Origin of the sequence: Laribacter hongkongensis DSM 14985, from assembly GCF_000423285.1 — a bacterium.
Taxonomy (GTDB): domain Bacteria; phylum Pseudomonadota; class Gammaproteobacteria; order Burkholderiales; family Aquaspirillaceae; genus Laribacter; species Laribacter hongkongensis.
Map to the genome: position 1 here is coordinate 226,246 of NZ_AUHR01000002.1, position 54,812 is coordinate 281,057.

Below are 54,812 nucleotides of genomic sequence, written 5' to 3' on the forward strand. Positions count from 1 at the left end.
GATCATCCGACAGGGTACCGGCAATCCGGGCGAAGGCATCCACCGCACCATCGTAGTTCTCCAGTACATAGTAGGAATGCCCCAGCATGGCCCAGCCGGCCCGGTCCCCCGGATTGGCCGCCAGACGTGCGGCCAGCTTCTGCACCATGTCGTCGCCAATGGCGCTCCGGGCCGTCTGCGGCGGTGCCAGCGCCAGGTCCGGCCGGCCGGTCCGCCAGTACAGGCTGCCGGTCAGCACCAGCGTGGTCAGCCCGCCCAGCAGCAGCCAGCGCTTGCCCGAGGCGGCCGTGTCGGCCGGCCTGTCCGGTGCCGGAGAGGCCGTTTCGTTCAGCAGTCGCTGGCCCAGCTCTGCCTGCAAGGACTGGTGCTGTTCCGCTGTCAGCTCGCCATCCGCCCGCCGGCGGTCCAGTGCCTGCCATTCTTCGGCCAGCACGTCTCGGGCCTCCAGCCGCTGTTGCCTGACCTCTCGCGGCCGCAATACCGGCCAGGCAAATCCCAGCCCCAGCACGCCGGCCAGCAGGGCGACACCGGCTATCCACATGGTCATGATTGCGAATCCTGTCTGGTTTTCGGGGGAGTCCGGTGCAGCAAGGCTGCCACCCGGTTGCGCTCGTCATCGCTCAGGGACGGCTCGGCAGTGGTGCCGGAATGGCGCGCAATGCGCCACCAGGTACCGCCACCCAGCAGCAGCAGCAGGCCCGGCCCCAGCCACAGCAGCCAGGTGTAGGGCTTGAACGGCGGGTCATAGAGGACAAAATCGCCGTAGCGTTCGGTCAGGAAATCAATGATTTCCGCATCGCTTTTGCCGTCGATGATCAGGGTACGCACCTCGCGGCGCAGGTTCTGCGCCAGCTTGGCCTGCGAATCGGCCAGCGTTTCGTTCTGGCAGACAAGGCAGCGCAGTTCTCTGGAGACTTCGCGCAGCCGGGTTTCCACCAGCGGGTCTTCCGCCAGGTCCCGGCCTTCCTGCGCCAGCGCCGCAGGACTGCACAAGGCACCGGCCAGCGCCAGTGCAGACAGGAAGGGTCGGATCATGATTGCAGTTTCCGGATCAGGGGCAACAGTACATCGCGGTTCACCTCGGGCGTAACCGGGCCGAGGTGGCGGTAGCGGATGATGCCGTCACGGTCGATGACAAAGGTTTCGGGCACGCCGTACACGCCGTAGTCGATGCTGATCCGGCCATCGGTATCCATCACCGACAGGCGGTACGGATTGCCCAGCCGTGCCAGCCAGTCGCGGGCAGCGTCAGGCTCATCCTGCTGGTTCAGGCCGACGACGGTGACACCGTGCCCGCGTGCCAGTTCGGTGACGGCCGCATGCTCCTGGGCACAGGCCGAGCACCACGACGCCCAGACATTCAGCAGCCACACCTGGCCCTTCAGGTCGGCCGGCGCAAAGCGCTGCGCCGGGTCGTCCAGCCTTGGCAGGCTGAAAGCCGGAGCGGGCTGGCCCACGCGTTGCGACGGCAGCGCCCGCGGATCACGTTGCAGGCCGGCGGCAAACAGGCCCACCAGCAGCACAAACACCAGGAACGGCAGCGCCCACAGCAGGCGGCGACGGGCAAGCGGCGTCATGGGCGATTCCTCCGGCGCAGGCGGTAACGGCGGTCAGCCATGGCGAGCAGGCCTCCCAGCCCCATCAGCAGTGCGCCGTACCAGATCCAGCCGACAAACGGCTTGTGATAAAGGCGCACACCCCAGCTGCCGTCTTCCAGCTGGTCCGCCAGCGCGACATAGACATGGTTGAAAAAACCGGCATGGATCGACGCTTCGGTCATCGGCATGCCCGGCATCGAGGCATAAATGCGTTTTTCCGGCGTCAGCACGGCCAGCGGCGCCCCGTTGTCGGTTACGGTCAGACGGGCGGTCACGCCCAGATAGTTGGGGCCGTTGCTGTCGCCGATGTCTTCCAGCGTAAAGCGGTAGGCACCCAGTGTGGCCGAACCGCCGGCGGCCAGCCGCACGTCGCGCTCGCGCTCATAACCCGAAGTCAGGGCAATGCCGATGACGGTCACCGCCACGCCGACGTGGGCCAGATGCATGCCCAGCGTGGCCAGACCCGGGCGCTGGCCGGCGCGCCAGCGGCGCAGCAGGTCCCACAGCGCACCCAGAATGATCCAGAGCGCGGCAAACAGGGCCAAGGCCACCAGCGGCGAGAAGGGCGCCAGCGTACCGCTCCAGACAATCGCCAGCACCGCGCTCGCCAGCAGGACATGCCACAGCCCCTTCACCAGCTCCATGCCGGCCTGGCGTTTCCAGCGCACCACGCTGCCCGGCCCGATCAGCAGCAGGAGCGGCAGCATCACCGGAATGAACACCGCATTGAAGTAGGGCGGGCCGACCGACAGCTTGCCAAGGTTCAGCGCATCCACCATCAGGGGATACAGAGTGCCCAGCAGCACCGAGGCCGTAGCCACGCACAGCAGCACGTTGTTGGCCAGCAGCAGCGATTCGCGCGACAGCGGGGCAAAGCCGGCCGTGCTGGTCAGGTCCGGCGCGCGGACGGCAAACAGCACCAGCGACACACCGACCACCACTGCCAGCAGCGCGAGGATGAACACCCCCCGGCCCGGATCGGAGGCAAAGGCGTGCACCGACGACAGCACGCCCGAACGGACAAGGAAAGTGCCCAGCAGCGACAGCGAAAAGGTCAGGATGGCCAGCAGCACTGTCCAGCTTTTGAACACGCCGCGCTTTTCGGTCGCCGCCAGCGAGTGCATCAGTGCCGTGCCAGCCAGCCAGGGCATGAACGACGCGTTTTCAACCGGATCCCAGAACCACCAGCCGCCCCAGCCCAGCTCGTAATAGGCCCACAGGCTGCCCACGGCGATGCCGGCCGTCAGGTTGACCCATGCCAGCGTGGTCCACGGTCTGGCAAAGCGGGCCCAGGCTGCGTCGATCCGGCCGGCCATCAGCCCGGCCAGCGCCATGGCAAACGCCACCGCAAAGCCGACATAACCCATGTAGAGCAGCGGCGGATGCACGATCAGGCCCGGGTCCTGCAACATCGGATTCAGCTCGCGCCCTTCAACGGCCGGAATGTCCAGCCGGGCAAACGGGTTGGAAGTCAGCAGCAGGAAAAAGCCGAACCCGGCCGCAATCAGGCCCATGATCGCCACCAGCCGGGCGCGCATGGCGTCGTCCAGCGAACGCGAACACAGCGCCGCCGCCAGCGTCCATACGCACAGCAGCAGCAGCCACAGCAGCAGCGAGCCCTCATGCCCGCCCCATACCGCCGCCAGCCGGTACACCAGCGGCAGCTGGCTGCTGGATTGCTGCACCACGTAGCGCACGGAAAAATCATTGTCGGCAAACAGCAGCATCAGGGCGGCAAAGGCCAGGCACGCCAGCAGGCTTTGCACCACGGCCAGCGGCCGGGCCGCCGTCACCAGCGCCCGCTCGCCCGTGGCTGCGCCCCGCAGCAGCAGGCCGCCCATGATGGCCGATACCGCCACGCAGGCGCACAGTGCCAGAAGACCCAGTTCAGGTAAGACTGCCCACATCACTGCACCACCGTTTCGCCTGCACGCTGGATGGCATCGGCGGCCTCCGGCGGCATGTAGTTTTCGTCGTGCTTGGCCAGCACCTGGGTAGCAGCCAGCACGCCATCGGTACCGATCCGGCCCTGGACCACCGTGCCGTGTCCTTCGCGGAACAGGTCGGGCAGGATGCCTTCGTAGCGCACCGGCACCGATCTGGCCGTGTCGGTGATCACGAAGCGCACCCGCAGGCCGTCCGGCTCGCGCTCGACACTGCCGGCTTCCACCAGTCCGCCCACCCGGATGACCTGCCCGGCATCGACCTGGCCCGCCGCGATTTCGGTCGGGGTATGGAAGAACACCAGATTGCTGCGAAAGGCGTTGAGGATCAGGCCGCTGGCCACGGCCACCACGGCCAGGCCGGCCAGCACGATCAGAAGGCGTTTCTTACGCTTGGGATGCATCGGCAGTCTCCCGTGAAGGTTGCGCCGGGTCTGCCGGCAGCGGTGCGGACCATGCCTGATCGCCGGCATCATCCATGGCCACGCGCAAGGCCAGCTGGCGCATGGTGCGGCGGCGGTGGCGGCGCAGGATCAGCAGCTCCAGCGCTACGGCGAAAAAGCACATGCCGAACGAGCCCCAGACGTACAGGGCATAGCCACCCATGGCAAAAAAGTCGCTGGCAGAGGTCCAGTTCATGCGGCAGATTTCCTCAGGATGCGTTTGACCCATTCGGTGTCGATGTCACGTTCCAGGATCAGTACGCGTACGCGCACAAAGGCGACGGCAATCGAATAGGCCCAGGCGGCGAACACCATCAGCAGCATCGCCAGCAGCATGTCGTGCGCCATCGACGGCGCCCGGGTCACGCTGACCGTGGCGCCCTGGTGCAGGGTGTTCCACCATTTGACCGAGAAATAGATCACCGGCACGTTGACCACGCTGACCAGTGCAAAGAGGCCGCAGGCCCGGTCGCCACGGCGCGGGTCGTCGATGGCGGCCTTGAGTGCCAGCATGGCGAGGTACAGGAACAGCAGGATCAGCTCCGACGTCAGCCGCGCATCCCACACCCACCAGGCGCCCCACATCGGCTTGCCCCACAGGGCGCCGGTCCAGAGCGACAGGAAGGTGAACATGGCGCCGGTCGGCACCAGTGCCTGCGCCATCATGAACGACAGGCGGGTGTTCATCACCAGCCCCACCGCGCTCCAGAACGCCACCACGACGTAGATCAGCATCGACATCCACGAGGCCGGCACATGCACGAAAATGATGCGGTAGCCTTCGCCCTGCTGGAAATCGGTCGGCGCCACGAAAAACCCGACATACAGGCCCGCCACCGCCAGCAGGGCCGACAGCAGCCACAGCCACGGCAGCATCTGTCCGGTCAGCATGTAGAAGCGGGGCGGGGCGGCAAAGCGCATCCAGTTGATCTTCATGACAAGTCACTCATTCGCAGGCCAGCCGCAGGCTGGCCGCAGTGGCAAACGGGGAGAAAAACACCGCCAGCAGGGCAAACGCGGCCAGCACGGACAGTTCGGCTTCGATGCGGCCGCTGTCGGCTTGGGCCACGGCCATGGCACCGAAGACCAGCACCGGCACGAACAGCGGCAGCACCAGCAGGGCCAGCAGCATCGATCCATTGCGCAGGCCCAGCGTCAGTGCCGCACCGACCGAGCCGATGAATGCCAGCGCCAGCGTGCCCAGTGCCAGCGTCAGCGGCAGCAGCAGCAAGGCCGTCGGCCCCAGTTCAAACTGGAGGCCCAGCAGCGGTGACACCAGCACCAGCGGCACGGCGCAGGTCAGCCAGCGCGCGGTGATCTTGGCGATCACGGCCCAGATGAACGGCAGCGGCGACAGCAGCAGTTGTTCCAGCGTGCCGTCGCGCCAGTCGGACTCGAACAGGTCGCCCAGCAGGATCAGCGTTGCCAGAAGGGCGCTGACCCACAGCACGCCAGGGCCGATGGCGCGCAGCAGGGCGGCTTCAGGGCTGGTGGCCAGCGGAAACAGCGTGGCTGTCACCACGAAAAAGAACAGGGCATACAGGGCGTCGCTGGGGCGGCGCAGGGCCAGCCGGATGTCGCGGCCCATTACGGTGAAAAACAGTGCCGTCGCACTCATCGCCGCTCTCCCAGGCGCAGTTCCCGCATGCCCTGGCCGGGCAGTTCGGCGTGGTGGGTCATGATGACGCAGCCGCCGGCGGCAGCATGGGCGCTGATGGCGTGCCAGACCTGCTGGCAGCCACGGGTGTCCAGTGCGTTGAAGGGTTCGTCCAGCAGCCACAGTGGTCGCTGCATGGCTTCGAGGGCGGCAAAGGCCAGCCGTTTGCGCTGGCCCTGCGACAGGGCGCGGGCAGGCAGTCCGGCCTGGCGGGCCAGCTCCCAGCCCTGGAGCAGGCTGGCCAGCAGGGTATCCGCGGGCTGGCATCCGGCCAGGCTGACCTGGAGCCGGAGGTTTTCCAGCACGGTCAGGTCATCCTTGAGTGCCGCCTGCGGTCCCAGCCAGCCCAGGGTCTGGCGGTGCCGGGCATCCAGCGGCCGGTCATCGCGCAGGATGGTGCCGGCATCCGGCCGGGCAAACCCGGCCAGAAGGCGCAGCAGGCTGGTTTTGCCGCAGCCGTTGTCACCGCGTACATGCAGGACTTCGCCGGCACCGACCCGGAACGACAGGTCGGAAAACAGCGTGCGCGAGCCTTTGCGACACGTGAGATGCTGAATGGCAAGCATTGGACATCCAAGGCTGTGGAAGTCAGGATTATCGCAAAAGCCGCCAGGGTGTGAATCATCCACTAGGATTAGTGCGGATTCTTCATGTTTTATGTCAAATAAAAAACCGCCGGCAGACGAACCTGCCGGCGGTTTGTGCCTGGTCAAGGCCGGTTACGGTTTGGCCAGCTCCGGGTGGATGTTGGCGCCGGTGGCGTTGTTGGCGCCAATGCCCTGATCCACCGGCGGCATGCGGTGGGCAATGCCCTTGTGGCAGTCGATGCAGGTCTGGCCGGCGGCCTGGGCCTCCTCGTGCTTGAGGGACGAACGGGTGCCCTGCACACTGGTATCCATGTACTGGAAGTTGTGGCAGTTGCGGCACTCGCGCGAATCCGACGCCTTCATGCGGGCCCATTCGTTCTGGGCCAGTCGCTGGCGGTTGGCGGCGAACTTTTCCGGCGTGTCGATGCTGCCGGTGATCTTGCCCCAGACTTCCTTGGAAGCCTGCACCTTGCGGATCATCTTGTGCACGAAATCCTTGGGCACGTGACAGTCCGGGCAGGTGGCGCGAACGCCCGAGCGGTTGTTGTAGTGGATGGTCTGCTTGTATTCCTCGTAGACGTTGTTCTTCATCTCGTGGCACGAAATGCAGAACGATTCCTGGTTGGTGGCTTCCATGGCGGTGTTGAAGGCGCCCCAGAAGACGATACCGGCCACGAACAGTCCCGCCACCGTCCACGGGCCGGTACGCTTGAACCACGCCCAGAGGCGGGCCAGGCGGGAGGGTTTTTGATCAGTCATGATGACTCCTGTCTGCTGCCGGACTATTTGCGCGTACTGGACTGGTAGGCGTTGTTGACCAGCGGCCTGGCGTCCACCTGCGGCACGTGGCACTGGGTGCAGAAGTAGCGCGACGGCGACAGGTTGGACAGCTCCTGGCCGGTCCGGGTCTTGAAGTGCGACGGCGGTACGCGGGTGGTGTTCATTTCCACGTAGCGGGCAGCCGAGTGGCAGTCCATGCACTTGTTGAAGTTGGTGCTGATCTCGTACTTCGACACGTCGTGCGGAATCAGTGGCGGCTGCTGCACGTAGTCACGCACGATGCGCTTGGAGTCCTTGATCGGCTTGTACATGTCGGTCGCGCTGTGACCCAGGGCAGCCTGGCCTTCCAGCGGGGCATTGTCGGCAGCCTGGGCCAGATAGCTGCCCGGTGCCGCAAGGGCGCTGACCAGGGCAAGCAGTGCCAGACGGGAAGCGGTTTTCACGATTCTTCACTCCTCTTGTCGAAACGGTGGCTGAAGCGGAACACGTCCTGCGCGCACACATCGATGCAGCGGCCGCAGTTGGTGCAGTCTCCGTTCAGGATGACGGGAGAGCTCTGCGCGTCGCCCTTGAGGGCAGGCTTGATCACCTGCGGCTCCGGGCAGACCGCAAAGCAGTCCATGCAGTCATCGCAGCGGGCGCGGGCAGGGGCACTGACCCGGAGCAGCGAGGCACGGCCGATCAGGCCGTACGCCGCGCCCATCGGGCACACGTGTCCGCACCAGCCGCGCTGGGCGATGACGAGGTCGTAGATGAAAACGGCGAGGACCAGCACAAGGCCGATGCCGGCGCCGAACAGGATTTCGCGGTGCAAGAGCGAAACCGGGTTGACGAGTTCCCACACCATCGAGCCGCTGAAGGCCGAAGCCAGCAGCACGGCGGCCAAGAGCCAGCGGCGCAGGCTCCTGGGGGGCATGCGCCCGCCCTTGAGCCCGAGCCGGCGGCGCGACCAGCCCGCGCAGTCGGTGACGAGGTTGACCGGACACACCCACGAGCAGAACACCCGGCCGCCGGCCACCAGATAGAAACCAGCCACGATGACGGCGCCCAGCAGGGCCGTCAGTTGCGGCAGGTGTCCGGCAGCCAGTGACTGGGCCAGCACGAAGGGATCGGTCAGCGGCACGGTGTCGAGCACGCGGCTGGCGGTCAGGTTGCCTTTCAGCACCCAGACGCCACCCAGCCAGCCGGCAAGCGCGCCGGAGCCGGCAAAGAGGCCGAGCACCGACAGCTGCGACAGGCGGCGCAGGATCAGCCAGCGATGCCGCTGCCAGAACGAACGCTTGGGCGTCATGGCTGTTCTCCTCCGGCCGGTGCTTCAGGCTGGCGGACCGGCATCTGCACCAGATCGTCCCCCAGGAGCGACTTGCCCTGATTGCCGGCCTTTTCCTCCCACCCCAGACGGTAGTGGCTGCCGATCTTGCCCTTGGCGAGATGGACCGGTACCACCTTGATGGCGGCCTCTTCCAGCACGCAGGCGCTTTCGCACTTGCCGCAGCCGGTGCAGTAGTCCGAATGCACTGTCGGCAGCAGCATGCCGTGGCGGTCCGAGCGCGGGTTGTGCTGTTTTTCCAGCGTGATGGCCTTGTCGATGACCGGACACACGCGGTAGCAGACATCGCAACGCAGCCCCAGGAAGTTGAGGCAGGTTTCGTGGTCGATCAGCACTGCCAGCCCCATGCGGGCCTGGTTGATGTCGGTGAGCGCGGGGTCGAGCGCACCGGTCGGGCAGGCCTTGACGCAAGGCACGTCAGGGCACATCTCGCACGGAATGTCGCGCGCACTGAACCACGGCGTGCCCACGCCCTTGCCCTCGCCCAGACGGGCGAGTTTCAGGGTGTCGTACGGGCAGTCACGCACACAGAGGCCGCAGCGCACGCAGGCCGACAGGAAATCCGCCTCCGGCAGTGCGCCGGGCGGGCGCAGGGCCTCGGCCGGCCGCGCCTGCGCCGGGGTTGCCTGCGTGGCCAGTCCGGCACCGATCATGCCGGCCGAACAGGCCACGCCCAGCGACCCGGACAGGAACACCCGGCGGGTGAGGCTCTGCGGGGCGTCAGACGGAGTGGGGGAGTTCTTCATACCCGGTTCTCTCGCCTCAGGCCCTGACGACCTTCACCGCGCACTTCTTGTAGTCGGTTTCCTTCGACAGCGGGCAGGTGGCGTCCAGCGTGAGCTTGTTGACCAGCCGGCCTTCGTCGAAGAACGGGATGAACACCAGACCCTGCGGCGGCTTGTTGCGGCCACGGGTTTCCAGCGTCAGGGTGATTTCGCCGCGACGGGAGATCACCTTGACCTGCTGGCCGCGCTTGAGGCCGCGCAGTTCGGCGTCAGCCGGGTGCATGAACACCTGCGCATCCGGCACGGCACGGTAGAGTTCCGGCACGCGGCGGGTCATCGAGCCGGTGTGCCAGTGCTCCAGCACGCGGCCGGTACACAGCCACATGTTGTATTCGCGGTCCGGCACTTCGGCGGCGGGCTCGAACGGCAGGGCGATGATGCGGGCGCGGCCGTCCTTCTGGCCGTAGAAGCGCACGCCTTCGCCTTTTTTCACGTACGGGTCGAAGCCCTCGCGGTAGCGCCACAGGGTTTCCTTGCCGTCCACCACCGGCCAGCGCAGGCCGCGGGCCTTGTGGTAGGTGTCGAACAGGGCCAGGTCGTGGCCGTGGCCGCGACCGAAGGCGGCGTACTCTTCAAACAGGCCTTTTTGCAGGTAGAAGCCGACATGCCTGGCTTCTTCGTTGTGGTAGGCCGTGCCGTGCTGGCGGGCCATGTCGTCAAGCTTGTACTTGTTGACCTGGCCGTTGGCGAACAGCACGTCGTAAAGGGTCTTGCCGCGGTATTCCGGCTTTTTGGCAATCAGCTCGGCCGGCCAGACTTCCTCGACCTTGAAGCGCTTGGAGAATTCCACTACCTGCCACAGGTCGCTCTTGGCCTCGCCCGGAGCATTGACCTGCTGGCGCCAGAACTGGGTGCGGCGCTCGGCGTTGCCGTAGGCGCCTTCCTTTTCCACCCACATGGCGGTCGGCAGGATCAGGTCGGCGGCCATGGCCGAAACGGTCGGGTACGGGTCGGAAACGATGATGAAGGTTTCCGGATTGCGCCAGCCCGGATACATCTCTTCATTGATGTTGGGACCGGCCTGCATGTTGTTGTTGCACTGCTGCCAGTAGACCTTGAGCTTGCTGTCCTTCAGTGCGCGCTGCATGGCGACGGCGTGCAGGCCCATTTTCGGCGGGATGGTGCCGTCGGGCAGTTTCCAGATGTTTTCGGCAATCTTGCGGTGCTCGGGATTCATCACCACGAGGTCGGCTGGCAGGCGGTGGGCGAAGGTGCCCACTTCGCGGGCCGTGCCGCAGGCTGACGGCTGGCCGGTCAGCGAGAACGGTCCGCAGCCCGGGGTGGAAATCTTGCCGGTCAGCAGATGGATGTTGTAGACGAGGTTGTTGGCCCAGGTGCCGCGGGTGTGCTGGTTGAAGCCCATGGTCCAGAAGCTGACCACTTTCTTTTTCGGGTCGGCGTACAGCTCGGCCAGCCGCTTGAGGCGCTCGGCCGGCACACAGGACGTTCTGGCGGTGTATTCGAGCGTGTAGGGCTTCACGAAAGCGGCAAACTGCTCGAAGGTGATCGGGTCCATCTTGCCCGAATCCGGGTTTTTGGCGGCCTTCTGCTTCGGGTGCGTGGGGCGCAGTCCGTAGCCGATGTCGGTTTCGCCCTTCATGAAGGCGCAGTGCTTCTGGATGAAGTCCTTGTTGACCGCACCGGTCTGAATGATGTGGTTGGCGATGTAGTTGAGGATGGCCAGGTCGGTCTGCGGGCCGAAGACCAGCTTGTTGTCGGCCAGCTCGAAGCTGCGGTGTTCGTAGGTCGACAGGACGTGCACCTGGCAGTCCGGGTGGGTCAGGCGGCGGTCGGTGATGCGGCTCCACAGGATCGGGTGCATCTCGGCCATGTTCGAGCCCCACAGCACGAAGGCATCGGCTTTCTCGATGTCGTCGTAGCAGCCCATCGGCTCGTCCATGTTGAAGGTGCGCATGAAGCCGACCACGGCTGATGCCATGCAGTGGCGGGCATTCGGGTCGAGGTTGTTCGAGCGCAGGCCGGCCTTCATGAACTTGGCGGCCGCATAGCCTTCCCAGATGGTCCACTGGCCCGAGCCGAACATGGCCACGGCCTCAGGACCGCCGGCCTTCATGGCGGTCTTGAATTTTTCTTCCATCACGTCGAAGGCCTGCTTCCAGGTGACGGGGGTGAATTCGCCGTTCTTGTCGAACTTGCCGTTCTTCATGCGCAAGAGCGGTTTGGTCAGGCGGTCCTCGCCGTACATGATCTTGGACAGGAAGTAGCCCTTGATGCAGTTGAGGCCGCGGTTGACCGGAGCGTCCGGATCACCTTGGGTGGCCACGACCCGGCCGCCCTTGGTACCGACCAGCACCGAACAGCCGGTGCCGCAGAAGCGGCAGGCAGCCTTGTCCCACTTGATGTCGGCGCCGGCGGTGGCCGGATCGGTCGTGGCGGCCTGTGCCATGGAGGGCACCAGTGGCAGGTTGACTGCGGCAGCCGTGGCTGCGGCAGCGGCCGCATTGGCCTTGATGAAGTCGCGTCGGGTCAGGGTCATGATTGCGTTTCCTTATTGAAAAGGCCCGGGATGTCGTCGCCGGCATCGTCGTAGGCGTACACCAGCGACACCGACAGCACGCTGTCGATGTCGTGCAGCGCAACGTAGGTGTCGGCAGCATCGCGCGAGCCTTCGCGGTCGATGGTGACGACCAGGTGGCCGTCTTCGCTGGCGGCATGGACTTCGACGCCTTCCATGGCTGCGAGGGCGGTCTGGACATGGCAGGACTGGTCGGGGCGGCAACGCACGACCACGCCGGAAATATTCATGCGGGGGACTCCTCGTCGGGACTGGGGGATTGCATGGACAGGGCCTGCACCGGACAGGCGCTGACGCAGTGACCGCAGCCGGTGCATGACGGCCCGTCCAGTACGGGCTGGCTGCGGCCGCCGGTTTGCAGGGCAAAGGAGATGGCGGCGGTGTCGCAGCTGTCGCTGCAACTGCGGCACACCACCTGGTTCAGCGCGAGGCAGTTGCCGGCAAAGACCGGACGCCAGGCAAGCCGTGCCTCCGGGGCGATGCCCAGGGCGGCAGTGGTGCAGGCCCGCTGGCAGGCGCCGCAGAAGGTACAGCCGGCCTGCCGCGTGTCCAGCGTCGGATAGCCGCCGTTGCCGGCAACGATCACCTGTTGCGGACATGCATTGCGGCAGTCCTCGCAGCGGGTGCAGCTGGCGAGGAATCCGGTCTCGTCGATGGCGCCGGGCGGGCGGATCTGCGGACGGTGATGGCGGCCGAACCGGCCGCGCAAAAGGTCAGCGCGCGAGAGCATGTCGGGCAGGCGTGGGTTGAAGACAGGTGCGAGTCTAGAAATGCAGATGTGCTGAAAGATTGACGAAAGTCATGATCAGCCGAGTGCTTGGCTTGACATCGGCTAATGGCCGATCAATGCCTAATCCTTTTGGCGGAGAGGCGGTCTGCCGATCGGACGGGGCGGAGTGCGGTTTGCCGCCGGCAGGGGCGGAAATGCTGCTGGCGTGAGGGTCTGGCCGGCCGGCATGGCACAATAGGGCCTTGTTCTGGCGGACCATTCATGAAGCACATCATTTTTCCCGACGCCATGCCGTGGCAGCGCAGCCTGGCGACCAAGCTGATGCTGCTGTCGCTCTTGTGGCTGATGCTGGCAATGGTGTCGATCGGCTTCACCCTGCACCTGTCGTGGAAACTGGAGGGCGGTGCGGCGGCCATCAATGATGCCGGCAGCCTGCGCAAGCGCACCTACCATCTGGCCTACCTGATCGCCAGTCATGCACCGGCGGCACGGATCGAGCACGAGCGGCAGGATTTCCGCGTCACCCTCAACAACCTGCGCCAGGGTGATCCGGCCCGGCCGCTGTTCCTGCCCGACAATCCGGAAGTCCACCGGATGGCTGCCCTGATCGACGCACGCTGGCAGAACGAGGTGCATCCCTATGTCCAGCGTGCCTTGCGTGGCGAGATTCAGCTGACGGCGGTGGATTTCGAGGACGTGGTCAACGACATCAACCTGCTGGTACACCTGATCGAACTGGACAACGCCCGCAATACCACGCTGCTGCGCTTTTTCCAGACTTCGCTGATTGCCATGGCGCTGATCGGCTGCGTCACCATGCTGTACCTTTTGTACCTGCTGGTGATCCAGCCGGTCCGCCAGCTGGGGGCCGGCATGCGCAAGCTGCACGACGGCGACCTGGGGGCGCGGGTGAAAGTGGCGAGCCGGGACGAGTTCGGTGTCCTGAGCGAGGGTTTCAACGAGATGGCGCGCCGTTTGCAGGACCTGTACTCCAACCTGGAGGACAAGGTGCGCGAGAAAACCCTGTCGGTCGAGGAAAAGAACCGGCAGCTGACCGCGCTCTACCAGGTTACCAGTTTCCTGCATCGTCCGCAGACCCAGACACTCGACGAAATGGGCGAGGGTTTCCTGCAGCGGGTGATGGCGCTGGTCGGCGCTGATGCAGCCAGCCTGAAGTTTGTCGATGCCCAGCGCGGCAAGCTGGACCAGATCGTGTCGGTGGGATTGCCGGACAGCCTGAATGTGCATGAAACCTGTGTGTCGGTGGAGCAGTGTCCGTGCGGCGCCGCGTTGAAGCAGGCCTTGCCGGTGGCCGTGCAACTGAACGAAGTGTGTGCGGGCGACTGGCCGTGCCGGAACACGGGTTTTGCCAGCCTGGCGGTGTTCCATGTGCGTTATCACGGCCAGAACGTGGCGCTGCTGACGCTGCTGTTCCGGACGCCGCGCTCGGTGGCCGAGCCGGATGCCAACCTGATCGAAACACTGGCCAGCCATCTGGGAACGGCGATTGAAAGCCGGCGGCTGGCCGAGCGCGAACGGCAGCTGGCCGTGGCCGAGGAGCGCAACCTGATGGCGCAGGGCCTGCACGACAGCATTGCGCAGTCCCTGTCGTTCCTGAACCTGCAGGTGCAGATGCTGGAGTCGGCCCTGGAGGCCGGTGAATCCGAAGCGGCACAGGAAAACCTCGCCTTCATCCGTGAAGGCGTGGCCGAGTGCTATGAGGATGTGCGCGAGCTGCTGCTGAATTTCCGCACGCGCATCAGCAAGGAAGAGTTTCCGGACGCCGTGCGGACGTTGCTGGCCCGCTTTGAGCAGCAGGCCCGCGTGCTGACCCATTTGCAGCTGGAGGGCGAGGGACTGCCGCTCAATCCCGAACAGCAGTTGCAGGTGATCTTCATCCTGCAGGAGGCCTTGTCGAACATCCGCAAGCATGCTGCCGCCGGCAAGGTGGAAGTGAATATCCGCAATGGCCAGGATTTCGAGATGGACATCGTGGATGACGGCTACGGCTTTGACCAGTCGGCCCTGGCGGCCCGCCAGGCCCGCCATGTCGGGTTGTCGATCATGCGGGAACGGGCCACCCGCATTGCCGCCACGGTTGATATCATGTCGCGGCCCGGTGAAGGTACCCGGGTCAGTCTGGTCCTGCCGCACAAGGAGCGTGCCCTCGCATGAGTCAACCCCTGAAGATTGTTTTGATCGACGACCACACGCTGTTCCGCAGCGGGCTGAAAGCGCTGCTGCAACGGCAGAGCGACTTTGCCGTGGTCGGTGAAGCGGCCGACGGGCTGGAGGGTGTCAAGCTGATCGAGCTGGTGGCGCCGGACGTGGTGCTGCTGGACCTCGACATGCCGCACATGAACGGCCGCGAGGCGCTGGCGCAGATCGTGGCCGTGCATCCCGAACTGGCGGTGCTGATGCTGACCGTGTCGGAGGACGGAGAGGATCTGGCCGAATGCATGCGTCTCGGAGCGCGGGGCTACCTGCTCAAGAACATCAACGCCGAATTCCTGCTCAGCAGCATCCGCCGGGCGGTCACGGGGGACAGCGTGCTGTCGCCGGAAATGACCGCCAAGCTGGTGGCGCGCCTGCGCGACCCGCGGCCGGCGGCAAGCCGCCCTGATGTCGACAGCCTGACGCCGCGCGAGCGCGAAACCCTGCGTCATCTGGCGCGCGGGGCCAGCAACAAGGAAATCGCCCGGTCGCTGGATCTGGCCGAAAGCACGGTCAAGGTGCATGTGCAGAACATCCTGCGCAAGCTCAACCTCTCCAGCCGGGTGCAGGCAGCCGTGTTTGCCGTGGAAAACGAACTGGACCGCGAATGCTGATTGTCTGGATGGCCTGGGTCTATGTGGTGCTGATGCTGGCCGTGGCCCAGGACACGCTGGTGCAGGGAGGCATGGTGTTCGTGTTCCTGGGGTTGTTGCCCAGCGGGCTGCTGTTCTATCGCGTGCGGCATCGCCAGCGCCTGCGTGCACAAGGCCTGCTCGAACCGCAAAAACCGCGTCGCCGGCCGCCTGAATCTTGAAATGGCGGCGGAAACTTTGTATAGTCGCGGACTTCCCGGATTGCCGGGATGACTTCACACATTCGCGCCAAAGGGTGCCGCAGCAGCGGTTACAGTGCGCGAATGGCGGAATAACCCTTTAAGGAACAAAGACATGTCGACCCAAGTCACCATGCGCCAGATGCTCGAAGCCGGCGTTCACTTCGGCCACCAAACCCGTTTCTGGAACCCGAAGATGAACCAGTACATCTTCGGTGCCCGCAACAAGATCCACATCATCAACCTGGAAAAGACCCTGCCGATGTTCATCGAGGCACAGAACTATGTTCGCCGCCTCGCTGCCAACAAGGGGCAGATCCTGTTCGTCGGCACCAAGCGCCAGGCCCGTGAAATCATCCGCGAAGAAGCATCGCGCGCCGGCATGCCGTTTGTTGACTACCGCTGGCTCGGCGGCATGCTGACCAACTACAAGACCGTCAAGCAGTCGATCAAGCGTCTTGAAGACAAGATGGCCCTGCTGGGCAATGCTGACCAGACCGGTTACAACAAGAAAGAACTCCTCGACCTGCAACGCGAAGTCGAGAAGCTCGAGCGCAGCCTCGGCGGCATCAAGGACATGAAGGGTCTGCCGGACGCCATCTTCATCATCGATACCGGCTACCAGAAGGGCACCCTGACCGAAGCCAAGAAGCTGGGCATTCCGGTCATCGGCGTGGTTGACACCAACAACAACCCGGACGGCATCGACTACGTTGTGCCGGGTAACGATGACTCCGCCCGCGCCATCCGCCTGTATGCCCGTGGCATGGCTGACGCCGTCCTCGAAGGCCGCGCCCAGTCGCTGCAAGAAGTGGTTGCCGCTGCTTCCGAAGCCCAGGCTGCCGAGTAATCAGAAAGCCGGAAGCAAGACCAAGGGGCGATACGCCCCTTTGTTTCGCTTGTCTTTCCCGCTTCCCCCGATTTTCGGGCCGTGAGCAATCCTCGCGGTCCCCAAGAACAGAATTCAGGAGTTCATGATGGCTGAAATCACCGCAAAAATGGTTGCCGACCTGCGTGCCGCCACCGGTCTGGGCATGATGGAGTGCAAGAAGGCACTGGTCGAGTCCGAAGGCGACATGGCCAAGGCTGAAGAAATCCTGCGCATCAAGTCCGGCGCCAAGGCCGGCAAGCTGGCTGGCCGCGTGGCCGCCGAAGGTGCCGTAGCCGTGTTCAGCAGCGCTGACGGCAAGAAGGGTGCCTTGGTTGAAGTCAACTGCGAAACCGACTTCGTGGCCAAGGATGCCGGTTTCCTCGCCTTCGCCAAGCTGGTAGCCGAAGCTGCCGCCAACAGCGATGCTGCTGATGTCGAAGCCCTGTCGGCTGTTGCCACTGCCGAAGGTACCGTGGAAGAAGTCCGCAAGAAGCTGATCGCCAAGCTGGGTGAAAACATCAGCGTGCGCCGCTTCCAGCGTTTCGTGACTGCCGGCCAGCTGGCTGCCTACCTGCACGGCACCAAGATCGGCGTGCTGGTTGACCTGAACGGCGCTGAAGCTCTGGGTCGCGACATCGCCATGCACATCGCCGCTTCCAAGCCGGTCTGCGTGAGCAAGGAACAGGTTCCGGCAGAACTGCTGGAAACCGAACGCCGCGTGTACACCGAACAGGCTGCCCAGAGCGGCAAGCCGGCCGACATCGTCGCCAAGATGGTCGAAGGCCGTATCAACAAGTACCTGGCCGAAGTAACGCTGCTGGGCCAGCCGTTCGTCAAGAACCCGGACCAGACCGTTGAAAAGCTGCTGGCCGAGAACAAGGCTTCGGTGAATGGCTTTGCCATGTTCGTGGTCGGCGAAGGCATCGAAAAGAAGAAGGAAGATTACGCTGCCGAAGTGGCTGCTGCCGCAGCTGCCGCCAAGGGCTGATCCTTCCTCGTCATACTGGAAAGGCGCTCCTGCCCGGAGCGCCTTTTTTCCGATTGTCCGGCTGGATCTGCCGGTTGCCCGGCAGCCTGCAGATCCAGCCCGATAGCGTTACGCCAAGGAAACATCATGAGTCAGACCGCCTATAAACGCATTCTTCTCAAACTGTCCGGTGAGGCCCTGATGGGTGACGATCCGTACGGCATCAACCATGCGGTGATTCAGGAAATCGTCAGCCAGATCAAGGAAGTGTCCGAGCTGGGAGTCGAGATCGGCGTCGTGATCGGCGGCGGCAACATTTTCCGTGGTGTGTCGACGGCAGCTGCCGGTATGGACCGTGCTACGGCCGACTACATGGGCATGATGGCCACGGTGATGAACGCCTTGGCGCTGAAGGATGCCATGACCAAGGCCGGGATGACCGCCCGTGTGCAGTCGGCGCTGACCATGCAGCAGATTGCCGAGCCGTACATCCGCGGCAAGGCCATGCAGTACCTGCAGGAAGGCAAGGTGGTGATCTTTGCCGCAGGGACCGGTAACCCGTTCTTTACCACCGATACGGCAGCAGCCCTGCGCGGCATGGAAATGAACGTGGACGTGATGCTGAAGGCGACCAAGGTTGACGGCGTCTACACCGATGATCCCAAGAAAAACCCGGATGCCGAGCGCTATACCTCGCTGACGTTCGACGAAGCCATCGTCAAGAACCTGAAGGTGATGGACTCGACCGCACTGGCGTTGTGCCGTGACCAGAAGCTCAACATCAAGGTGTTCAGCATCTTCAAGCAGGGTGCGCTCAAGCGGGTGGTGCTTGGCGAAGACGAAGGCACGCTGGTACACTTCTGACCGATTCATACCCTCGGCGGGACGGCGTGGCGCGTCGTTCCGCCGAGTCATTGTTGCAGAACCGAATACGCAGTTTTACCCCGGAGTGGTCATGATCAACGACATCAAGAAAACCGCCGAATCCAAGATGCAGAAAACCATCGAGGCATTCAAGCACACGCTGGCCAAGGTGCGCACCGGGCGCGCCCATGCGGGCCTCTTGGATCACATCACGGTCGACTATTACGGCAGCGATACCCCGATCAACCAGATCGCCAACGTTACCCTGATCGACGCCCGTACCATCGGCGTGCAGGTCTGGGAAAAGAACATGGCAGCCAAAGTGGAAAAGGCCATACGGGATTCCGATCTGGGCCTGAACCCGATGTCCATGGGCGAAGTGATCCGCGTGCCGATGCCGGCCCTGACCGAAGAGCGCCGTCGCGACCTGACCAAGGTCGTGAAGGGCGAGGCCGAGGATGCCCGCGTCGCCGTGCGCAACGTGCGCCGCGACGCCAACAACGACCTCAAGACCTTGCTGAAAGACAAAGACATCACCGAGGACGAAGAACGTCGCGCCCAGGACGACATCCAGAAGCTGACCGACAAGTACGTGGCCGAAGTGGACAAGCTCTTCGCCGAAAAAGAAAAAGAGCTGATGGCGATCTGACGTGTCCAGTTCCACCCTCGCAATTCCGGCTGTCGGCGATGTGCCGCGTCACATCGCCATCATCATGGACGGCAATGGCCGCTGGGCCAAAAAGCGTTTCCTGCCGCGTGTGGCAGGGCACAAGCGCGGTCTGGAAACCGTGCGTGAAACCGTGCGTACCTGTACGGAACTGGGGGTGGAGTACCTGACGCTGTTTGCCTTTTCCAGCGAAAACTGGCGGCGCCCGGATGAAGAGGTTTCGTTCCTGATGGGGCTGTTCATGCAGGCGCTGGAGCGTGAGGTGGGCCGGCTGCACGGCCGCAATATCCGGCTGAAGATCGTCGGCCATCTGGCGCGCTTCTCCGGCGAACTACAGGACCGCATTGAAGCTGCGCAGCTCAAGACCGCCGGCAATACCGGCCTTACCCTGACGATCTGTGCCGACTACGGTGGCCGCTGGGACATCCTGCAGGCCATTGAGCAGTGGCGGCAGGCGGGCGGGGCAGCGTCACCGGAGCCGGTGACCGAAGCCGACCTTGCTCCGTACCTGTCTCTGGCATATGCGCCGGAGCCGGATCTTTTCATCCGTACCGGTGGCGAGCAGCGGGTCAGCAATTTCCTGCTGTGGCAGCTGGCGTACACCGAGCTGTATTTTACCGATGCCCTGTGGCCGGACTTTGACCGTACTGCTTTCATGACGGCCATTGACTCCTATCATCGCCGCGAGCGCCGTTTCGGGCGCACCAGCGAGCAACTACCTCCTGCGCAACAGCGCACCTGACTGAATGCTGCGTACCCGAATCCTCACCGCGCTGGTTTTGCTGCCCTTGATGATCGGGGCGCTGTTCTTTCTGCCCGAGCCTGGCTGGGCGGCTTTTGCCTGGCTGATTACGGCCGTGGGGTTATGGGAGTGGGGCCGGTTTTTCCGGTTTTCTGCCTTGCAGCATGTCTTGCTGACTGGCGGAGCCAGTGCCTTGGCCGGCTGGATGTGGTTAACCGGTTGGCAGCCTGAGGCATTTGTCCAGGTTTCGGTACTGGTCCTGTGGCTGGCCGTGGCACCATTGTGGCTGAAGTTCCGCTGGACATTGCAGCACAAACTGGCGGGTGCTTTCCTGGGGCTGTGGCTGTTGCTGCCATTATGGCTGGCACTGCTGGAGTGGCGTCCGTCTCCGCAGGCTGCCTGGCAACTGCTGGCCCTGATGGCGCTGGTGTGGGTGGCAGATACTGCGGCCTATTTCTCCGGCAAGGCGTTCGGACGGCACAAACTGGCGCCGGCAGTCAGCCCGGGGAAAAGCTGGGAAGGCGTGTATGGTGCCCTGATTGCTGTCGGTGGCTACGCCCTGCTGGTACGTGCCAGTGGCATCTTCCCGTTCTCGTCGGCGCCGGTCTGGGTCTGGCTGGTCGGTGCCTGGTTGCTGACCGCTGTCAGCATCGTTGGTGACTTGCTGGAATCCTGGTTCAAGCGCATGGCCGGCATGAAGGATTCCAGCCAGCTGTTGCCAGGGCATGGTGGTGTGCTGGACCGCATCGACAGCCTGATTGCCATGCTGGCCGTTGCCAGTGCCGTCCGTTATTTTGCCGGGGCATAAACCTGGCGGGTCTTCCGTGTCGATATCCGTGGCGCGGCTTGAGTAGGTCGAAACATGCAACGCATTACCGTCCTTGGTGCCACGGGCACGATTGGGGTCAATACCCTGGATGTCATCGCGCGCCACCCTGAGCGTTTTTCGGTTTTTGCCCTGACGGGTCATCGCCAGGTCGACCGGCTGGCCGGGCAATGCCGGCAGTTCCGTCCGCAAGTGGCCGTCGTGGCAGATGCAGCGGCAGCGGGTGAGCTGGCCCGGCAACTGTCCGGCATGAATGTCGAAATCCTCCACGGTGAAGCTGCATTGGTCGCAGTTGCTGCCAGTGGTTCCGTGGATGCCGTCATGTCAGCCATTGTGGGTGCTGCCGGACTTGCGCCGACCATGGCTGCCGTCCGGGCCGGCAAGCAGGTCTATCTGGCCAACAAGGAATCGCTGGTGGTGGCCGGGCGGTTGATGATGGAGGCCGTGGCGGCTTCCGGTAGTCGTCTGTTGCCGATCGACAGCGAGCACAATGCGATTTTCCAGTCCTTGCCTGCTGATTTTTCGGGTGATCTGGATGCTTCCGGGGTGGAGCGGATTGTCCTGACCGCATCGGGCGGGCCGTTTCGTGGCTGGAGTGCGCAGCAGCTTGCGCATGTGACGCCGGAGCAGGCAGTGGCACATCCCAACTGGGTGATGGGGCGCAAGATTTCGGTGGATTCTGCCAGCCTGATGAACAAGGGGCTGGAGGTGATCGAGGCGCGCTGGCTTTTCAATGCGCCGCCCGGGCGAATTGAAGTGATCGTGCATCCGCAAAGCGTGATTCATTCCATGGTCCGTTACAGGGATGGTTCGGTCGTGGCCCAGCTTGGCGTGCCGGACATGCGTACACCGATTGCCCATGCCCTGGCATGGCCTGAACGGATGGATGCGGGTGTACCGGCACTGGATTTTTCCCTTCTGGGCGGGCTGACTTTCGAAAAACCGGATCAGGAACATTTTCCGTGTCTTGGGCTGGCTTTTGATGCCTTGCGTGAAGGAGGCGATCAGCCGGCTGTGCTGAATGCGGCCAATGAAGTGGCGGTGGCTGCTTTTCTGGAGAAGCGTTTAGCCTTCATGGATATTCCTCGCCTGGTGCAAAAAGCCATGCACCAGTTTGCGGGCCGGGTCAGTAACAGCATCGAAGAGCTGCTGGAACTGGATGCCGAGGTTCGCCGCCATCTGCTTTGCAGTCTGGCGAACTGATGCTGTTTGCAAGCCTGCTGCTGGATGGCTGATTGCCGGAGGCATCGAAACCGGGTGTTTGTTTTGCGGGTTTGGGACCGTCACCAGATATGGACAACAAAAATCCCTCGCATCGGGCGAGGGATTTTTGTTGGGCGAACCGTTCGCAGGAACGGGATCAACTGCTGACCACCATGTCGCCACCGGCATTCTCCACTTTGGCCTTGACGGCTTTTTTCAGGCTCTTGTAGAGGTCCGGGTGAGTTTCCTTGAGGTACTCGATGATTTCGAAGTCTTCGCGCTTGACCTTGGTCAGGTCAATCTGCTCGATATGCACGAGGCGCAGAAGTTCGCGAACCGGCTTGGGCATGTTGCGACCGGATTCGTAGCGGGAGCCACCGGACTGGGTGACGCCGATGCGGCTCCAGAATTCCTGCTGGTTCAAACCGAGTTTGCGGCGAATTTCACGTGGGTTCGGGATTTTTTCGAACAATTTCATGGACTTTCCTCTCGTATCCAAAGTCGTTATCCCCTGTGATTTCGTTGTATGGGATGGGGATAAAATTACAAACGGCTTCTGATAAGCGGCTTTCGTTGTAGGTAAATCTACCTAGTCATCATTCACGTGCATGATAGACGAGAATGTCAAAAAAAGACAATGTAATTTCTGCCGACGACTCATACTCATAAAACCATTTCGCAATATAAGTAGTAACTGATGTTCTTGGCAAAAATAAGGTGGCGAGCCTAACCCCCGGCACTGGAATCAATGGCTGTGGCTGCTTCCTTCCGGACCTGACCAGGTTCACCATCTATCCATGCGGGGAGGCCCGCCATAGAAGAGGTCGGATCATACGCTGGATTCCTGCATTCGCCAAGTGCTTATGCATGGATGTTGCACTAGCCGAATTGGCAGCCCGTTACGCTGAGTCCGCTGGCGGCAGCACGCCAGTGTCACTCAGTCGTTCCAGTTTGGGACGGATGACAACCTGGCAATATGCCGCTTCTTCATGAGAGAGATAGTAGTTTTGGTGGTGGGCTTCAGCCACCCAGAATGGTCCGGCCGGTACGGTTTCCGTGACAACCGGATGTGCAAATGCATGCCCTGTATCCAGACTGGTGATTTTGGCGAGCGCAGCCTGCTGCTGGTCCGGGTCATGAAAGAAAATGGCCGAACGGTATTGCGTGCCGACATCATGGCCTTGCCGGTCGGGCGTGGTCGGGTCATGCACAAGAAAAAAGACGTCCAGCAGCCTGTCGTAACTGACCTGCTGCGGGTCAAAGGTGATCCTGACTGCCTCGGCATGTCCCGTGTCGCCACGGCATACCTGCTGGTATGTCGGCCACTCTGCCTGGCCGCCGCAGTAGCCGCTCTCGACTTTCAGTACGCCGGGCAAACGCTGGAATGCTGCTTCCAGACACCAGAAGCAGCCACCGGCAAAGGTCGCTGTATCCTGCATGATGCTTCACTCCGTGAATGGCTAAAGGGTATCTGCCGTTTCCGGTGCATAACCCCAGGCCTGCCGCAAATGGCGACTGGCCTGCCGGCAGGGGCGCAATACGACCTGTTCCTGTATGCCGAATCCGGCCTGCCGCAAGTCCAGCGGCGAAAACCGTCCGTCGCTTTCCAGCAGGACCACTCTGGGCTGGTCCACCTTGTCTGTTTGCTGCCAGACCATGGCGTTGCGACCGTTGCCAAGGCGGACCAGCAAGCCCGACGGGTACAGCCCAAGGGTCTTGATGGCAGCCTCGACAAGTTTGTTTTCGGCATGGGTACCCCGGCGGGCAAAAAGTTCCCGCATGATCTGGGCCGATTGCAGCGGCAACCGGTGTGAGCGCGGGCTGAAGCGTGCGGTCAGCTCGTCCAGCACTTGCAGCACATGGGACAACGGGTGGATTTCATCCCGTACCTGTCGGGCCGGATAGCCCCGTCCGTCCAGCCGTTCATGGTGTTCACAAACCAGACGGTGCAAAAGGGGGTCTTCCACGCCCATCTCGTGCATCCAGGCACTCGACAGCAAGGGATGGATGCGCAGGTCACGCGACTGCCGGCTGGACAGGGGGGCAAGCTGGCGGTCCAGATTGTCCTGCAAGGCCGACGAGGCCAGATTCATGCACAGCGCAGCCTGCATCAGGACATGGCATTCGGCTTCGTCAAACTGCATCAGAGGCCGGATGACCACAATCAGGGCTGCTACCTGAATCGCGTGCGCCGAGGTGTAATGATTGGTGTCGAGTTGCAGGGTGGCTGCAATGCCGGCATCCGGTGCTGCTGACACGATCGACAAAAGCGGAGTGATCAGGCCGTTGACCTGTGCCAGAAATCCGCCGACAAAAGGAGCCTGCTCGTACAGATGCTGCAATACGGCGGCAGCACTGGGCAGCAAGGTGAACGGATTGCGCGGGTCCAGCGGCGGAGCGGCGACCGGTTCCGGCCGTGGCTCGTTTTGCAGAGCAGCCAGCGCTTGCGGTGTCAGGCGGTATTCATCCGCCTCGGTGACAGCCAGGCGCAGCTGGGTATACAGGTCATGTGGCAGATGCAGCGGCATGATGGTGCGGGGAAGAAGAAACCGGCGCTGATTGTATCGGGATGCGCTGCAACAGGCAGCCTGTTGCCTCGGTTACAATGCGCGCCGTCGTAAATCGTCAATATTCCTGGTTATGCCGATAGCACTCGCCCCCATGGAGGGGCTGGTCGATGCGCCGTTGCGCGACCTGATTACCCGCATGGGCGGGGTGGACTGGTGCGTGACCGAATTCCTGCGGGTGACCGGCTCGTTGTTGCCGGCAGCCGCTTTCCGGCGTATTGCACCTGAGCATGCCCATGGCTGGCGGACCCCGGCGGGAACACCGGTGCGCCTGCAACTGCTTGGCTCCGATCCTGCAAGCCTTGCCGACAACGCTGCCCGTGGCGCCGAGCTGGGCGCACCGGTACTGGACCTCAACTTTGGCTGTCCGGCTCCTACGGTCAACAAGCATGGTGGCGGGGCGGCACTGCTCGACAATCCCGGGCAGTTGTACCGGATTGCCAGTGCGGTGCGGGCCGCCCTGCCTGCCGGAGTTCCGCTGACGGCCAAGATGCGGCTGGGGCTGCGTGATACGGAACTGACGCTGGATTGCGCGCGGGCACTGGACAGTGCCGGCATCAGCGAGCTGGTGGTGCATGCCCGTACCAAGGTGGAAGGGTATCGTCCTCCCGCTCACTGGCAGTGGGTGGCACAGGTCAAAGAAGTGGTGGCTGCACGGGTCTGGGCCAATGGCGAAGTCTGGAACCTTCAGGACTGGCAGGATATCCGGCGCGAAAGCGGAGTTGACGACATCATGATCGGCCGCGGGCTGGTGGTGCGGCCGGACTTGGCGTACCGGATTGCCGCCACGAACAGCGGCGCCGAGGTTGTACCGTTGGACTGGAACGGAATGCTGGAGCTGCTGAAAGAGATGGCCCGGCACATGCATGATGCCGCGCCGCAGGGCAATTATTTGCCGTTCCGGCTCAAGCAGTGGCTCAAGCTCCTGATGCTGCCAGGTGGCTGGCCTTGTGAAGCCGGGGAGCTGTTTCAGCAGATACGCGGCCTGACACGGGCATCGGATTGTCTGGAAGTCTTGTCACGAACGAGGGAGACCGTGCAATGAGTGTGTCTGTCTGTCAGCAGTGCGGAGCCTGTTGCGCCGCTTTCCGGGTGACGTTTCATGAAAGCGAGCTCGATAGTCATGGCGGATGTGTGCCGGCCGGACTGGCGGATCATGAAACCGGCAGTCTGTGGCGGCTCAAGGGGACCGACTATGCCCGTCCCCGTTGCCGGGCTCTGGTAGGGACGATAGGAGAGTCGGTGCAATGCGCCATTTATGCCGAGCGCCCGTCCCCCTGTCGTGAATTCGGGGCACGGGCCGTGATTGGCGTATTTGAAGATGCCTGTCACCGCGCCCGCTCATGCAACGGTTTGCCGCCGCTGGAAGAGCAGTAAGCCTGCTGTCAGGATGCAGGAACAAACAGCCCTCCTTGACAAGGAGGGCTGTGTTTTTTCAGGGCTGCGCCCGGTTTGCTGGCCGGGCTGGCGGGGCGTCTGCCTGCCTGTCAGTCTTGGATTCAGGCCGAAGCCGTTTGCCCGAGAACCTGGCGGATCTGTTCGATGCCGGACGGATCGTCCAGCGTGGTCAGGTCGCCCGGATCACGTCCTTCGGCAATGGCCTGGATCGAGCGGCGCAGCACTTTGCCCGAACGGGTTTTCGGCAACTGGTTCACAAAGTGAACCTGGGACGGGTGGGCGATGGCACCGAGTTCGTGACCGACCTGCTGAATGACCTCGCGGGCCAGTCGCTCGCGGTCGGCATCCGTCTGGAGCTGGTCGGGGTTTTTCAGGACGGCAAAGGCCATCGGTACCTGTCCCTTGAGGTTGTCATGCACGCCCACCACCGCCACTTCGGCAATGGCCGAGTGACCGCTGGCGGCTTCCTCTATTTCGCGGGTTCCCAGCCGGTGGCCGGCAACATTGATGACGTCATCCGTGCGCCCGAGGATGAAATAGTAGCCGTCCTGGTCCTGGATACCCCAGTCGAAGCTGGAATAGACCAGCCGGTCGCGGAATCCCTTGAAATACGTGCTGACGAAGCGTTCGTCCTGGTTCCAGATGGTCGAGAGGCAACCCGGCGGCAGTGGAGGTACGACGGCCAGCACCCCCTTTTCGCCCGGAGGTACCGGTTGCCCGGAAATCTCGTCCAGCAGCTGGATGTTGAATCCGTATACCGGAAAACTGGGGCTGCCGTTCTTGAGCGGGGTACGCTCCACGCCATGCATGGCCGAGAGCATGGGCCAGCCGGTTTCGGTCTGCCAGTAGTTGTCGATGACGGGGACGCCCAGTTCTTCGCTGATCCAGCTGGCAGTGGGCTCATCCAGCGGTTCGCCGGCAACGAACAGCGACCGCAATGAGGACAGGTCGTAGCGCTTGAGCCAGCTCGGGTCCTGCTTTTTCAGGACACGCAGCGCCGTCGGTGCCGAGAACATGATGGTGACGCGGTATTTTTCCACGATCGCCCACCAGATGCCGGGGTCGGGACGGGTGGGCAGGCCTTCGTAGACGATGGTGGCCATGCCATGGACCAGCGGGCCGTAGACGATGTAGGAGTGGCCGACCACCCAGCCGATGTCGGAGGTGGAGAAGAAGGTTTCACCCGGTTTGCCGCCATAGATGTATTCCATCGAGGCAGCGAGGGCCACGGTATATCCGCCGGTATCGCGTTGTACGCCCTTGGGTTTGCCGGTGGTGCCCGAGGTGTAGAGGATGTAGCTGGGATGGTTGGATTCGACCCATTCGCAAGGCACGCTGGCGTCCAGATGCCGGGCCCGCAGTGCCGCGTAGTCAATGTCGCGCATCTGGGTGACCGGCATGTTGTCGTCCAGTCCGCGGTTGAGCAGCAGGACACGGTCGGGTTTGTGTTCAGCCAGTCCGATGGCGGCATCGACCAGCGGCTTGTACGGAATCACCTTGCCGCCGCGCATGCCGGCATCTGCCGTGACGATGACCTTGGGCCGGGCGTCGTCAATACGGGTGGCGAGGCTGACCGAGGCAAAGCCGCCGAACACGACCGAATGGATGGCTCCGAGGCGCACGGTTGCCAGCATGGCAAAGATGGCTTCCGGCACCATCGGCATGTAAATCAGTACCCGGTCGCCTTTACCCACGCCCAGAGCCTGAAGCATGGCGGCGCAGCGGTTGACCTCGGCGTGCAGTTCGCGATAGCTGAAAACCTGCTCGGCGCCGGTTTCGGTCGAAACATGAATGAGGGCCGCCTGATCTGGGCGGTCGGACAGGTGGCGGTCGACGGTGTTGTGGCAAAGATTGGTGGTGCCGCCGGCAAACCAGTCGCGGAACGGCAGGTTGTCGGTATTCAGGACCTGTTGCCAGGGCTGTTGCCAGTCAATGCGCCGGGCTTCGCGGCCCCAGAAGGCTTCCGGTTGTTCGATGGACTGGCGGTGAAAATCCTTGAGCGTCGTGGCCATGTTCTCCTCCTTGGGGCGCCTGTTGGTCAGGTCTGGTTGGAATGATTGGAGTCAAGCAATTGCTTGGTTGGCGCACGGTAAGCCGAATTAACCATGACGATCAATACGTCATATTTTATGACATTAAGTGTGGTGTGCCATAAAACACACAGCTTGAAATGTTTTATGCTGGATTGCATTTTAATGACGATATTGTCAGCGTCTAATGGTCATGTTGTCAGACAGTTCGACGGATGCTGGAAAATCACCATCCATCCCTGATTGTTGAGCCAGGGGCGGGTGGCGTAGCATGGAATCATTCGGTCAGTCCTGCGATGACTAGGAGAGGCAGATGTCGATTCGTACCGTGATCAAAATGGGTGATCCTCGTTTGTTGCTGTCGGCTGAGCCCGTGACGGCATTTGGCACGCCACAGCTGACCCGGCTGGTCGAAGACCTGTGGGAAACCATGAAGGTGCACAGCGGTGCCGGCCTGGCTGCTCCCCAGATCGGGGAAAACCTGCAAGTGGTGGTGTTTGGTACCGGAGAGCCCAATCCCCGTTATCCGGATGCCGGGATCGTGCCGCCGACCGTGCTCATCAATCCCATCGTCACTCCGCTGGGCGCGTCCATGGAGGATGGCTGGGAAGGCTGCCTGTCCTTGCCCGGCCTGCGTGGTGCCGTACCGCGCTATGCCTCCGTGCGCTATCAGGGCTTTGACCTGTATGGGCAGCCGATCGACAGGACGGTCGAAGGATTTCATGCCCGGGTGGTCCAGCATGAATGCGATCACTTGTGGGGGTTCCTGTATCCGATGCGCATGAAAGACATGAGCCGCTTTGGCTTTACCGATACCTTGTTCCCTGCCATTGCCGAGGTTGAAGCCCTCCCGGTGGCAGGATGACCCGTATCCGCAGATATGCCCGAGCCGGGTTGCTGCTGGCTTTGGCGGGCGGGCTGACGGCGGGACCGGCATGGGCGGCTCCCGCCGTGGCGCTGGGATATGCCCCCAGGTACGCCGCAGGCTTCAGGCAGTTTGACTATGTCAACCCCGAAGCTCCCAAGGGCGGCGAGCTGCGCCTGCCGGCCCTTGGGGGGTTTGACACGCTCAATCCTTTCACTCTCAAGGGGGACAAGGAAGCCGGCGTGACCGAGCTGCTGTTTGATACGCTGGCAGAAAAATCACTGGATGAACCGTTCAGCATGTATGGCTTGCTGGCCGACGACATCCGTCTGGCACCCGACGGATTATCGGTCACGTTCCACCTCAATCCGAAAGCCCGTTTTTCCAATGGAGATCCGGTCTTGGCCAGGGATGTCGTCAGCAGTTTTGTTACGTTGACCCAGGACAAGGCCGCCCACCCGCGCTTCCGGTTTTACTGGGATGGCATCCGCCAGGCCGTTGCGGTGGATGAGCGGACCGTACGCTTTGATTTCAAGGAAAAAAACGCCGAACTGCACATGATCATCGCTGAACTGCCGGTTTTCTCGCACAAATGGCTGGCAGGGGCTGCACTGGGCAGCAAGGTGCTGGAACCGCCGGTCGGCAGCGGACCATACCGTCTGGCGGGGTTCGATCTGGGCAAGCAAAGCCAGTACCAGCGGCGTGATGACTACTGGGCCAAAGACCTGCCGGTGCGGCGCGGGCAGTACAACTTTGACCGTATCCGCTTTCGCTACCTGCGGGACGATGCCGTGCGGCTGGAAGCCTTCAAGGCGGGTGAATTCGACGTCGTGGCAGAAAACGTTGCCAAACTGTGGGCGCGTGGCTACAAGGGCGAGAAGTTTGACAGCGGCCGTATCGTCAAGGCCGAGTTCGGGCATGAAAACCCGGCCGGGATGCAAGGGTTTGCCATGAACCTGCGGCGGGCGCCTTTCCAGGACCGGCGCGTGCGTGAGGCATTCGTGCTGGCCTTTGACTTTCCGTGGGCCAACCACAAGCAGTTCTATGACCAGTACCGGCGCAGTCCCAGTTATTTTTCCAACAGCGAGCTGGCGGCTAGCGGCTCTCCGGGGGCTGACGAACTGGCCTTGCTGGCTCCGTGGCGCCGCGCCTTGCCGGAAGCCGTATTCGGCCCGGTGGTCGAACCGCCGGCCAATGCCAGTGCCGATGAACTGCGCCGCAACCTCAAGCGGGCGGCCGCCTTGCTGGATGCTGCCGGTTATCCCATGCGCGGCAGTGTCCGCGTGGGGCCGGACGGTCAGCCGCTGTCGGTCGAGTTCCTCACCTACGCCAAGACCTACGAACGCATCGTGGCGCCCTACGCGCGCAATCTGGCGCGGCTCGGCATCACGCTCAAGACCCGCACGGTTGACCCGGCGGTGTACCAGCAGCGCATGGACGGGTTTGACTACGACATGACCGTGGCGGTGTATCCGATGTCCCTGTCGCCCGGCAACGAAATGCTCGAGTACTTCGGTTCGCGGGCCGCCGGGCAGTCCGGATCAAACAATGTGGTCGGGCTGGCCAATCCGGCTGTCGACGCCTTGCTGCCGAATTTCCTGAAATTCCAGAGCCGCGAACAACTGGTGACGGCCAGCCGGGCACTCGACCGCATCCTGCGGGCTGAATACCTGCTCGTACCCAACTGGCACCTGGCCATGCACCGGGTGGCCTACTGGAACCGTTTCGGTCATCCGGCGCACCTGCCCCGCTATTACCAGCCGCAGGATTGGGTGATCAAGACCTGGTGGGCCAGACCTTCGAAGACTGGCTGAACCGGATTTTGTTGTGCCAGATCCAGGGCCGGGACCTGCTGGAGAAGAGGGCCGGCAGACAGCCTGACCATCAGCCAGGCAGGCCCGTACCGGAAAGCGCATGGCAAGCTTCCTGTCCCGTGTCGTGCCGCATGTCCATGCGCCTTGAAACGCCGGCTTGGCCGGGCCGGCATTTCCTGTTTCAGGCATCCCGCCCGGTCAGGGCCGGATGATGGCGGAACAGTGCCAGCGATTCCGGGTTGGCCAGTGCGCCGAGATTGTCGACCGGCTCGTCGTGAATGGTGCGCTTGACCGCCAGTTCCACCAGCTTGCCCGACAGCGTGCGCGGCAGGTCCGGTACGACGATGATCTTTGCTGGTACATGCCGCGGGCTGGCGCCTTCGCGGATGCGCTGGCGGATCAGCTCCGTCAGCCGTTCATCCAGTACGGCACCTTCGCGCAGGCGCACGAACAGCACCACCCGCTCGTCCCCTTGCCAGCGCTGGCCGACTGCCAGGCTTTCCAGGATTTCGGGTATCTGCTCGACCTGGCGGTAGATCTCCGCCGTGCCGATGCGGACCCCTCCGGGATTCAGGGTGGCATCCGATCGGCCGTGAATGACCAGACCGTCGTGAGGCGTGCGTTCGGCCCAGTCGCCATGGTTCCACACGCCGGGAAAACGGGCAAAGTAGGCTGCATGGTAGCGGCTGCCGTCCGGATCATTCCAGAAACCGGTCGGTATGGACGGAAAGGGACGGGTACAGACCAGCTCGCCCTTGCCATGCTCCAGCGACCGGCCTTCGGCATCGAAAACGTCCACCGCCATGCCAAGGCCGCGGCACTGCAGTTCGCCACGCCAGACCGGGCGTACCGGACAGCCCAGCGCAAAGCACGACACGATGTCGGTGCCGCCGGAAATCGAGGCAAGCTGGAGATCGGGCTTGATGGCCTGATAGACATAATCGAAGCCTTCCGGAGCCAGGGGTGATCCGGTGGACATCAGTACCCGCAGGGCGGTGAGGATATGGCGCTCGCCCGGCTTCAGGCCAAGCTTGGCGGCAGCATCAAGGTATTTGGCCGAGGTGCCGAAATGGGTGCCGCGTGCCCGGGAAAAGAAATCCCACAGCGTCCGCCCGCGCTCGGCAAACGGACTGCCGTCATACAGGAGCAAAGTGGCGCCGGCAGCCAGGCCCGATACCAGCCAGTTCCACATCATCCAGCCGCAGGTGGTGAAATAGAACAACCGGTCACCGGGGCGCACGTCACTGTGCAGCCGGTGTTCTTTCAGGTGCTGCAACAGGGTGCCACCCTGGCCGTGCACGATGCCCTTGGGCTTGCCGGTGGTGCCGCTGGAAAACAGCACGTACAGCGGACGGTCGAACGGGCCGCGCACAAAGTCGATGTCGCCCGGTGCAAACGGTGCCAGCCAGTCGTGCCAGCCGATCGCGCGCGCGTCAGGCAGGGAGCCGCCGCCGCTGTAGGGCACCACGACAATCCGCGTGGTTTCCGTCAGTCCGGCGGCAATGGCGGCGGCCTTGCCGGCCAGGTCAATGCGCCGGCCGTTGTAGAGATAACCATCACTCACCAGCCAGACCCTGGGGGTGAGTTGCCCCTGCCGGTCCAGCGCACCTTCCACACCGAAATCCGGCGAACACGACGACCAGACGGCCCCGAGGCTGGCGGTTGCCAGCATGGCGATCACGGTTTCCGGCAGGTTGGGCAGCATGGCCGCCACCCGGTCGCCCTCCTGCACGCCTTCGGCCGCCAGCGCCTGGGCGGCCCGGCTGACTTCGTCGTACAGCTGGCGGTGGCTGAGCGTGTGCTCGGTCTTGCCTTCGCCGCTGAAGATGATCGCCGGACTGTCATCGCGGTTGCGCAGCAGGTTTTCGGCAAAATTCAGGCTGGCTTGCGGGAACCAGCGCGCGCCCGGCATGGCGTCCGGCTGCATGAGGCTGACCGCGCCCTTGTCGCCGGCCACCTGGCCGTCATCCCAGACAATGGACCAGAACGCGGCCGGATGGTCGATGCTCCACTGCCACAGGGCCTGGTAGTCGGGCAATGCATGCCCGGCAACCCGGCTGGCTGCGAGGCGGAAGTGTTCCAGGGCCGTGCCGGCGATCCGTTCAGCCGTCGGCTGCCACAGCGGGGTCTCCATCAGCGGGCCTCCACAGGCAGCGGGTGACGGGCCAGCCAGGCCCGGGCGGCGCGGCTGGCTGGCTGGCGGCCAAGCTGGCGGCTGATCCAGTGCGCGGTTTCCACCACGGCGGCCAGACTGACACCCGTGGTGATGCCCATGCCGTCAAACAGGTGGACCAGATCCTCGGTCGCCACGTTGCCGGTGGCTCCCGGCGCATACGGGCAGCCGCCGAGTCCGCCTACCGAGCAGTCGAATGTCCGCATGCCTTCCAGCCAGGCTGCGTAAACGTTGGCTGCCGCCATGCCCCAGGTGTCGTGGAAATGCCCGGCCAGCCGTTCGACCGGTACTTCCCGTGCCAGCTCGCGGATCAGCCTGCGGGTGGTGTCCGGCGTGCCGGCACCGATGGTGTCACCAAGCGAAATTTCGTCGCAGCCCAGTTTCAGCAGGGATGCCGAGACATCCACGACCCGTTCCGGTGCCACGCTGCCCTCGTAGGGGCAGCCCAGCACGCAGGACACATAGCCGCGCACCCGCAGCCCGGCCAGTCGGGCTTCGTCGATCACGGGCGCAAAGCGGACCAGACTGTCGCCGATGCTGCAATTGAGGTTCTTGAAGGCAAAGGTTTCACTGGCCGCCGTGAACACGGCAATCTCGCGGACACCGGCATCCATGGCCGCTTGCAGGCCTTGCCGGTTCGGGACCAGCACCGGCAGGCGCAGGCCCGGGGCCGGAGCAATGCCGGCCAGTACCTCGGCCGTGCCGGCCATTTGCGGCACCCATTTGGGCGAGACGAAACTGCCGGCCTCAATGACGCTGAGTCCGGCTGCGATCAGCCGTTCGACCAGCTCTACGCGCAGCCCGACCGGCAAGGAGCGGGATTCGTTTTGCAGCCCGTCGCGCGGGCCGACTTCCACCAGGGTTACGTGGCGCTTTGACATGGCTTACTCCGTGGCGAAATCCAGCAGGTCAGCTCCTTCCTGCACCTGTTCTCCGGGCTGGAAATAGTATTCCACCACCCGTCCGGAGCGCGGGGCCGTCAGGGTGTGCTCCATCTTCATGGCTTCCAGCACCAGCAGCGGCGTACCCTTGTCGACCGTGGCACCTGCATTGGCAAGCCACGCCACCACCCGGCCCGGCATGGGCGCCCTGAGGTGCGAACCGGCCTGTTCCTGCATGGCCGATACGGCCAGCGGATCCAGCCATTCCAGTTCGTGGCGCTGACCATGGAGATAGACAATACGGCGCGGGCCCAGGGCAAAAACACTGGCCGCCAGCTGTTGTTCGTCCAGTATCAGCTGCCAGCCGTCGGCCTGCTGCGAGGTAACCGTCAGTCGCCGGCCGTCCGGCAGCAGCCAGCCACCAGCAGCGGGGGTCAGGCTGACCGGCAGTTCCTGCCCATGCCAGGCAAACCGCCCGGCCAGCCGGGCCTGGCCGTTGAGGCGCCACAGCGGGCGGGTATGCCACGGCGAGGTGCCCGGCGTCATGCCGGCCAGCAGCGCCAGTGCCAGCACCTCGGCTGCGGGTGGCGTGGCCGGCGGAAACAGCCGGACTTCCTCGCGGGCGATCAGTCCGGTATCGAGGTCGGCCCCGGCAAAGGCGGGCAGTGCAATCAGGCGGGACAGGAAGGCGATATTGGTGGTGATGCCAGCGAGGCGGATGTCCGCCAGGGCCTGACGCAGCCGGGCCAGCGCTTCGTCGCGCGTGTGGCCATGCACGATCAGCTTGGCCAGCATCGGATCGTAAAACGGAGAAACCGCATCTCCTTCGGCCACACCGCTGTCGATGCGGACGGCGCTGCCGGTGGCCGGCCAGCGCAGGATGTCCAGCCGGCCGGTGGCGGGCAGAAAGCCCTTGTCCGGGTCTTCGGCGTACAGGCGCGCCTCGATGGCATGACCATGAAGCGGAATGTCGGCCTGTGCCAGTGGCAGGGCTTCGCCGGCGGCCACGCGCAACTGCCATTCCACCAGATCCAGCCCGGTAATCATTTCCGTGACCGGGTGTTCGACCTGCAGGCGGGTGTTCATCTCCATGAAGAAGAATTCACCCGTAGTGGTATCGACGATGAATTCCACCGTGCCGGCCCCTTCGTAGCCGACCGCGCGCGCTGCGGCGCAGGCCGCTTCGCCCATGGCAGCACGCCGGGCCGGGTCAAGCCCCGGTGCCGGCGCTTCTTCCAGTACTTTCTGGTGGCGGCGCTGTACCGAGCAGTCGCGTTCATGAAGATGCACGCACTGCCCGTGCCGGTCGGCAAACACCTGCATTTCGATATGGCGGGGCCGGGTCAGGTAACGTTCGAGCAAGACCTCGTCCGAACCGAATGCCGCCAGTGCCTCCCGCTGGCAGGAGGCCAGCGCTGCAGGGAAATCCTCTGCGCGCTCGACAATCCGCATGCCCTTGCCGCCCCCGCCCAGCGTAGCCTTGATCAGGACCGGAAAGCCGATGCGGCGGGCTTCCTGCGCCAGAAAATCCGGTGCCTGTTCGCTGCCGTGGTAGCCGGGCACCAGCGGCACACTGGCGGTGCTCATCAACTGTTTGGCTGCGGATTTGCTGCCCATGGCGGCAATCGCTTCGGGGAGTGGGCCGATAAAGACCAGTCCGGCGCGCTGGCAGGCGCGGGCAAAATCCGCGTTTTCCGACAGGAAGCCGTAACCGGGATGGATCGCTTCGGCCCCGCTATCGCGGGCGATGGTCAGGAGGCGTTCGGTATTCAGATAGCTTTCGCGGGCCGGTGCCGGGCCGAGCCGCCAGGCTTCGTCGGCCTCGCGGACAAACAGGGAACCGGCATCGGCATCGGAATAGACGGCAACGGTGCGGATACCGAGCCGGCGGCAGGTGCGGATGACCCGGCAGGCGATTTCGCCACGGTTGGCGATCAGGATCTTCTGGAACATGGCGGACCCTTTCTTACATGCGGAACACGCCGAAACGGGTATCCGGGATGGGGGCATTCAGGCTGGCCGACAGGGCCAGCGCCAGGACGTCACGGGTTTGCGCGGGATCGATCACACCGTCGTCCCACAGGCGGCTGGTAGCGTAATAGGGGTGGCCTTGCCGCTCGTACTGTTCGCGGACCGGTGCCTTGAAGGCGGCTTCGTCTTCCGCGCTCCAGTCATCTCCCAGCTGGTCGCGCTTGACGGTGGCCAGCACGCTGGCGGCCTGTTCGCCTCCCATGACCGAAATACGGCTGTTGGGCCACATCCACAAAAAGCGCGGGTTGAAGGCGCGGCCGCACATGCCGTAGTTGCCGGCGCCGAAACTGCCGCCGATCAGGACGGTGAACTTGGGTACCTGGGCGCAGGACACGGCGGTGACGAGCTTGGCGCCATCCTTGGCAATGCCGCCGTTTTCGTATTTCTTGCCGACCATGAAGCCGGTGATGTTTTGCAGGAACACCAGCGGAATCTTGCGCTGGCAGCATAGTTCGACGAAATGCGCGCCCTTGAGGGCCGATTCGGAAAACAGGATGCCGTTGTTGGCGATGATGCCGACCGGCCAGCCATCCAGATGGGCGAAACCGGTGACCAGTGTGGTGCCGTAGTTGGCCTTGAATTCGTCAAAGGCGCTGTCGTCCACCAGACGCAGGATGATTTCGCGCACGTCGAACGGTTTTTTCGGATCGGCCGGAATCACGCCGTACAGTTCCTCGGCGGCATGGCGGGGCGGGCAAGATGGCTGGCGGAGCGGGCCGGCCGGGCGCTGGCGGTTGAGCCGGGCCACGCTCTGGCGTGCCAGCGCAATGGCGTGGGCATCGTTGAGCGCGTAGTGGTCGGCTACCCCGGAAATGCGTGTGTGCACGTCGGCCCCGCCGAGTTCTTCGGCGCTGACCTCCTCGCCAGTGGCGGCTTTGACCAGCGGTGGCCCCCCCAGAAAAATGGTGCCCTGCTGGCGCACGATGATGGACTCGTCGGCCATGGCCGGCACATAGGCGCCTCCGGCGGTACAACTGCCCATTACCACGGCAATCTGCGGGATGCCCATGGCCGACAGGGTGGCCTGGTTGAAGAAAATGCGCCCGAAGTGGTCGCGGTCGGGAAATACCTCGTCCTGCATCGGCAGGAAGGCGCCGCCGGAATCGACGAGGTAAATGCAGGGCAGGGCATTGTCGCGGGCGATGTCCTGCGCGCGCAGGTGCTTTTTGACCGTCATCGGGTAATAGGTGCCGCCCTTGACGGTGGCATCGTTGGCGACGATGACGCATTCGGTGCCCGAGACCAGACCGATGCCGGTCACGACGCCGGCCCCCGGCGCTTCATTGCCGTACTGGCCAAAGCCGGCGAGCTGGGAAAACTCCAGAAAAGCGGTGCCCGGATCGATCAGCAGGTCGATGCGTTCGCGCGGCAGCAGCTTGCCACGGGCAATGTGCTTGTTGCGGGCGGCGTCACCACCTCCCTGGGCTGCCGTGGCGACCCGGTCACGCAGGTCGGCCACCAGCATCTGCATGCGGTCGGTATTGGCAAGAAAATCCGCCGCGCGCGGAGAAAGTTTCGATTCGAGGATCGGCATGCGCAGGATTCCGTAGCGGGCGCACCGGCCAGGCCAGCGCGCCGGGGTGGATTACCGGTATTCGGCCATCAGTTCGCGGCCGATCAGCCAGCGGCGGATTTCGCTGGTGCCGGCTCCGATCTCGTAGAGCTTGGCATCACGCAGCAGGCGACCGGCCGGATAGTCGTTGATGTAGCCGTTGCCACCGAGGCACTGGATGGCATCCAGTGCTAGGCGGGTAGCGTTTTCGGCGGCGTAGAGGATGGCGCCGGCGGCGTCCTTGCGCACGCTGCGGCCCTGGTAACCGGCATCCAGCGCGCGGCCGACGGCGTAGACGTAGGCACGGCTGGCAGACAGGGTGACGTACATGTCGGCGAGCTTGCCCTGCATGAGCTGGAAGTCGCCGATCGGCTGGCCGAACTGCTGGCGCTCGGCCAGGTACGGTTCGGCCACGTCAAGGCAGGCCTGCATGATGCCGAGCGGGCCGGCGGCCAGTACCGCGCGTTCGTAATCCAGCCCGCCCATCAGCACGTTGACGCCACCGCCGACACTGCCCAGCACGTTTTCTGCCGGGATGTCGACGTTGTCGAAGAACAGCGGATAAGTGTTGGAACCGCGCATGCCGAGCTTGTCGAGCTTGGGGCCATGGCTGAAACCGGGCATGCCTTTTTCGACGATGAACGCGGTGATGCCGCGCGGCCCGGCTGCCGGATCGGTTTTGGCGTAGACCACCAGCACGTCGGCGTCGCCGCCATTGGTGATCCACATCTTGCTGCCGTTGAGAATGAAACGGTCGCCTGCCGCTTCGGCGCGCAGCTTCATGCTGACCACGTCGCTGCCGGCATTGGGTTCGGACATGGCCAGTGCACCGATACGGGTGCCGGCGATCAGGCCGGGCAGGTAGCGGGCTTTCTGGGCAGCGGTGCCGTGGCGGCGGATCTGGTTGACGCACAGGTTGGAATGGGCGCCGTAGGAGAGTGCCACCGAAGCCGAGGCCCGGCTGATCTCTTCCATGGCGACAATATGGGCCAGATAGCCCATGCCGCTGCCGCCATCCGCCTCGGCGACGGTGATGCCAAGCAGGCCCATGTCGCCGAACTTGGGCCACAGGTCGGCCGGAAACTGGTTGGTGCGGTCAATGTCGGCAGCACGCGGGGCAATTTCGGCTTCGGCAAATGCCCGGACTGCGTTGCGCAGGGCAGCAAGGTCTTCACCCAGCAGGTCTGGCAGAGAGTTCATGCAGTGTCTCCTCGTTGGAAAAGCCGCTCTGTTGGCGACTGCTGGACTGCATGTTGAATAACGTTTACGTGAACGTCAACTTGTTTGGAGGGTAGGCCATGCATGAGGGCAACACCGCAGCACGGTCCGGTCGTTCATGCCATGACCAACCGGTGACAGCCAGACAGAAAATGTCCGCTATGGCAGGCTGGCAACTAGGTACGCCCATGGCTGCCGGAAAATGCTCGCTAAGCCTGCTGCGGGCTGACAGAATCAGGAAGACACTGACCGAGCGGAGAAACCATGTTGCTGGCGCGCATTCGTCCGGGACGAAAGGGCTGGATTGCCCTCGGGTTGCTGCTGGCCGCCATGCTGGCGCTATGGACCTGGCAACCGTGGGCCGGACCGCGCACAGGGGTGGTCCGGTTGGCCGAGCATCCGCTTACGCATACGGTGGTGGCAACCGGCTACGTGTCCAATACCGAAGAAAGCGTGCTGGGCGCCACACTGACGGCGCGGGTGGCCAGCCTGCCGGTGGAAGAAGGGCAGAGCGTGCGCGCAGGCGATGTCCTGATCCGGCTCGAGTCCGCCGAGGCCGCTGCGGCAGTGGAACAGGCCCGCGGCAATGCTCGCCAGGCCGACGCCACCCTTGCCGAAGCACGGCGCCAGTTCCGGCGTCAGCAGCAACTGTTTGCCCAGGGCTTCATCAGCCAGGCCGCCCTGGATGCCGAAGACAAGAAAGTCCGGCTGGCTGCGGCGCTGGCCGACACGGCTCATGCCGCCGTGACACAGGCCGGGGCGCATCTGGACGAGTTCACCGTGCGGGCACCGGCTGACGGGCGCCTGGTGTCCCGGCAGGTCGAAGCCGGGGATCTCGTCACGGCCGGCAAGCCGGTGCTGACTTTTGCCCGCCAGGGCCGGGGCGAGGTGCGGCTGGACGTGGACGAGCGCTATCTGGCGCGGCTGGCCGTCGGGCAGCCGGTGGTGGTGGCGCTGGACGCCTTTCCGGACCGGCAGTTCCGGATGCGCATCGTCCGGATTGCACCGCAGGTGGACCGTGACCGCGGAACCGTCCAGGTACGGGTGGCCGGCGCACCCTTGCCGGCTGGGCTGACCCACAACATGACCGTGTCGGCCGAAATCGTGGTAGCACAAAAGCCGTCGGCACTGACACTGCCGGCAGCAGCCATCTGGGAAGCGCAGGGGCGGGAATACGTCTGGCGTGTCGAGAACGGCCGGGTCAGGCCCGTTGCCGTGATCGTCAGCCCGGCTGCCGAAAGCCGGGTGGAGGTGCTCAAGGGCCTGAAGGCCGGTGACCTGGTGGTCAGTTCTGCGCTGATGCCGCTGACTGCCGGGCAGCGGGTGCGGATGGACGGGCCGGCACCATGAAATTTGTCTGGACCGTGGCATGGCGACTGATGCGCGAAGGCCGTTTCCAGAGCCTGCTGATTCTGGCCGGCGTCACCATCGGCGTAGCCGTCGTGGTTTACATCACGGCAGTGGTGAACGGCTTGCAAGCCAACATCATCGAAAAAACCCTGTCCACCCAGGCTCACATCGTCCTGAAGCCGCGCGAGGACCGCAACCGGCGCCTGATCGACCTGCCGGCCCGGGAGCTGATGACCGAAATCGAAACCCGCACCCAGCGCGAAAACACCATCGATGACTGGGAGCGCCGCCGGCAGGTTGCCACTGGCATTGCCGGTATCCGCACCAGTGCCGCCATTGCCAGCGGGCCGGGCTTTGCCACCAAGGGCGGCGTGCGCAAGTCCGTGTCGCTGATCGGGGTCGAGCTGGAGGACTACCAGCGCATCGTGCCCCTTGAGGCCAAGCTCCAGGCCGGCAAGGTGCAGCTGCCACAAGGCACGGTACTGATCGGCAACGAACTGGCCCGCGAGCTGGGCATCCGTCCGGGCGGACGCATCCGGCTGGTGGCGGCTACCGGCGTGGCAGAAAGCTATACCGTGTCCGGCATCCTCGATTTCGGCATCAAGGACCTGTCGCGCCGCTGGGTGCTGATGCCGCTCAGGGCGGCCCAGTCGTTGCTGGGCTACCGGCTTGACGTCACCGAGATCTACCTGCAGACCGACGATCTTTTTGAGGCCGACCGGCTGGCCGCCCTGGCTGCTGCCCGTACCGGGCTGGATGCCGACAGCTGGCAGGCCAGCAATTCCCAGCTGGTCACCGCATTGCGCAGCCAGACGGCTTCAACGTGGATGATCAAGATTTTTGTCACGCTGGCCGTAGCGCTGGGCATCGCCAGCGTACAGGTGGTGTCGGTGGTGCAAAAGCGCCCGGAAATCGGCATCCTGCGTGCCATGGGGACACCTGCCAGCCGCATCCGGGCCATATTTCTGGTGCAGGGCGGCCTATACGGGCTGGTCGGATCATTGCTGGGTACCTCGCTGGGCGCCGTGCTGTCGCTCGGATTTTCGCAGCTGGCGCGCAACAGCGACGGTTCGGCGCTGTTTCCGGTGGTGATCACGCCATCGCTGTTCATTGTCACGGCGCTGATTGCCACCGTGGTCGGCGTGCTGTCAGCCTGGCTGCCGGCCCGACGGGCTGCGGCGCTGGATCCGGTGGAGGCCATCCGTGGCTGATGTCCTGCGTCTGTCAGATGTCCGCAAATCCTACGGCGGCGGCAAGGCGCCGAGGGTCGAAGTGCTGCACGGCATTGACCTGGCACTGACCGAGGGTGAGTTTTCCGCCCTGACCGGGCCTTCCGGTTCGGGCAAATCCACGCTGCTCAACATCATCGGCCTGCTGGAATCCCCCACCTCCGGCGACATCATGCTGGCCGGCGAGGTGGCAGCCGGACTGGATGACGACCGGCTGACCCGGCTGCGCAACCGCTATCTCGGTTTCATTTTCCAGTTCCACCACCTGTTGCCGGCGTTCAGCGCCCTGGAAAACGTGCTGATGCCGGTGTTTGCCGGTCGCGGCCGGATTGAGCCTGCCGAGCGGGAACGGGCGAGACAGTTGCTGGAACGGGTCGGGCTGGCAGATCACGCCCACAAGCAGCCGGTGCAGCTCTCCGGCGGTCAGCAGCAGCGGGTGGCCATCGTGCGGGCGCTGATGGCGCGACCACGGCTGGTACTGGCCGACGAACCGACCGGCAATCTGGATACCCGCAGTGCCGCCGACGTGTTCGGACTGCTGCACGAGATCAACCGCAGCGACGGGGTGACGTTCCTGATCGTGACCCATGATCCGCGGCTGGCCGATACCTGCGTGCGCCGGATCGAGCTGGAAGACGGCCGGGTGGTGCGCGATACGGCACTGGCCGGCTCCGGCCGGAACTGACACTGTCAGGACAAAAACACCCGGCACAAGGCCGGGTGTTGTCCGAAGCAGGGTGGTTGCGGGTCTGGCTCAGAAAGCCGGTACCACGGCGCCCTGGTACTTGTCTTCGATGAACTTTTTGGTGGCCGGGCTGGTCAGCGCTGCCGACAGTTTCTTCATGGCCGGTGTGGCCTGGTTGTCCGGGCGCGAAACCAGGATGTTGACGTACGGCGACTGCTTGCCTTCGATCGCCAGCGCGTCCTTCATCGGGTTCAGCTTGGCTGCCAGGGCGTAGTTGGTGTTGATCAGGGCCAGATCAACCTGGCTCAGCACGCGCGGCAGGGTGGCGGCTTCCAGTTCCTTGAACTTCAGCTTTTTCGGGTTGGCGCTGACGTCCTTCACCGTGGCCAGCACGTTGTTCGGGTTCTTCAGCTTGATCACGCCGGCCTTGTCGAGCAGCATCAGCGCACGGCCGCCGTTGGTCGGGTCGTTCGGAATGGCGACGGTGGCACCTTGCGGCAGGTCGGCCAGTTTCTTGTGTTTGGTCGAGTAGGCACCGAACGGCTCGATGTGCACGCCGACCACGGTCACCAGATTGGTGCCCTTGCCCTTGTTGAATTCGTCCAGGTACGGCTTGTGCTGGAAGAAGTTGGCATCAAGACGCTTTTCGGCCACCTGCACGTTCGGCTGCACGTAGTCGGTAAAGACTTTCACGTCCAGCTCGACACCTTCCTTGGCCAGGGCCGGTTTGACGAATTCGAGGATTTCGGCATGCGGGACGGCGGTGGCGGCCACGGTCAGCTTGTCGGCGGCGTGGACGTTGAATGCGGCCACGGTGGCCAGCAGGGCGAGCAACTGTTTCATGATGGAACCTTCTCTCTCTTTTGATGGATGGGATGCCCGGGGTGTCCCGGTGTTACTTGCGCGAAAAATGCTGGACCAGACGGTCGCCGACGCTTTGCAGCACCTGCACCAGGATCAGGAGCAGGACGACGGTGACGATCATCACGTCGGTCTGGAAACGCTGGTAGCCGTTGCGGACGGCGAGGTCGCCCAGGCCACCGCCGCCCACGAGGCCGGACATGGCTGAGTAGGACACGAGGGTGATGGCGGTGACGATGACGCTGGCCAGGATGCTGGGCAGGGCTTCGGGCAGCAGGGCCTTCAGCACGATCTGGCGGGTGGAGGCGCCCATGGCCTGCGAGGCTTCGATGATGCCGCGGTCGACTTCGCGCAGGGCGGTTTCCACCAGCCGGGCGAAGAAGGGCGTGGCACCGATCACCAGCGGGGGAATCACCCCGGCCACGCCGATGGAGGTGCCGGTCAGCAGCACGGTGATCGGGATCATGGCGATCAGCAGGATCACGAACGGCAGCGAGCGCAGCAGGTTGGTCATGAAGGCCAGCACGCGGTAAAGGCGCGGGCTGTCCAGCAGTTGCTGCCTGCTGGTGAGGAACAGCAGGACACCCAGCGGCAGGCCGAAGGCAATGGTAAACACCAGCGAGACACCCACCATGATCAGGGTGTCCTGGCTCGCCAGCCAGATGTCGAGCCAGTCGACGTTGGCAAACAGTTCGTTCAGCAGTTCGGCGTTCATGCGCGCAGCTCCTCGACGGTCACGCCGTGTTCGACCAGCTGGGCGATGGCGTCATCCTGGTTGCCGCCCACCAGTGACAGGATGAGCTGGCCGTAGGGTGTGTCCTTGATGCGGTCGATGCGACCGGAAAGAATGTTGAAGTCCATGCCGGTATTGCGGGCCACCCGGGTCAGGAACGGCTCGTAGGTCCGCTCGCCGACGAAGGTCAGGCGCACGATGCGGCCGGGCACGTTGGCAAAGTCGGCGTACTGGTCGTTTTCGTCGATGTTTTCCGCTTCCTGCACGAACCGGCGGGTCGTGGCGTGCTGCGGATGCAGGAAAACATCGGATGCACGGCCGCTTTCCACCACATGTCCGGCATCCAGCACGGCGACCTTGTCGCAGATGCTGCGGATCACGTCCATTTCGTGGGTGATCAGCACGATGGTCAGGCCGAGTTCGCGGTTGATTTCGGCCAGCAGCCGCAATACGGAGCGGGTGGTTTCCGGATCGAGTGCGCTGGTGGCTTCGTCGCACAGCAGGATTTTCGGATTGGTGGCCAGCGCGCGGGCAATGCCGACCCGCTGCTTCTGGCCGCCCGAAAGCTGGCTCGGGTATTTGTCGGCTTGCTCGGCCAGCCCGACCCGCTCCAGCAACTGTGTTACCCGCTTGCTGATGTCGGCCTTGCTGTGGCGACCGGCGATCTGCAGGGGAAAGGCGACGTTGGCAGCGATGGTCTTCGACGACAGCAGGTTGAAGTGCTGGAAGATCATGCCGATCTGCTGGCGTGCGGCGCGCAGTCCGTCGCTGTCGAGGCGGGTGATGTCGTTGCCGTCGATCAGCACACGCCCGGCGGTCGGGCGCTCCAGCAGGTTGATCAGGCGCACCAGCGTGGATTTGCCGGCGCCCGAGCGGCCGATGATGCCGAAGATCTCGCCGCGCTCAATGGTCAGCGAGGTGCTGGCAACGGCCTGGAACTGGCTGCCGTCGGGTTTTTGGTAGGTTTTTTCAACCTCGAGTAACTCAATCATGAATCTGCTTCTGGCTGCCGGACTTTGGCAGCGGTCAATGTAAAAAGCCCGCCGGGACATCAATCACGGCGGGCTTGAATCTGTGGTTGTGGAATGACGGAGCATTCCGTAACGCTTTAGCAGTTTAACGCCCGCAAGCTGTGATCAAATCGGCGTAATCAGGTTTTGGAATATCCTGCCGTTCGTGATCGGTGTTGTCAAATAAAAAAACGAAAGGTTTTTATAACGAAAAACCGGACGCCAACGACATGGCAAACTGCCCTGAACCATTTTCTGCCTGTCGTGTTGCAAAGGCAATGGCATGGTTTTCCGGACGGTTTTCATGCTTTCAGGATTGCGGCAAAACCGGGCCGGCATGGCTGGTGCAGCAGGGGCGGGCATGGATCATGAGCCGGGCGGGTTGATGCCGGCCAAGGAACCGAAATGCAGTCAGATGCCGGGATATTTCCGGCTGATCCGGCCGGTCAATGCTGCCTGTGCGGGGGCCGGGCCAATGTCCCAGTCTGCAAAAGCGTGCAGGTCACCGGCGATTTCGGCCAGTACGCTGCGCAGTTCGAGTGGGGCAAGCCAGGATTCCGGAATGGCTGCCTCGCCAAGCAGCGTGCCCAGCAGGTTGCCGGTGATGGCACTGGTCGTACCGGAGTTGCCGTCGTGGTTGACCGCCAGCAAGACGCCGTGGGCAAAGTCTTTGGCCACCAGGGCACAGTACACCGCGATCGCCAGGGCTTCCTCGGCGACATGACCATGGCCGAGCGCAGCAATGGCCTCAAGCGGGGGCTGGGCCGAGTGTGCCAGTGTCTTGGCGTGTTGCAGGGCGGCCAGCACTTCCTGATGGCCGTCGGCCAGCGGCAGCCAGGCCAGGGTGGCATCCAGTGCCTGAGGCAGGCTGGCGCCATCGGCCAGTGCCAGTATCAGCATGGCCAGGGCACCGCCGGACACGGCTCCGGTCGGATGGCCGTGAGTCAGGGCGGCCAGCCCGGTACCGAGTGTCAGGGCATCCTGCAATCCGGCTTGCCCGCGCAATCGCCAGACAAACAGTCCTGCCGGGGCCGAGCGCATGACGCCGCCGCAGTCCTTGCTGTCGTTGCTGGCTGGTGCGCCCAGGTATGGCATGGCCTGCAGGGCGTGCAGGCAGGTGTGGCCGGGGTTGCGCTGCTGGTGCAGTCCGAAGCGGGAAACCAGCCAGCCCGGGGCATCGGTTTGTGGTTCGCGGATGGCTACGGAAGTGAGGCCTTGTGTGGCGAGCCAGCGCAGGTAGGCATTGGCGGTGACGCCGGTGTAGCTGGTCTGCCGGTGCAGCCGCAGACGCACCCAGCCGCGGATCAGTCCTTCGGCGGTGAAAAGTGACAGCTGCGTGCCGTCGGTAATGCGGCCAGGTCTGCCGCAGGCCGGAGCGCAACCGGTCAGGCCGTCGGGTCGGAACTGCCGGCAGATTTCTGCGTGACTCAGTTGCTCGACTGGAGTGCCCAGTGCATCACCGGCTGCACCGCCCAGCAGACAGCCGCGAAAACGGGAAAGCGGTGAGGGCAAAGGCATGGCAGCTTCCGGCTCGGCATGAAAATGTGTTTGCAGACTGCTCCGTCCGGTCGGGCCGGAGGCCAAGGCTGCGTGGATGGCGAGTTTACGCGCTTTGCGTATTGAATATCAGTGAAAGCTGTTTGTGGCCGGGCAGAAACGGAGGGGCCCGATATGGCTGGATGCCGGCAGGAAATCAATCCACCTGATACAGGAAACGCCAGCGCGACTGGTCTTCGCTTTCCATGCGCAACAGGGCGGTATGGTCGGCCCGTTGCCCTTCATATGCCTGCATGCTGTCGATTGCGATCATCAGAACGTGTACCAGATCAAAGTCCTTGGAAAAGGGTTTGGTCGTACAGCAGGCCATCCAGTCGATGTTGCGCGTCCATGGCGAGGTATCATCACCGTCAGGATTGATTTCCCATTGCTGGTTCGGATTCAGTGAACTTTGCAGGTGGACGTATTTTTTTCCGACCGGGCGGGCCGGAAAGATTTCAATGACGTCTTTGGCATGAAAGCGGCTGTCATTCTGGAGATGGCGCGCCAGCGGGAAGCCCAGGCGCTCGAAATAGGAGGCCAGCAGGTCAGCCAGACGGCCTTTGCGCGCAACAGCATTGCTGGGGGTGCGGCCGTCGGATTCGTAAAAAGGATTCTGCTGGCGCGGAATCAGGAAGCCCTTGAATTGAGGCTGAAGAATCAGGTCAAAAACCGGTTTGCTGGTCATGTAAGGAATAGTCGGGCTAGTTCAATTAAACAGCATGATAATCGATGCCGGAATGATTCAGGCGAAATATCATGTGAATCAAAGGGTTTGTTTGCTTTTGGCGTGCTGGCAATTGACCGGGGATACGGCAAGGCATGCCGGACGGCATTGCCGTGGCTGGTGTACCGGCAGACAAGACAAAAGCCACCCCTAGGGTGGCTTTCAAAACTGGTGTGGCGTCCCCACGGGGATTCGAACCCCGGTTATCGCCGTGAAAGGGCGGTGTCCTAGGCCTCTAGACGATGGGGACCTTGTCCGGTGCTGGCTGAACGCCAGTAAAATCAAACTGTGGTGGAGGTAAGCGGGATCGAACCGCTGACCTCTTGCATGCCATGCAAGCGCTCTCCCAGCTGAGCTATACCCCCACGTTCCGGTGCGTCCACAAGCTACAAAAACCTGTGCCGTCGAAGTGGGGCGCATAATATAAATGCCGGTTTAGACCGTCAAGCATTTTTTGAAAAAACGTGACATTCATTCATTTCGGCTACAATTTGCCGCCTTTTTGCATTTTCAAAAGCGAGCCCGTCTTGTCGGTTGATCATTATGAAAACTTCCCGGTCGGTTCTTGGCTGTTGCCAAAGCGCGTCCGCCATGCCACTCATGTGATCTACCGCTTTGCGCGTTCGGCAGACGATATTGCCGACGAGGGCGACGAACTGCCGGAAACCCGGCTGCTCCGTCTGCGCGAATACCGCACACAGCTTGATTGCCTGGCGGCCGGGCAGGTTCCGGACATGCCGCTTTTCCGCGATCTGGCCCGGGTCGTGGAGCAACACCGGCTGCCGCTGGAGCCGTTTTATCACCTGCTGGATGCATTCGAGCAGGATGTCACCGTCACCCGCTATGCCACGTTCGGGGACGTGGTCAGTTACTGCCGGCTGTCGGCCAACCCGGTCGGACGCCTGATGCTGCATCTTTTTGGCGTGACTGACCGGCAAAGCATGGCCATGAGCGACGGCATCTGCACGGCCCTGCAACTGGTCAACTTCCTGCAGGATGTGGCCGTTGACTGGCAAAAAGGACGGGTATACCTGCCCCAGAGCGCACTGGCACAATACGGCCTGACCGAGGATGCCATTGCCCGCGGTGACACGGGCGGCCTGTGGGGCGTGATGATGCGCGACCAAGTGCGGCGGGCACGCCAGTTCCTGGCTGCCGGTGCGCCGCTAGGCAAACGCCTGCCGGGCCGCTTCGGGCTGGAACTACGGCTGATCATTCTCGGCGGCGAGCGCATCCTGCAGAAAATCCACGCCAGCAACGGCGACGTGTTCCGGCAACGGCCGGTACTGCGGCCGTCCGACTGGCTGTACATGCTCTGGCGTGCCGTACGTGCCCGCTGACAGCAGGTTTTCCCGTCCATTTCATCCAAGGAGCCTGGCGCGTGACGCCTGATGAGTATTGCGAAAACAAGGCGGCCGCCAGCGGCTCCAGTTTTTATTCCAGCTTCCGCTTTTTGCCCCCGGAACAGCGGCGTGCCATTACCGCCCTGTACGCGTTCTGCCGCGAAGTGGATGACGTTGTCGACGAAACCCGCGATCCGGCCCTGGCGCGCCGCACGCTGGACTGGTGGCGGGCCGAGCTTGCCGCACTGTATGCCGGGCAGGCTACCCATCCCGTACTGTGCGCGCTGGCGCCGCACGTCTCGGCGTTCGACCTGCCGCACAACCTGCTGGCCGAAATCATCGACGGCATGGAAATGGACCTGGACCAGTCCTTCTACCTGACCTTCAAGGACCTGCAACTGTACTGCTACCGGGTAGCCGGTGTGGTCGGACAGCTTTCCGCCCTGATTTTCGGCTTCGACGACAAGCGGACCTTTCATTACGCCCATGATCTGGGCATCGCCTTCCAGCTGACCAACATCATCCGTGACGTGGGCGAAGATGCCCGGCGCGGCCGTGTCTACCTGCCGCAGGAAGACCTGGTGCGCTTCGGCGTGCCGCTGGGGGACGTGCTGGCCTATCGCGAATCTCCGGCCTTTGAGGCACTGATGCGCTTCCAGATCGACCGGGCACAGCATTTTTACGACCAGGCCCTGCGTACCTTGCCGGCGGTGGATGCCCGCCGGCAGCGGGTCGGACTGGTCATGGCCGCCATCTACCGGGCACTGCTGGACGAAATCGCCCTCGACGGCCCGGCCAGAACCCTCAACCAGAAACTCTCGTTGCCGGCCCGGCGCAAAGTGTGGCTCGCGTGGAAAACCTGGACCTTCGGCCTCAAGCCCCGCGCCTAGCCGTCATCGGTGCCGGCCTGGCCGGTGTGGCAGCAGCCTGGCGTCTGGCCGGGCTGGGGGCGCATGTCACCCTGTACGAGGCCGGGCGGGTCGCCGGCGGGCGTTCCCGGCGGGTGGGCGAGGGCCGTCTGGACAACGGCCAGCACATCCTGCTGGGCGCCTATCGCGAAACCCTCGCCCTGATGCGGGCTGTCGGTGTCGATCCGGAAACGGCCCTGCTGCGTCTGCCTCTGGCGCTGGACGTGCAGGATGGCATGTCGCTGGTGCTGCCGGCCTGGCCTGCGCCATTGCATGTGCTGGCCGGACTGGCGCGCGCGCGCGGCATCACCGGCACCGACAAGCTGCGGCTCATGCTGGCGCTGATGCGTTTGCAGCGGGCCGGATTCCGCGTCCCGGCCGGCATGGCGGTTGCTGCGTGGCTCAGCCAGACCCGCCAGTCGCCACGGCTGGTGACGGGCTTCTGGCAGCCTCTGGTTCTGGCTGCCCTCAATACCCCCCTGGGCGTGGCCGACATGGCCACGCTGGCGCGGGTGCTGCGTGACAGTCTGGCCGGCGCCCGCGATGCCAGCGACCTGCTGCTGCCGCGTGTCGACCTGTCTGCCTTGCTGCCCGAACCGGCACTGCTGCGGTTGCAGCAGGCCGGCCATGCCGTGCGGCGTGCTGCCCGGGTCCGCACGGTCCGGCCGCTGGCCGGTGATGTGGCGGTGGATGGCGAGGCATTTGCCGGAGTGGTGGTTGCGACTGCGCCGTACCATGCCGCCGGCCTGTTGCCGCAGTCGGGTGACTGGCAGGCATTGCGGCAATGCATCAATTCATTGCCCGTGCAGCCGATAACGACGGTGTACCTGCAAGCCGGGCCCGGTGTTCGTTTGCCGCGCCCCATGCTGGGCATGAGTGGTTCGATTGCCCAGTGGGTGCTGGATCGGGGACAATTGGCCGGTCATGACGGCCAGCTGGCCGTGGTGATCAGCGGGCCGGGCGAACACCAGGCGCTGGCGCCGGACGCACTGGGGCAACGGGTGGCGGCCGAGCTGCTGGCGTGCTGGCCGCAACTGGGGCCTCTGGCAGTGGAGCAGGTGATTACCGAACAACGTGCAACTTTTTCCTGCGAGGCCGGGCTGGAGCGGCCACCGGCCGCGACTCCCGACTCGCGGATCTGGCTGGCAGGAGATTACGTGGCCGGCGAATATCCGGCCACGATTGAAGGCGCTATCAGAAGCGGAACCCGCGCAGCCGATGCGCTGGCTGCTTCGCTGACCCAAACCAAAAGAACGATATGAACGAATCCCTTCCGACTCCGAAACCCTTGCAGGATCGCGTGATCCTCGTCACCGGCTCGTCCCAGGGCATCGGCAAGGCAGTGGCGCTGGATCTGGCCCTGCATGGTGCCACCGTGGTCCTGTTGTCGCGCAATGCCCGCCGGCTGGAAGCCGTCTACGACGAAATCGTTGCCGCGGGTGGTCCCGAACCGGCAGCGATTCCGATGGATCTTCTGGAAACCTCTGACGAGCAGTTCGAACAGCTGGCCTTGCAGATCTACAAGGAGCTGGGACGGCTGGACGGGATCGTGCACTGTGCAGCGCACCTGTATGCCCTGTCGCCACTGCGGGACCAGCGCATCGAAGAATGGATGAACCAGTTCCGCATCAACACGGTGGCGCCGTTTGCGCTGACCCGCGCCTGTCTGCCGCTGCTGGCCCGCTCGCCGGATGCCAGCGTGGTGTTTGTCGGTGAAACCCACGGCCTGAAGGCTTCGCCTTACTGGGGTGCATTTTCGGTTTCCAAGGCCGGCCTGTCGCACCTGACGCAGATTGCTGCCAGCGAGTGGGACTGCTACCCGAACCTGCGGGTCAACCTGCTGGTGCCGGGACCGGTGCATTCGCCCCAGCGCACGCGTACCCATCCTGGCGTGGCCAAGACGGAACTGCCGTCGATCGACACGCTGCTGCCGGCCTTCCGCTACTGGGCCGGGCCGGAAAGTGCCGGTCGCAGCGGTGAAATCGTCGAACTCAATCCCTGACCGGGTTTTTTTGCGGAGCTAACTTCATGCGAGCCTTGTTTTTGCTGAGCGTCAGCACCTTGCTGGCCGGCTGTAACTGGATTGGGAACGTGACCGGCCTTAACAGCGAAGCCAACCAGGCCATCGGAGCCGGCTGCCGCCAGACCGGCCGGTCGCTGGAAGAGTGTTACATCCGTCATCCTGACGCTGACCGGGCGCAGATTTTTGCCGGCTGGAAGCAGATGAACGAATACATGTCGAAGCATGAGCTGCCGACCATGAATCCGCCCGCCGATCCCGCACCGCCCAAGCCCGAGGTCAAAAAGGCCGAGGCCAAACCGACCGTGATGCAGCCCAAACAGCGTGACCCCGAGGTGGAGCAGCTGATGCGGGCCATCGAGGACGGTAATGCCAAGCCGCAATCGGCGGCCAAGGCCATGGAAAAGATGCTGATCGAAGGCAAGGTTCCGGTGTCGCCGGACAATGCCAGCTCGGTGACCTTGCGCTGATGGGCAAGAGCAAGACGGTCTACGTCTGTAGTGACTGCGGTACGCAGTCACCCAAATGGCAGGGACAGTGCCCGGGTTGCGGTGCCTGGAACACGCTGGTTGAAACCGTGGTCGAGCCGGCCAGGGCCGGCGGGCGCTTCGAGTCGCTGTCGGTGACCTCCACCGTGCAGACGCTGGCTGATGTCGAGGCCGTGGAAGCGCCACGCGCGCCCACGGGCATCGACGAACTGGACCGGGTGCTGGGGGGCGGGCTGGTACGTGGTGCCGTGGTGCTGATCGGTGGGGATCCCGGCATCGGCAAGTCGACCTTGCTGTTGCAGGCGCTGGCGACCATCGGCTCCAGCCGCAAGGTGCTGTATGTCACTGGCGAAGAGTCGGCCGCCCAGGTGGCGTTGCGTGCATCCCGGCTGGCGGTGGACGCACGTTCGGTGCGCCTTTTGGCGGAAATCCGGCTGGACCAGATTCTGGCGACGCTGCGGCACGAAGCGCCGGAAGTGGCGGTGATCGACTCGATCCAGACCATGTATACCGATGCCTTGCAGTCAGCACCGGGTTCGGTAGCGCAGGTCCGCGAATGTGCGGCCCAGCTGACCCGCGTGGCCAAGCAGACCGGCATCACCATCGTCATGGTGGGACACGTGACCAAGGAAGGGGCTTTGGCCGGGCCGCGGGTGCTGGAGCACATTGTCGATTCGGTGCTGTATTTCGAGGGCGATACGCATTCGAGCTTCCGCATGATCCGTGCGATCAAGAACCGCTTTGGTGCCGTCAACGAACTGGGCGTGTTTGCCATGACCGACCGCGGCCTGCGCGGGGTGTCCAATCCGTCGGCGATCTTTTTGTCCAGCCATCGTGATGACGTGCCGGGGTCATGCGTACTGGTGACGCAGGAAGGCACGCGTCCCCTGCTGGTGGAGATACAGGCGCTGGTGGACGAGGCGCATGCGCCGCAGCCCAGGCGGCTGTCGGTCGGGCTGGAGCAGAACCGGCTGGCCATGCTGCTGGCCGTGCTGCACCGGCATGCTGGTGTGGCCTGCTTTGACCAGGATGTATTCGTCAATGCCGTCGGCGGTGTGAAGATTTCCGAACCGGCCGCTGACCTGGCGGTATTGCTGGCCATTGCCTCGTCACTGCGCAACCGGCCGCTGCCGGCCAAAATGGTGGTGTTTGGCGAAGTCGGGCTGGCGGGTGAGGTGCGTCCGGTGCAGCGCGGGCAGGAGCGGCTGAAGGAAGCGGCCAAGCTGGGATTTACCCGCGCAATCGTGCCGGCGGCCAACCAGCCCAAGGGTGGTATTGAAGGAATGGAAATCGTGGCGGTCGAGCGGCTGGACGAAGCAGTGGCGGCCTGCCGGGATGCCTGAAAGGGCGAGCCGGCGCCGTTTCAAGGCCGGTGGTCTGGCGGCTCTGGAGGAGCTCCCGGTCGATGCGGGGCGCGAAACCGGCATGGATTGCTATGATCGGTTTATGCCTGCCGGGGTTGCCTGATCATGAATCTGCCTGCTTCGTACTTTCCTTCCGCCTGGTTGTGGGGCACCAATGTGGCTTCGGTTGCCCTGATCGGGCTGGCTGCTTGGCGCATCCGCTGGCGCAGCCTTGATCCGGTGGCGCTGAATGCCTGGATGGGGGCCTGCGTAGTGATCATGCTCTTCTGGCGCATGAGCGGCGGGCTGACGCCTGGCTTGGCTTTTCACCTCTTGGGTTCGACGGCATTCGCCTTGCTGGCAGGGCCGTGGATGGCCCTGATGGGCATGGCGGTCGTGGTGGCTGCGCTGGCTGGCTGGGGAACACTGGACTGGCTGTCTGCCGGGCTGAATTACCTGATTTTTGCCGCGTTTCCGGTGGCGGCCTGCACGTTGATGCTCCGGCTGGCCCGGCGTTACATGCCGGCAAACTATTTTGTCTACATCTTCTTCAACGCATTCATGGTGGGCGGTGCCACGTTTTTTGCATCCAGCCTGCTGGGCGTGCTGATGCTGTTTCTGGCCAAGGCCTATGCGCTTGATTACCTGCTGACGGAAGTCCTGCCGTTCTATTTCCTGCTGTCGTGGTCGGAGGCCTTTACGACAGGCATCCTGATCGCCATTTCGGTGGTGTACAAGCCGCACTGGGTGGCGACATTCGACGACCGGTTCTACTTCTGCAACAAGAAAAATCCCGGCGGATCATGACAAAACGGGCACCGGATGCCGGTGCCCGTCCGGGATGCTGACCGGATGGTTTACTGGGGTTTTTTCTGGTGCGGGTATTCCTTCATGCAGCGTTCGGCCGCCAGCTGCGCGAGGAGATCGTTGACCCGCAGGGAGGCTTCCTCCATGGCATCCAGAGCCTGACGGGCTAGGTTCATGTCGCCATCAACCAGCGCCTGCATGGCTTCGCGCCCCTTCTGGTGCACGGTCTGGTGCGGATTTTCGAGTTGCCGGAAAACATTGCTGTCAATGCATTCTTGTGCGCCGCGTCCTTCGTAAAACCATTTACCCAGCCGGCAGTTGTGATGGTCCGAAATGCCGTCTGGCTCCGGTTGCTTCATGCCGATGAAGGCTTTGTAGATTTCCAGCTTGAAGGCAAAGTGGTCGAGCTTCACCACGTCGAGGAAACTGCCGCGGGCAGCGTTGGAAATGGCCGTGGCCATCTGGCCGCTTTTTGAAACCAGACTGGTAATGGTGTCCGAGGTGTTCCGGCTCTGGGTCAGGTAATGACCGGCCTGGTCCGCGGTGGCCTGGACCTGCTGTTTGGCATCTGCCGTACCGTTGGTGATCGAGTTGACCAGGTTGGAGATTTCACTGGTCGCCTGGGTGGTGCGCTCGGCCAGCTTGCGCACTTCATCGGCCACCACGGCAAAGCCCCGGCCCTGTTCCCCTGCGCGCGCGGCTTCAATGGCGGCGTTCAGTGCCAGCAGGTTGGTCTGGTCGGCAATGTCCTTGATCAGCTGCACAAATCCGCCGATATGGCCGGAGTGCTCGCTCAGCGTATCCATGCGGCTGGCGGTTTCGCTTTGCGCGCTGACCATGTGCTGGAAATTGTCGGTCAGTCCGGCGAGCGCCTGCTGGGTGTGGCCCAGCATCTGGGTGGCATCGCAGGCAATCTCGAAGTCTCCGTCAAGCTGGTTGGCCAAGGAGGCAAAAGACTGGCGGATGACTTCGACACTGTCGAGGCTGTGTGCCAATCCTCCGTGGTATGCCTGTCTCCGGGTCTGGTGGAATTCGTGTCCGGCCAGTTGGGTCCGGAGCTGTTCGGCTTCGGCCCGGGCCTGCACCAGAGCCTCTTCGAGTTCCTGTTGGCGCAATTCCAGTGCCTGGTTACGGGTTTGCAGTTCTTCACGTTCGCGGCGGCCAGTAAACAACATTGATCCGTCTCCTCAAAATCAGCGGCTTTTATTTTTGAACAGTGATTTTGGACACTATTCATGACGATGGACAACATCCTACCGCTATCGTGGTTTTTCGATTTGGATATTTGTCAGACAAAGTAAAAATAGTGCTTGTTTGTTGTCTTGTTTGGTTGTAAATCGTAATTTTATGCTTATGTGATTTTCCGCTCCTGTGGTGTGGGGAGGGCGGTACCCGTGTATCGGAAATGCGAGGGCTTCCTGTGCGCACGACTGTGCCTGAGGCGGGTCAGACCGATCAGGGGCCGTTGCCGGGAAAACTTGTCCGGATGGCGTACACCCGGTCTCGTACCGGCCGTTTACCGTTATCATCATGCCGGTAGCAGCCAGCTCTCGGGACGAGGGCCGGAATGGCTGCGACGTGATTCCATTTTCAGGGGAAACAGCATGGCAACTGTACGCATGGCTGGCGGAGAGATCACCGTTGGCAATGTTTTCTGCATCGGCCGCA

Annotated in this window: 57 protein-coding genes, 2 tRNA genes, 1 other RNA gene and 2 pseudogenes (2 of these 62 only partly in view); 25 read left to right on the forward strand and 37 right to left on the reverse strand. The window is 63.5% G+C overall.

The window, feature by feature from the left end; translation table 11 throughout:
• The 16 genes from ccmI to napF form a co-directional block, all read right to left on the reverse strand.
• Positions 1 to 547, reverse strand: partial view of a c-type cytochrome biogenesis protein CcmI gene (gene ccmI, locus G542_RS0102575; protein ID WP_012697564.1) — the 5' portion only. Its footprint begins 269 nt before the window's first position; 547 of the gene's 816 nt are visible here — the first part of the coding sequence; the start codon lies at positions 545 to 547; its stop codon lies off the left edge, out of view.
• Positions 544 to 1,035, reverse strand: coding sequence for a cytochrome c-type biogenesis protein (locus G542_RS0102580; RefSeq protein ID WP_012697563.1), 492 nt, complete (start codon positions 1,033 to 1,035; stop codon positions 544 to 546). The genes ccmI and G542_RS0102580 overlap by 4 nt, the downstream gene beginning before the upstream one ends.
• On the reverse strand, positions 1,032 to 1,577 hold the full coding sequence (locus G542_RS0102585) for a DsbE family thiol:disulfide interchange protein (RefSeq protein WP_012697562.1): 546 nt from the start codon (positions 1,575 to 1,577) through the stop codon (positions 1,032 to 1,034). Before G542_RS0102585 ends, G542_RS0102580 begins: the two co-directional genes overlap by 4 nt.
• The gene (locus tag G542_RS0102590) at positions 1,574 to 3,505 is read right to left on the reverse strand and encodes a heme lyase CcmF/NrfE family subunit (RefSeq protein WP_027823299.1); all 1,932 of its coding nucleotides are present in this window, start codon (positions 3,503 to 3,505) and stop codon (positions 1,574 to 1,576) included. The genes G542_RS0102585 and G542_RS0102590 overlap by 4 nt, the downstream gene beginning before the upstream one ends.
• The gene (gene ccmE, locus G542_RS0102595; RefSeq protein ID WP_027823300.1) at positions 3,505 to 3,945 is read right to left on the reverse strand and encodes a cytochrome c maturation protein CcmE; all 441 of its coding nucleotides are present in this window, start codon (positions 3,943 to 3,945) and stop codon (positions 3,505 to 3,507) included. Before ccmE ends, G542_RS0102590 begins: the two co-directional genes overlap by 1 nt.
• Positions 3,929 to 4,180, reverse strand: coding sequence for a heme exporter protein CcmD (gene ccmD, locus G542_RS15695; RefSeq protein WP_012697559.1), 252 nt, complete (start codon positions 4,178 to 4,180; stop codon positions 3,929 to 3,931). The genes ccmE and ccmD overlap by 17 nt, the downstream gene beginning before the upstream one ends.
• Positions 4,177 to 4,920, reverse strand: coding sequence for a heme ABC transporter permease CcmC (gene ccmC / locus G542_RS0102605; protein WP_027823301.1), 744 nt, complete (start codon positions 4,918 to 4,920; stop codon positions 4,177 to 4,179). Before ccmC ends, ccmD begins: the two co-directional genes overlap by 4 nt.
• 10 nt (positions 4,921 to 4,930) lie before the next feature.
• A complete protein-coding gene (ccmB, locus tag G542_RS0102610) occupies positions 4,931 to 5,602 on the reverse strand; it encodes a heme exporter protein CcmB (protein WP_027823302.1) in 672 nt (223 codons plus the stop codon).
• Positions 5,599 to 6,207 (reverse strand): cytochrome c biogenesis heme-transporting ATPase CcmA, encoded by a 609-nt coding sequence (gene ccmA, locus G542_RS0102615; protein ID WP_027823303.1) that lies wholly within the window; start codon positions 6,205 to 6,207, stop codon positions 5,599 to 5,601. The genes ccmB and ccmA overlap by 4 nt, the downstream gene beginning before the upstream one ends.
• A 153-nt stretch (positions 6,208 to 6,360) precedes the next feature.
• Positions 6,361 to 6,987 carry a NapC/NirT family cytochrome c gene (locus G542_RS0102620; protein WP_012697555.1) on the reverse strand — a complete coding sequence of 209 codons (627 nt, stop codon included), beginning with the start codon at positions 6,985 to 6,987 and terminating at the stop codon, positions 6,361 to 6,363.
• Between the two features lie 23 nt (positions 6,988 to 7,010).
• Positions 7,011 to 7,451: a nitrate reductase cytochrome c-type subunit gene (locus G542_RS0102625; protein WP_012697554.1), complete on the reverse strand. Its 441-nt coding sequence runs from the start codon at positions 7,449 to 7,451 to the stop codon at positions 7,011 to 7,013.
• Positions 7,448 to 8,299, reverse strand: a complete 852-nt coding sequence (napH, locus tag G542_RS0102630) for a quinol dehydrogenase ferredoxin subunit NapH (protein ID WP_027823304.1) — start codon at positions 8,297 to 8,299, stop codon at positions 7,448 to 7,450. The genes G542_RS0102625 and napH overlap by 4 nt, the downstream gene beginning before the upstream one ends.
• Positions 8,296 to 9,084 carry a ferredoxin-type protein NapG gene (gene napG / locus G542_RS0102635; protein WP_012697552.1) on the reverse strand — a complete coding sequence of 263 codons (789 nt, stop codon included), beginning with the start codon at positions 9,082 to 9,084 and terminating at the stop codon, positions 8,296 to 8,298. The genes napH and napG overlap by 4 nt, the downstream gene beginning before the upstream one ends.
• A gap of 16 nt (positions 9,085 to 9,100) precedes the next feature.
• Entirely contained in the window at positions 9,101 to 11,620 is a 2,520-nt protein-coding gene (gene napA / locus G542_RS0102640) for a nitrate reductase catalytic subunit NapA (protein ID WP_027823306.1), read from the reverse strand.
• The gene (locus G542_RS0102645) at positions 11,617 to 11,889 is read right to left on the reverse strand and encodes a chaperone NapD (protein WP_012697550.1); all 273 of its coding nucleotides are present in this window, start codon (positions 11,887 to 11,889) and stop codon (positions 11,617 to 11,619) included. Before G542_RS0102645 ends, napA begins: the two co-directional genes overlap by 4 nt.
• Positions 11,886 to 12,389: a ferredoxin-type protein NapF gene (napF, locus tag G542_RS0102650; RefSeq protein WP_051189862.1), complete on the reverse strand. Its 504-nt coding sequence runs from the start codon at positions 12,387 to 12,389 to the stop codon at positions 11,886 to 11,888. The genes G542_RS0102645 and napF overlap by 4 nt, the downstream gene beginning before the upstream one ends.
• Positions 12,390 to 12,650: 261 nt before the next feature.
• Here napF and G542_RS0102655 point away from each other — a divergent pair, with 261 nt between their 5' ends.
• The 10 genes from G542_RS0102655 (at position 12,651) to ispC (ending at position 21,575) form a co-directional block, all read left to right on the forward strand.
• Positions 12,651 to 14,564 carry a type IV pili methyl-accepting chemotaxis transducer N-terminal domain-containing protein gene (locus G542_RS0102655; protein WP_027823309.1) on the forward strand — a complete coding sequence of 638 codons (1,914 nt, stop codon included), beginning with the start codon at positions 12,651 to 12,653 and terminating at the stop codon, positions 14,562 to 14,564.
• On the forward strand, positions 14,561 to 15,217 hold the full coding sequence (locus G542_RS0102660; RefSeq protein ID WP_012697546.1) for a response regulator: 657 nt from the start codon (positions 14,561 to 14,563) through the stop codon (positions 15,215 to 15,217). Before G542_RS0102655 ends, G542_RS0102660 begins: the two co-directional genes overlap by 4 nt.
• On the forward strand, positions 15,211 to 15,417 hold the full coding sequence (locus G542_RS0102665) for a hypothetical protein (RefSeq protein ID WP_012697545.1): 207 nt from the start codon (positions 15,211 to 15,213) through the stop codon (positions 15,415 to 15,417). The genes G542_RS0102660 and G542_RS0102665 overlap by 7 nt, the downstream gene beginning before the upstream one ends.
• Positions 15,418 to 15,550: 133 nt before the next feature.
• Entirely contained in the window at positions 15,551 to 16,285 is a 735-nt protein-coding gene (gene rpsB / locus G542_RS0102670; protein ID WP_012697544.1) for a 30S ribosomal protein S2, read from the forward strand.
• Between the two features lie 127 nt (positions 16,286 to 16,412).
• Positions 16,413 to 17,294 carry a translation elongation factor Ts gene (gene tsf, locus G542_RS0102675; RefSeq protein WP_012697543.1) on the forward strand — a complete coding sequence of 294 codons (882 nt, stop codon included), beginning with the start codon at positions 16,413 to 16,415 and terminating at the stop codon, positions 17,292 to 17,294.
• Between the two features lie 126 nt (positions 17,295 to 17,420).
• Positions 17,421 to 18,137 (forward strand): UMP kinase, encoded by a 717-nt coding sequence (pyrH, locus tag G542_RS0102680; protein WP_012697542.1) that lies wholly within the window; start codon positions 17,421 to 17,423, stop codon positions 18,135 to 18,137.
• A 91-nt stretch (positions 18,138 to 18,228) separates the two neighbouring features.
• A complete protein-coding gene (gene frr, locus G542_RS0102685) occupies positions 18,229 to 18,786 on the forward strand; it encodes a ribosome recycling factor (protein WP_027823310.1) in 558 nt (185 codons plus the stop codon).
• Between the two features lies 1 nt (position 18,787).
• Positions 18,788 to 19,546, forward strand: a complete 759-nt coding sequence (gene uppS / locus G542_RS0102690) for a polyprenyl diphosphate synthase (RefSeq protein ID WP_034984894.1) — start codon at positions 18,788 to 18,790, stop codon at positions 19,544 to 19,546.
• A gap of 4 nt (positions 19,547 to 19,550) precedes the next feature.
• A complete protein-coding gene (locus G542_RS0102695) occupies positions 19,551 to 20,354 on the forward strand; it encodes a phosphatidate cytidylyltransferase (protein ID WP_012697539.1) in 804 nt (267 codons plus the stop codon).
• Positions 20,355 to 20,408: 54 nt separating this feature from the next.
• The gene (gene ispC, locus G542_RS0102700) at positions 20,409 to 21,575 is read left to right on the forward strand and encodes a 1-deoxy-D-xylulose-5-phosphate reductoisomerase (protein ID WP_012697538.1); all 1,167 of its coding nucleotides are present in this window, start codon (positions 20,409 to 20,411) and stop codon (positions 21,573 to 21,575) included.
• Positions 21,576 to 21,732: 157 nt separating this feature from the next.
• Here the strand turns inward: ispC and G542_RS0102705 are convergent, their stop codons facing one another.
• The 4 genes from G542_RS0102705 to G542_RS17320 form a co-directional block, all read right to left on the reverse strand.
• Positions 21,733 to 22,053 (reverse strand): helix-turn-helix domain-containing protein, encoded by a 321-nt coding sequence (locus G542_RS0102705; RefSeq protein WP_012697537.1) that lies wholly within the window; start codon positions 22,051 to 22,053, stop codon positions 21,733 to 21,735.
• Positions 22,054 to 22,291: 238 nt separating this feature from the next.
• Positions 22,292 to 22,389: signal recognition particle sRNA small type (ffs, locus tag G542_RS17800), an RNA gene on the reverse strand.
• A gap of 85 nt (positions 22,390 to 22,474) precedes the next feature.
• Positions 22,475 to 23,014 carry a peptide-methionine (S)-S-oxide reductase MsrA gene (gene msrA, locus G542_RS0102710; protein WP_027823312.1) on the reverse strand — a complete coding sequence of 180 codons (540 nt, stop codon included), beginning with the start codon at positions 23,012 to 23,014 and terminating at the stop codon, positions 22,475 to 22,477.
• A gap of 21 nt (positions 23,015 to 23,035) precedes the next feature.
• A complete protein-coding gene (locus tag G542_RS17320) occupies positions 23,036 to 24,103 on the reverse strand; it encodes an HD-GYP domain-containing protein (RefSeq protein ID WP_051189863.1) in 1,068 nt (355 codons plus the stop codon).
• Between the two features lie 112 nt (positions 24,104 to 24,215).
• On the opposite strand from G542_RS17320, the gene G542_RS0102720 reads away from it, so the two are divergent.
• Both G542_RS0102720 and G542_RS17805 read left to right on the forward strand, forming a co-directional pair.
• Positions 24,216 to 25,187 carry a tRNA dihydrouridine synthase gene (locus tag G542_RS0102720; RefSeq protein WP_027823313.1) on the forward strand — a complete coding sequence of 324 codons (972 nt, stop codon included), beginning with the start codon at positions 24,216 to 24,218 and terminating at the stop codon, positions 25,185 to 25,187.
• A complete protein-coding gene (locus G542_RS17805; protein WP_081666715.1) occupies positions 25,184 to 25,519 on the forward strand; it encodes a YkgJ family cysteine cluster protein in 336 nt (111 codons plus the stop codon). The genes G542_RS0102720 and G542_RS17805 overlap by 4 nt, the downstream gene beginning before the upstream one ends.
• 122 nt (positions 25,520 to 25,641) lie before the next feature.
• Here the strand turns inward: G542_RS17805 and G542_RS0102725 are convergent, their stop codons facing one another.
• Entirely contained in the window at positions 25,642 to 27,552 is a 1,911-nt protein-coding gene (locus G542_RS0102725) for a propionate--CoA ligase (RefSeq protein WP_027823314.1), read from the reverse strand.
• Positions 27,553 to 27,883: 331 nt separating this feature from the next.
• On the opposite strand from G542_RS0102725, the gene G542_RS0102730 reads away from it, so the two are divergent.
• Entirely contained in the window at positions 27,884 to 28,435 is a 552-nt protein-coding gene (locus G542_RS0102730; protein WP_012697531.1) for a peptide deformylase, read from the forward strand.
• Complete coding sequence (locus tag G542_RS0102735; protein WP_034984895.1) at positions 28,432 to 30,249, forward strand: extracellular solute-binding protein; 1,818 nt, start codon at positions 28,432 to 28,434, stop codon at positions 30,247 to 30,249. Before G542_RS0102730 ends, G542_RS0102735 begins: the two co-directional genes overlap by 4 nt.
• A 181-nt stretch (positions 30,250 to 30,430) precedes the next feature.
• Here G542_RS0102735 and G542_RS0102740 read toward each other — a convergent pair whose 3' ends face one another.
• From G542_RS0102740 to G542_RS0102760, 5 genes are read right to left on the reverse strand one after another with little or no spacing between them, the layout of a single operon-like run.
• Entirely contained in the window at positions 30,431 to 32,383 is a 1,953-nt protein-coding gene (locus tag G542_RS0102740) for an acetoacetate--CoA ligase (RefSeq protein WP_027823316.1), read from the reverse strand.
• Complete coding sequence (locus G542_RS0102745) at positions 32,383 to 33,303, reverse strand: hydroxymethylglutaryl-CoA lyase (protein ID WP_027823317.1); 921 nt, start codon at positions 33,301 to 33,303, stop codon at positions 32,383 to 32,385. The genes G542_RS0102740 and G542_RS0102745 overlap by 1 nt, the downstream gene beginning before the upstream one ends.
• A 3-nt stretch (positions 33,304 to 33,306) precedes the next feature.
• A complete protein-coding gene (locus G542_RS0102750) occupies positions 33,307 to 35,256 on the reverse strand; it encodes an acetyl/propionyl/methylcrotonyl-CoA carboxylase subunit alpha (RefSeq protein WP_027823318.1) in 1,950 nt (649 codons plus the stop codon).
• 13 nt (positions 35,257 to 35,269) lie between these two features.
• Positions 35,270 to 36,868, reverse strand: coding sequence for a carboxyl transferase domain-containing protein (locus tag G542_RS0102755; protein WP_027823319.1), 1,599 nt, complete (start codon positions 36,866 to 36,868; stop codon positions 35,270 to 35,272).
• 51 nt (positions 36,869 to 36,919) lie between these two features.
• Positions 36,920 to 38,086: an isovaleryl-CoA dehydrogenase gene (locus G542_RS0102760; RefSeq protein ID WP_012697525.1), complete on the reverse strand. Its 1,167-nt coding sequence runs from the start codon at positions 38,084 to 38,086 to the stop codon at positions 36,920 to 36,922.
• Between the two features lie 282 nt (positions 38,087 to 38,368).
• Between G542_RS0102760 and G542_RS0102765 the strand changes: the two genes are divergently transcribed.
• Genes G542_RS0102765 through G542_RS0102775 form a run of 3 tightly spaced genes read left to right on the forward strand, consistent with a single transcriptional unit; the run spans position 38,369 to position 41,368 of the window.
• A complete protein-coding gene (locus G542_RS0102765; protein WP_081666716.1) occupies positions 38,369 to 39,454 on the forward strand; it encodes an efflux RND transporter periplasmic adaptor subunit in 1,086 nt (361 codons plus the stop codon).
• Entirely contained in the window at positions 39,451 to 40,665 is a 1,215-nt protein-coding gene (locus tag G542_RS0102770) for an ABC transporter permease (protein WP_012697522.1), read from the forward strand. The genes G542_RS0102765 and G542_RS0102770 overlap by 4 nt, the downstream gene beginning before the upstream one ends.
• Entirely contained in the window at positions 40,658 to 41,368 is a 711-nt protein-coding gene (locus tag G542_RS0102775; protein WP_027823321.1) for an ABC transporter ATP-binding protein, read from the forward strand. Before G542_RS0102770 ends, G542_RS0102775 begins: the two co-directional genes overlap by 8 nt.
• A gap of 69 nt (positions 41,369 to 41,437) precedes the next feature.
• Here the strand turns inward: G542_RS0102775 and G542_RS0102780 are convergent, their stop codons facing one another.
• The 9 genes and pseudogenes from G542_RS0102780 to G542_RS0102810 all read right to left on the reverse strand — a co-directional run bounded on the left by G542_RS0102780 (position 41,438) and on the right by G542_RS0102810 (position 46,600).
• Entirely contained in the window at positions 41,438 to 42,211 is a 774-nt protein-coding gene (locus tag G542_RS0102780; protein WP_012697520.1) for a MetQ/NlpA family ABC transporter substrate-binding protein, read from the reverse strand.
• A gap of 52 nt (positions 42,212 to 42,263) precedes the next feature.
• On the reverse strand, positions 42,264 to 42,944 hold the full coding sequence (locus G542_RS0102785) for a methionine ABC transporter permease (RefSeq protein WP_012697519.1): 681 nt from the start codon (positions 42,942 to 42,944) through the stop codon (positions 42,264 to 42,266).
• Entirely contained in the window at positions 42,941 to 43,228 is a 288-nt protein-coding gene (locus G542_RS19715) for an NIL domain-containing protein (protein WP_444542755.1), read from the reverse strand. Before G542_RS19715 ends, G542_RS0102785 begins: the two co-directional genes overlap by 4 nt.
• Positions 43,220 to 43,954 (reverse strand): annotated as a pseudogene (locus G542_RS0102790) (methionine ABC transporter ATP-binding protein); the annotation flags it as partial. The pseudogene G542_RS0102790 and the gene G542_RS19715, both read right to left, overlap by 9 nt.
• Before the next feature lie 144 nt (positions 43,955 to 44,098).
• A complete protein-coding gene (locus tag G542_RS18375) occupies positions 44,099 to 44,335 on the reverse strand; it encodes a hypothetical protein (protein WP_155826588.1) in 237 nt (78 codons plus the stop codon).
• 48 nt (positions 44,336 to 44,383) lie between these two features.
• Positions 44,384 to 45,490: an ADP-ribosylglycohydrolase family protein gene (locus G542_RS0102795; RefSeq protein ID WP_027823323.1), complete on the reverse strand. Its 1,107-nt coding sequence runs from the start codon at positions 45,488 to 45,490 to the stop codon at positions 44,384 to 44,386.
• Between the two features lie 175 nt (positions 45,491 to 45,665).
• The gene (locus G542_RS0102800) at positions 45,666 to 46,196 is read right to left on the reverse strand and encodes a hypothetical protein (RefSeq protein WP_027823324.1); all 531 of its coding nucleotides are present in this window, start codon (positions 46,194 to 46,196) and stop codon (positions 45,666 to 45,668) included.
• A 213-nt stretch (positions 46,197 to 46,409) separates the two neighbouring features.
• Positions 46,410 to 46,485, reverse strand: a tRNA-Glu gene (locus tag G542_RS0102805).
• A gap of 39 nt (positions 46,486 to 46,524) precedes the next feature.
• Positions 46,525 to 46,600 (reverse strand) — tRNA-Ala (locus tag G542_RS0102810).
• A 162-nt stretch (positions 46,601 to 46,762) separates the two neighbouring features.
• Here G542_RS0102810 and hpnC point away from each other — a divergent pair.
• From hpnC to G542_RS0102845, 7 genes are all read left to right on the forward strand, one after another.
• A complete protein-coding gene (gene hpnC, locus G542_RS0102815) occupies positions 46,763 to 47,575 on the forward strand; it encodes a squalene synthase HpnC (RefSeq protein WP_027823325.1) in 813 nt (270 codons plus the stop codon).
• A 41-nt stretch (positions 47,576 to 47,616) separates the two neighbouring features.
• Positions 47,617 to 48,468: a presqualene diphosphate synthase HpnD gene (gene hpnD, locus G542_RS0102820; RefSeq protein ID WP_027823326.1), complete on the forward strand. Its 852-nt coding sequence runs from the start codon at positions 47,617 to 47,619 to the stop codon at positions 48,466 to 48,468.
• Positions 48,429 to 49,748 carry a hydroxysqualene dehydroxylase HpnE gene (hpnE, locus tag G542_RS0102825; protein ID WP_244878670.1) on the forward strand — a complete coding sequence of 440 codons (1,320 nt, stop codon included), beginning with the start codon at positions 48,429 to 48,431 and terminating at the stop codon, positions 49,746 to 49,748. Before hpnD ends, hpnE begins: the two co-directional genes overlap by 40 nt.
• Positions 49,745 to 50,488, forward strand: coding sequence for an SDR family oxidoreductase (locus tag G542_RS0102830; RefSeq protein ID WP_012697511.1), 744 nt, complete (start codon positions 49,745 to 49,747; stop codon positions 50,486 to 50,488). The genes hpnE and G542_RS0102830 overlap by 4 nt, the downstream gene beginning before the upstream one ends.
• Before the next feature lie 26 nt (positions 50,489 to 50,514).
• A complete protein-coding gene (locus G542_RS15705; protein WP_012697510.1) occupies positions 50,515 to 50,976 on the forward strand; it encodes a hypothetical protein in 462 nt (153 codons plus the stop codon).
• Entirely contained in the window at positions 50,976 to 52,337 is a 1,362-nt protein-coding gene (gene radA / locus G542_RS0102840; protein WP_012697509.1) for a DNA repair protein RadA, read from the forward strand. The genes G542_RS15705 and radA overlap by 1 nt, the downstream gene beginning before the upstream one ends.
• Before the next feature lie 126 nt (positions 52,338 to 52,463).
• A complete protein-coding gene (locus tag G542_RS0102845; protein WP_027823328.1) occupies positions 52,464 to 53,144 on the forward strand; it encodes an energy-coupling factor ABC transporter permease in 681 nt (226 codons plus the stop codon).
• Between the two features lie 50 nt (positions 53,145 to 53,194).
• On the opposite strand, the gene G542_RS19585 is transcribed toward G542_RS0102845, so the two are convergent.
• Complete coding sequence (locus G542_RS19585) at positions 53,195 to 53,605, reverse strand: CZB domain-containing protein (protein WP_373279774.1); 411 nt, start codon at positions 53,603 to 53,605, stop codon at positions 53,195 to 53,197.
• A gap of 27 nt (positions 53,606 to 53,632) precedes the next feature.
• A pseudogene (locus tag G542_RS19720) lies at positions 53,633 to 53,959 on the reverse strand (methyl-accepting chemotaxis protein); the annotation flags it as partial.
• Between the two features lie 789 nt (positions 53,960 to 54,748).
• On the opposite strand from G542_RS19720, the gene G542_RS0102855 reads away from it, so the two are divergent.
• On the forward strand, positions 54,749 to 54,812 hold the start of the coding sequence (locus G542_RS0102855) for a fumarylacetoacetate hydrolase family protein (protein WP_027823329.1). It continues 593 nt past the right edge of the window; 64 of the gene's 657 nt are visible here — the first part of the coding sequence; the start codon lies at positions 54,749 to 54,751; its stop codon lies off the right edge, out of view.

Excerpts from the sequence above, each read along its gene's own strand:
- G542_RS0102580 (WP_012697563.1), bottom strand. The coding sequence starts at position 1,035 with ATGATCCGACCCTTCCTGTCTGCACTGGCGCTGGCCGGTGCCTTGTGC.
- G542_RS0102585 (WP_012697562.1), bottom strand. The coding sequence starts at position 1,577 with ATGACGCCGCTTGCCCGTCGCCGCCTGCTGTGGGCGCTGCCGTTCCTG.
- G542_RS0102590 (WP_027823299.1), bottom strand. The coding sequence starts at position 3,505 with ATGTGGGCAGTCTTACCTGAACTGGGTCTTCTGGCACTGTGCGCCTGC.
- ccmE (WP_027823300.1), bottom strand. The coding sequence starts at position 3,945 with ATGCATCCCAAGCGTAAGAAACGCCTTCTGATCGTGCTGGCCGGCCTG.
- ccmD (WP_012697559.1), bottom strand. The coding sequence starts at position 4,180 with ATGAACTGGACCTCTGCCAGCGACTTTTTTGCCATGGGTGGCTATGCC.
- ccmC (WP_027823301.1), bottom strand. The coding sequence starts at position 4,920 with ATGAAGATCAACTGGATGCGCTTTGCCGCCCCGCCCCGCTTCTACATG.
- ccmB (WP_027823302.1), bottom strand. The coding sequence starts at position 5,602 with ATGAGTGCGACGGCACTGTTTTTCACCGTAATGGGCCGCGACATCCGG.
- ccmA (WP_027823303.1), bottom strand. The coding sequence starts at position 6,207 with ATGCTTGCCATTCAGCATCTCACGTGTCGCAAAGGCTCGCGCACGCTG.
- G542_RS0102620 (WP_012697555.1), bottom strand. The coding sequence starts at position 6,987 with ATGACTGATCAAAAACCCTCCCGCCTGGCCCGCCTCTGGGCGTGGTTC.
- napH (WP_027823304.1), bottom strand. The coding sequence starts at position 8,299 with ATGACGCCCAAGCGTTCGTTCTGGCAGCGGCATCGCTGGCTGATCCTG.
- napG (WP_012697552.1), bottom strand. The coding sequence starts at position 9,084 with ATGAAGAACTCCCCCACTCCGTCTGACGCCCCGCAGAGCCTCACCCGC.
- napA (WP_027823306.1), bottom strand. The coding sequence starts at position 11,620 with ATGACCCTGACCCGACGCGACTTCATCAAGGCCAATGCGGCCGCTGCC.
- G542_RS0102645 (WP_012697550.1), bottom strand. The coding sequence starts at position 11,889 with ATGAATATTTCCGGCGTGGTCGTGCGTTGCCGCCCCGACCAGTCCTGC.
- napF (WP_051189862.1), bottom strand. The coding sequence starts at position 12,389 with ATGCTCTCGCGCGCTGACCTTTTGCGCGGCCGGTTCGGCCGCCATCAC.
- G542_RS0102655 (WP_027823309.1), top strand. The coding sequence starts at position 12,651 with ATGAAGCACATCATTTTTCCCGACGCCATGCCGTGGCAGCGCAGCCTG.
- G542_RS0102660 (WP_012697546.1), top strand. The coding sequence starts at position 14,561 with ATGAGTCAACCCCTGAAGATTGTTTTGATCGACGACCACACGCTGTTC.
- G542_RS0102665 (WP_012697545.1), top strand. The coding sequence starts at position 15,211 with ATGCTGATTGTCTGGATGGCCTGGGTCTATGTGGTGCTGATGCTGGCC.
- rpsB (WP_012697544.1), top strand. The coding sequence starts at position 15,551 with ATGTCGACCCAAGTCACCATGCGCCAGATGCTCGAAGCCGGCGTTCAC.
- tsf (WP_012697543.1), top strand. The coding sequence starts at position 16,413 with ATGGCTGAAATCACCGCAAAAATGGTTGCCGACCTGCGTGCCGCCACC.
- pyrH (WP_012697542.1), top strand. The coding sequence starts at position 17,421 with ATGAGTCAGACCGCCTATAAACGCATTCTTCTCAAACTGTCCGGTGAG.
- frr (WP_027823310.1), top strand. The coding sequence starts at position 18,229 with ATGATCAACGACATCAAGAAAACCGCCGAATCCAAGATGCAGAAAACC.
- G542_RS0102695 (WP_012697539.1), top strand. The coding sequence starts at position 19,551 with ATGCTGCGTACCCGAATCCTCACCGCGCTGGTTTTGCTGCCCTTGATG.
- ispC (WP_012697538.1), top strand. The coding sequence starts at position 20,409 with ATGCAACGCATTACCGTCCTTGGTGCCACGGGCACGATTGGGGTCAAT.
- G542_RS0102705 (WP_012697537.1), bottom strand. The coding sequence starts at position 22,053 with ATGAAATTGTTCGAAAAAATCCCGAACCCACGTGAAATTCGCCGCAAA.
- msrA (WP_027823312.1), bottom strand. The coding sequence starts at position 23,014 with ATGCAGGATACAGCGACCTTTGCCGGTGGCTGCTTCTGGTGTCTGGAA.
- G542_RS17320 (WP_051189863.1), bottom strand. The coding sequence starts at position 24,103 with ATGCCGCTGCATCTGCCACATGACCTGTATACCCAGCTGCGCCTGGCT.
- G542_RS0102720 (WP_027823313.1), top strand. The coding sequence starts at position 24,216 with ATGCCGATAGCACTCGCCCCCATGGAGGGGCTGGTCGATGCGCCGTTG.
- G542_RS17805 (WP_081666715.1), top strand. The coding sequence starts at position 25,184 with ATGAGTGTGTCTGTCTGTCAGCAGTGCGGAGCCTGTTGCGCCGCTTTC.
- G542_RS0102725 (WP_027823314.1), bottom strand. The coding sequence starts at position 27,552 with ATGGCCACGACGCTCAAGGATTTTCACCGCCAGTCCATCGAACAACCG.
- G542_RS0102730 (WP_012697531.1), top strand. The coding sequence starts at position 27,884 with ATGTCGATTCGTACCGTGATCAAAATGGGTGATCCTCGTTTGTTGCTG.
- G542_RS0102735 (WP_034984895.1), top strand. The coding sequence starts at position 28,432 with ATGACCCGTATCCGCAGATATGCCCGAGCCGGGTTGCTGCTGGCTTTG.
- G542_RS0102740 (WP_027823316.1), bottom strand. The coding sequence starts at position 32,383 with ATGGAGACCCCGCTGTGGCAGCCGACGGCTGAACGGATCGCCGGCACG.
- G542_RS0102745 (WP_027823317.1), bottom strand. The coding sequence starts at position 33,303 with ATGTCAAAGCGCCACGTAACCCTGGTGGAAGTCGGCCCGCGCGACGGG.
- G542_RS0102750 (WP_027823318.1), bottom strand. The coding sequence starts at position 35,256 with ATGTTCCAGAAGATCCTGATCGCCAACCGTGGCGAAATCGCCTGCCGG.
- G542_RS0102755 (WP_027823319.1), bottom strand. The coding sequence starts at position 36,868 with ATGCCGATCCTCGAATCGAAACTTTCTCCGCGCGCGGCGGATTTTCTT.
- G542_RS0102760 (WP_012697525.1), bottom strand. The coding sequence starts at position 38,086 with ATGAACTCTCTGCCAGACCTGCTGGGTGAAGACCTTGCTGCCCTGCGC.
- G542_RS0102765 (WP_081666716.1), top strand. The coding sequence starts at position 38,369 with ATGTTGCTGGCGCGCATTCGTCCGGGACGAAAGGGCTGGATTGCCCTC.
- G542_RS0102770 (WP_012697522.1), top strand. The coding sequence starts at position 39,451 with ATGAAATTTGTCTGGACCGTGGCATGGCGACTGATGCGCGAAGGCCGT.
- G542_RS0102780 (WP_012697520.1), bottom strand. The coding sequence starts at position 42,211 with ATGAAACAGTTGCTCGCCCTGCTGGCCACCGTGGCCGCATTCAACGTC.
- G542_RS0102785 (WP_012697519.1), bottom strand. The coding sequence starts at position 42,944 with ATGAACGCCGAACTGCTGAACGAACTGTTTGCCAACGTCGACTGGCTC.
- G542_RS18375 (WP_155826588.1), bottom strand. The coding sequence starts at position 44,335 with ATGCCCGCCCCTGCTGCACCAGCCATGCCGGCCCGGTTTTGCCGCAAT.
- G542_RS0102795 (WP_027823323.1), bottom strand. The coding sequence starts at position 45,490 with ATGCCTTTGCCCTCACCGCTTTCCCGTTTTCGCGGCTGTCTGCTGGGC.
- G542_RS0102800 (WP_027823324.1), bottom strand. The coding sequence starts at position 46,196 with ATGACCAGCAAACCGGTTTTTGACCTGATTCTTCAGCCTCAATTCAAG.
- G542_RS0102830 (WP_012697511.1), top strand. The coding sequence starts at position 49,745 with ATGAACGAATCCCTTCCGACTCCGAAACCCTTGCAGGATCGCGTGATC.
- G542_RS15705 (WP_012697510.1), top strand. The coding sequence starts at position 50,515 with ATGCGAGCCTTGTTTTTGCTGAGCGTCAGCACCTTGCTGGCCGGCTGT.
- radA (WP_012697509.1), top strand. The coding sequence starts at position 50,976 with ATGGGCAAGAGCAAGACGGTCTACGTCTGTAGTGACTGCGGTACGCAG.
- G542_RS0102845 (WP_027823328.1), top strand. The coding sequence starts at position 52,464 with ATGAATCTGCCTGCTTCGTACTTTCCTTCCGCCTGGTTGTGGGGCACC.
- G542_RS19585 (WP_373279774.1), bottom strand. The coding sequence starts at position 53,605 with ATGGCCACGGCCATTTCCAACGCTGCCCGCGGCAGTTTCCTCGACGTG.